Below are 56,801 nucleotides of genomic sequence, written 5' to 3' on the forward strand. Positions count from 1 at the left end.
GCCCCCCCCTCCGAACTCAGCAGGAGAAGCGAATCACGATGCAGCCTCAGATGAAAGGGTTTTTCCGCAGCCTGTTAGGTGTGAAAGCCCCCCGGAAGGGGGGAGTCCTGGGCGGAAGCCAGCGCCGTTTCGGCCATTTCGGCGATGATGTCGACCAGTTCCGGCTCGGCCCCCAGGCCGGTGGCCAGCCGGACGATCCGGCCGTTGATTTCGACCGGGCCGGTTTGTCCAGAGCTTAGGCCAAAGAGCGGCGGGATATCCTGGCTGGCGTGCATGCCTTGCGCCACCAACAGCGGCAACGCCACCACCCGCGGACCATGAACGATCTGTTCCCAGGTTTCGGCGAATGGGGGCTGTTCGAGAAAGCTCAGTTCGACTTCGGCGAAATGGTTATGGGCGGCGATGGCGCTGGCGATGGCGCGCGGGGTTTCCCCGGCCCCGCCCGGGCGTTGCGAGCCATGGGCGATCAGCAGCAGACTGGTCTGTTCAGGGCGCCACCCACATTCCCGCGCCACCCCGTCGGCGCGGCACGCCATCAGGCCGGGAATGCGCGGCTGGCCGCCGGCGGGGGCGGTATACAGAATTCGCCGGCCGCCCCGGATGGTCAGGGGGCCATCCAGGCCCATGCCGCGTGGGATCAGGGTGTCGGTGTAATAACCCTTGCCGGCGAACACCGGAATCACCACCACGGTTTCGCCGCTGACCCGTTCCAGGGCTTGGTCCAGGTGCGGCGGCTGCTTCATGAACACCGCCACAACCTCGCTCCACGGGCCGCGACGGCGCAATTCCTCGGCCAGAGCCAGGATGGGGGCGGCGCTGTCCGGGTGGCGGGCGGAACCGTGGCCGACCAGGATAAGGGCCGTGCTCATGCTTGATGCGCCTGATCAACCTGATCGGTGTGGTGGAACCAATCCAAGGCCCCGGCCAGGGCGACCACCCGGCCGACGATAATCAGTGTCGGCGCCTTCAGCCCCGCCGCCTCGGCCAAGCTCGGCAGGGTGGCCAAGGTGCCAAGCACCCGGCGCTGGCGTGGGGTGCTGCCATTTTGGATGGCGGCGGCGGGCGTGTCGGCGGGCAGGCCGGCCTTGGTCAGTTCATCGGCGATCAGCCCCAGATTGGTCAGGCCCATATAGATGGCCAAGGTGCAATCGGGATCAGCCAGCTTGGACCAGTCGTATTCCAACGGTTTGCCGTCGCGGCAATGGCCGGTGAGAAAGCGCACCCCTTGGGAGAGGCCGCGATGGGTCAGCGGAATACCGGCATAGGTGGCGCAGCCCGAAGCCGAGGAAATGCCCGGCACCACCTCGAAGGCGATCCCGGCAAGGGACAGGATTTCGGCCTCTTCCGAACCTCGGCCAAAGACAAAGGGGTCGCCACCCTTCAGGCGTACGACGGTGCGGCCGCTTTTACCCAAGGACACCAGCAAATCGTTGATCTCGTCTTGCACCAATTCATGCTTGGACATCTGCTTGCCGGCATAAATGCGGGTGGTGCCGGTGGGGATCAACGCCATGATCTCGGGGCTGACCAGGCGGTCGAACACCACCACTTCGGCTTGTTGCAGCAGCCTGTGCGCCTTGATCGTCAACAAATCCGGGTCGCCCGGTCCGGCGCCCACCAGATAAACCTTGCCCTTGGACATGCCTGTCTCCTGCTGACCCTGTTCGATGTTTTCTTTATTATGTTCGTCTAATTTATAGGTCATGGTCCGCGGGCTGCCAGAAAATTCGGTGTCGCGGGAAAATTGGCATGTTTTATCCGCCATTGCGAGGCTTAGAACGAAAGGTTAGTTTGACCGTGTCTTTCAGCCCCACGCCCCAGGGAGGGGCTTTGTGACTCCAGCAGCCACCCCCCATAAAACCCGCCATTCCCGCCGAAGCTTGCGGCGCACGGTCTATCATATGCTGGGCGGCGAGGGCCATTCCGACCCCTGGGTCAAGGCGGTGGATTGGTTTTTGATTGCCATGGTCGTGCTGAACGTGTTGGCGGTGGTGCTGGAATCCGTTGAGCATCTGTCCATTGCCCATGGGCCGGTTTTTCACGCTTTTGACCTGTTTTCGGTGATGGTGTTCAGCTTGGAATACCTGTTGCGGCTGTGGACGGCGGTTGAGTTGGAAGACCGGCGTTTCCACCATCCTTTGGCTGGACGGCTGCGCTGGATGATCTCGCCCATGGCATTGATCGACCTGCTGGCGGTGCTGCCGTTTTACCTGGGCATGTTCGTTCAGTTGGATTTACGGGCGATTCGGGTGCTGCGGGTGTTGCGGGTGTTCAAACTGGGCCGCTATTCCATGGCCATGAGCGTCATGGTGTCGGTCGCCCGCCAGGAAACCCGCGCCATCGGTGCCGTTTTGTTCGTCATGCTGGTGGTGCTGATTTTCACCTCCAGTCTGATGTATCTATTCGAGCACCGGGCTCAGCCCCATGTGTTTTCCGATATTCCCACCGCCATGTGGTGGTCGGTGGTGACCCTGACCACCTTGGGCTATGGCGACATGGTGCCGATCACGCCGATGGGCCGCATGCTGGGGGGGCTGACCGCCATCTTGGGGGTGGGCATGATCGCCTTGCCGACCGGTGTGCTGGCTTCGGGCTTTTCCGAGCAGATCCGTCTGCGCCGCGAGGAATACCGCGAGGCGGTGGCCCGCGCCTTGGAAGACGGCGCCATCAGCCGGCGCCAACGGCGGCGGCTGGACGAAGCGCGGCTGCATCTGGGCCTATCGGAAGACGAGGCCGCCAGCATCTTGGAACAAGCCGTCAACCACCCGGATCATTGCCCCCATTGCGGCGGGCTGATCCATCACATGGACGGTTCCTGATCTTTCTTCTTTTTGCGCGCCACTTGCAAGCGCATGCCGGGGACCGGGATTTCGGCGATACAGCGGGCGTTGGCGATGGCGATCTTGCGCCGGGTCAGTTGTAACTGAACCAGGATCAGCCCGAGCAAATCCACCAAGAACAGCCCGGCGGCCGGCATCATCAGCCGGCTGAGCACGGCGCCGACCAGCGGAATGCCGAACAATAGCGGAACCGCCAGGAACAAGAACATATCGCGCCAGCGTTTGGCCCGCATCACCGCCGCCGCCATGGTGGCGAAAGGCGATTGCACCACCAGATCGACACCGGCATGGGCGATGACCTGCACCGCCTGTTGGGCATAGCTGGCCGGCAGGTCGTTGTCGTCGAAGCTGGCGCGCAGAAACAGGCCGCTGGGATCGGCGGTGAAGCTGACCGTCATCGCGTCGATCGGCCAGCGTTCTCGTGGGATTCCCGGACGAATCCGGCGAAAGACTTCTTGGCTGAAGGGCGAGGCGGCGGAAACGTAGACGAGGTCGGTGCTCACGGTGGTTATCCTAAACCTTGGCCTCTACCTTAGCGGTAGGCGGCCATGGGCTCAATAGACCCCTTGCGCATTCAGCACGGCGGCGTAGCGGCGATCCTCGATTTGGATATGGTTGACGATCCAGCCATGGAGGAAGTCTAAAAGCTCCTCCGATGATGTCGGCGTCTCGCGGTTCAGCCGGGTTTCCAATTCCCGCATGCCGGTCATCAGGGTCTGATGTCCGGCCTTGTGCGCGGGGCCGTGCTCATAGCCATAGCGATCCAGCAACGCTTCTTCCTCGGTGAAGTGGAACTGGATGGAACTGAACAGGAAATCCAGCGCGGTGTTGATTTCGACGCTGTCACGCTGGCTTTGCACCGCGTCCAGCAGGCGGTTGGCCGCGACGAACAAGCGCTTGTGCTGGGTGTCGATGCGTTGGATGTTGACGCTGTATTCCTGTTTCCAGGTCAACAGCGTCCGCCCGGCGATGACCACCGATGATTCCAGGCTGGCCCGCCGCTGGAAGGCTTCGAACAATTTCCAGCGTACATTGGGGATGGCCGCCAGCAATCCGGCGGAAACCATATAAATCTCGGTCGGGCCATAGGCGCGCAAGGAGGTGATGCCCGGCGCGTCGAAAATCGCGGTTTCCTCGCCGAAGAAATCCCCCGGCCCCAGGGTTTCCAGCACGGAATCGCCCAGCATGCGCAGAACGCGGCCACGGGCGATCACGCCGATGGCGCGGCTGCGGACGCCGATCATGGAATCGTCGGCGAATTGGAGCAGCTTCATGTCTTTGGCGATGGCGTTCAGCGTGCCGGTGGACACCACGTCCCCCAACAACCGCGTGCGCGACAGGAAATCACGGCCTTCGAGCAGGCGGGAAATCTGGCGGAACAGGTTGTGGCGGCGGACAAAGGCGGTATAGACGTCGGCGGGGATTTCCAGCACCTGGACAAAGCTGACGGCACGGCAGGTTTCCGCCGGCGGCAAGCCGTGCAGGCCGGTGGATTCGCCCAGCAGCGCGCCGGCCGACAGCGCGGCGCGGAAATCGCTGTCGTCGTCCAGCATTTCCACTTGGCCGGTCAGCAGCAGATAGATGTTGGCGTGCGGTTGACCGGCCTTGAACAAGATGGTTTCCGGGTTAAACGTGGTCACCGGCCCGTTCAGCACGGCGCCAAGGTGATCACCGGAAACCGTGGGGAAATATTCCGTCATCATGTGAAACGCGGCACGGCCGAGAAAGTCGCGATGGCCGGAAATCAGGACATCGACAGTGCCGAAGCTGGCGCCCGACCCGATCTTCTTTTGCCCCGAATTCAGGGGCTGGGCGGTATGGGCCAAGATGATCTTGCCGGACGTATCATCGCGGAAATCCTCGGCATAGCCGTGGATCAGACCGGCGCCGATATCCACTTTCTTGACCTCGGCGGGTTCCAGGTAATCCACCGCGATCTGTTGGTACCATTCGCGTGACAGCCCCGGCTTGGTCGGGTCGTCGGTGATCATGCCTTCCAAAATGCCCAGGCCGACGATATCGGCCAGATGGGCATAGGTGCGCCAGCCGCCGGCGGCCATGGCGCGGAAATGGAAGATTGTGGTTTCCACCGGATGGGGGGAAAAGATCGGTCTGACATCCAGGCCGTCGACGTCGTTCCACTGATCCATGACCAGGTCGCGGACGTTGAAATAATCGTTGAACGCCTTTTCCTCGATGGACAGCAGCGCCGCCAGCTTCTTGGCCACCGCCGAGCGCACCATGGGCACGGCGAAATAGCTGATGCGGCGATCGGCCTGCATCAGCGTGGTCAGGCCGGCAAAGTGATCGTCATGGGAATGGGTCTGGAAGATGCCTTCGATTTCATTGATGCCAATACCCAACGCGGTCAGCGAATGGGCCAGATTAGGGCCGGCATCGACCAGATAGATGCGGCCCTGGAACACCAGCACCGAGCCCATGCTGGGCCGGCGCACATCCCAGCCATCGCCTTCGCCGGAATGGACGACGGCGAAATAATCGCGGCGAAACTGGAACGATCCCAGCGGAAACGGGCTGTCATGCGTCTGGAAGGGCGGCAGGTTCAGGTCCACCTCCACCGTTTCGCCGTCATAGTGGAATTCGAAACGGTTGAGGCCGATGCGGCGGACCGAGACGCCGGCCTTGATCTCCACCGGGTCGCTGTCGAGGGCGAGGCCGTCCAACAGGTCGCGGGGGTGACGGATGGCGCCGAAAGCGAATTTCAGCTTCAGGCGCATCATCTCGTGCGCCTGTGCGGCCGGGACCCCGGCCTCCATCAGTTCCTGTTCCGAAATCAGGCCGTAATTGCCGCGATAGATGTATTGCATCTGGGCGTCGACGTGATCGCGGCGACCGATAATGATGGGTTTCGAGCCGTCATTATTGGGATGCCCCGGCAGCAGCAGCCCCTGACGATAGAACATCTGCAAGACCGGAAACTCGGCCAGATTGCAAAAGGCGCCGTTTTGCACCATGACGTCGGACAGCAAGATGGCGTTGGGGCCGGTTTCGAAGCGGACGCCGTCCATTTCCATTGGCCGGATCAGACCGCGCCGCATCAGGTGCTTGACGCTGTCGGCCGGGCAGCCGCACAGCACCCGGACATCGGCGTCGGGGACATGGATCCAGGCCATGCCCGGCATGACCTCGATCTTGAACAGGCGAGCCATCGCCGTCAGCCATCGACCATGAAGAAGGCCGACCAGATATAGGGCGAACTCCATTGGCCGATGCGCAGCATCTCAAGCTGTGCCTCGCGCAGGGCGAGGTGCGGCGGCATGCCCTTCATCAGGCGGCTGTACAAGGCCCCCATCAGCGCCTGGGTGCCGGCGTCACTGACTTCCCACAGCGACGACACCACCGAGGCGACCCCGGCTTCCTGGAAGGCGCGGCGCAGACCATAGACGCCCTCGCCTTCGTGGATTTCACCCAAGCCGGTTTCGCAGGCCGACAAAATGGCCAATTGAGTGCCGGCGAGGTTGAGGTCCAGCACTTCCAGCGCCGTCAGCACGCCGTCATTGTCGGTGTCGATTTCACCCAATACCGGGGCATTGGCGTTGATGCCGGCAAAGGCCAGGCCGGCGCGCAGCAGCGGGTTGTCGCCTGGCGGCGGAATCTGGATATCGCCGCCGCGTTGCAGTTTCAGCAGGCGCTTGCGCAAGGTGTCGTCGGCTTTGAGGAAAAAGCCGTGGGTGGCGATATGCAGCACCTCGGGGGCTTCGGTCATCTGCCGCAGCACCGATTCCTGGGCATTGCCCTTGCTGTAGATAACGCTTTTCTTGCCCTGAGCATCGACCGTGGTGCGGATGATCTGGCCTTCGCGTTCAGCCCCAGGCAGGGGATCGAAGCGCAGGCCGCGCATGCCCGAGGACATGCCGCGCAAACCGTCGCTGAGGCCGGCGGCGCGGCTGCGGCCACGGACGCTGTCCAGCTTTTCCTTGCCGGTGACCGCGTCGGTTTCGTAATCGGGGCCGGCATTGATCATATAGCCGCCTTTGGCCGCTTTCAGCCGCGACGGCAGCAGATTGCGGGTCGAGGTGAAGATATGCAGGTCGAGGCCTTCCATCAGGTACTTGCCGTCACCTTCGACCAAGGCGGCGAACGGCATGATGTTCAAGACGCCATCGGGAATGACGTAAGCCAGCGGCGCCTCGCCGACGGTCTTGGCGATGGGCTTCCAGATCAGGTCATAGGTCTTTTGACCGCTTTCCAGCAATTCGTCGAAATCGATTTCTTCGTCCTGGATATCCTTGCGGTATTTCAGCACCGCCTCGCCCACCTTTTGGGCGTCGGCATAGGCGACCATACCGAATTGCGCCTTGCCGTCCTTTTTCGTCATGGTGGCGGCCACCAGCTTTTGTTGGCCATCGACGCCATAGAGCAGGAAATCCACCAAGGCCGAATTTTCCGGCAGGGCGGCGACCAGTTGATCGACGCTGATCTTGTCGGTGGTTTGCAGGAAGCGGGCGCTGGCCCGGCCCAATTGGCCCTGCAAAATGTCGATGCGATCGCGGAGCGACACCAGGATTTCAGCATGGCGGTCGGCGGTTTCCGGCACCGGTCCCGACAACGTCAGCGCCCCCAGCTTCTTGCGGGTCGCTTCCAATTCGCCGGTCAGCTTGGCCAGTTCGGGATTGCCGGACAGCCGGTTGGCCTGACTGATTTCCGAGGCGACTTTCAGCAACAGGCCCTTGCGGAACAAGCTGATTTCGATCAGCGCCCGGCCGGCTTCCGGCCCGCCGGTGCGGACCAGCAGATCCTCATAGGCGGCCAGTTCGGGGCTGTGCAGGCGGACATAGCCCTCCCGCGCATTCTCGCCGGTGACGTAAAGCATGGTGTTCAAGAAGTCGTTGCGGCGCAGGAATGTCTCGCGCCGGGTTTTCAGCGCGGCGGCGAAATCGCCCTTGTCTTCCTGGGTCGCGGCCAACGAATTCAGCGTTTCGAAGGTGTAGGGGTGAACCTTGCCAAGCACCGCATCATCGGCGGCCAAGGTCTGTTCCAACAGCGTGCGGGCGTCGTCGGCGCGGCCCGATTTCCGCAACAAGACGCCCATGTCATGCATGGAGCGCAAGGTGTCGAGGTGACGTTCGCCCAAGCTTTGGCGGCGTGCCGCCAGGGTCTTGGTCAGGATCGGCTCGGCCTCGGCCAGCTTGCCTTGGCCCATCAGGGCTCGGCCCAGATTGTTTTGCGCCTTCAAGGTGTCGATATGAGTGGGGCCGTTCAACCGGGTCCATTCGGCCACCACCTGGGTGAATTCGCTTGCCGCTTGCTCGTAATTGCCTTGCAGCATGTGCAGATAGGCAAGGTTGTTGGCGAAGGCGATGGTATTGGGGTGTTTGGCTCCCAATCGGCGGGTATGGATCGCCAGCGCCGATTTATACAGCGCCTCGGCCTTGTCGAATTCGCCTTGGCTCTCGTGCAGCAAGGCCAGATTGTTCATGCCGATGACGGTGTTGGGGTGATCGTCGCCAAATGCCTTGCGTGAGCCTTCCAGCGCGTCACGCAACAACGGTTCGGCCCGATCGAACAGGCCGGACTTTTCCAAAATCTCGCCCAGATTGTTGGCGGCGATGATGGTGAATTGATGATCGGGGCCCAACACTTTCAAGAAGCGGTCGTGGGCGTCTTGGAAGGTGGCCTCGGCTTCGCGCAAATTGCCCTGCTGACGCTGCACGCTGCCCAGGGACGACAATGCCGACACGGTGGCGGGATGATTGGGGCCATAAGCCTGGGTGTTGGCCTCGACCACCTGACGGATGGTCGCCTCGGCGGCGGCGTATTCGCCGATGGTGACCAAGACATCGGCCAGATCGGTCTTGGCGGCGATGACGCGGGACAGATCCTTGGCGGTCCCGGCCTCGGCGATCACCCCTTCCAGCAAAGCGCGGGCCTGGGCGGCGTCGCCGCGTTTGACCGCGATGCGGGCCGCTTCCAGACGGGCGTCCAGATTGGCGGCTTCGCCCGGCGGGTTGGTCACCCGCAAGACGGCCACCGCCTGGGTGATGGCGGTGGCGGCCTGGTCCAGATTGCCCAAGGCCCGTGCCGTTGATGCCTGTAGCGACAGGCATTTGGCGGTGGCCGGATGGTCGGCGCCGAACTGCGCCTGATAGCGCGGACAGGTGTCTTGCGCGATCTTGTCGGCGTCGTTCAGGCGGCCGGCATTGAGCAAGGGGGTGGCGGCGGCAAGCTTGGCGTCCAGGGTGCGCGGATGATCGGCGCCCAGATCCTTGGCGGCGTCTTCCGCCGCGGCCAAGGCCAGTTCAGCCGCCTTGTCGTATTGGGCGAGGGCGGAAAAATGATCGGCCAGGGCGTTCCTGAGGGCCAGGGTTTCGGGATGGCCGGCTCCCAGAACCTTGCCGGCATTGTCGGCGGCCTGACGCAGGACCGTCTCGGCTTCGTCCGTCTTGCCGGCCATGCCCAGCAACCGCCCCAGATCGCCGGCGCTGGCCAGCGCGGCCATGTGGGTTTCGCCCAGATTATCCTTGGCGATGGCCAACGCCTGACGGGCGCGGCTTTCCGCCTGGGCCAGATCGCCACTGGCGGCGGCGGTGCTGGCGGCTTGGCGGGCGCGCTGCCACATGGCGGCGACCCGGCTTTTATCGGCGGGAATCGCCGACGCCGCCTCTATCTTTTCCGCCACCCAGGCGGGGGGGATATCGACAAGCTTGGTGATTTCAGCGGCGTAAAGCGCGGCATCTTGGGAAATTTTCGCCTTCACCGCCAAGGTGATGGCATCCTTGAACAGGGCCAGGGCCTGATCGTTGCGGCCCAACGCCAAAGCCAGCGAGGCGGCGTTGTGGGCGTGATTGAGATCGCCGGGCACCAGTTCGTGCGCCTTGGCGTAATCGGCGAAGGCTTGCTCGGCGTTGCCGGCGGCCAGGGCTTTCTTGGCCTGGGCCACCAGCTTGTCGGCCTGCGACTTGGCCTGAGCCGAGACCTTGGTCTGGGCGGCGGCGGTGTCGGCAGCATGACTTGCCGCCGGGGTAATCAGCAACAGGGCGGCGGCCAAGGCGGCGCAATGATGCAGGGATTTCATTCTGATGCTCCCTATAAGCAAGCTTACTTTTCCTTGGCCGTGTACGAACCGTCCCAATCGGCGGGCGGCGGTTCGGCCAGATAATGGTCGATGCGGTCGAGATAGATTTGATACAGCATGCGGTTCGGTTCGGCTTCGGCCAGGGACTGGAAGATGGCCTTGGCCTCGGTGAAGCGGGCGGCGCGGTATTGGGCCAGGGCGTGGTGATAGCGGGCGAGTGTGTCCAGCGTCGCCGCATCGACATCGCCGTCAAAGCCCAGCGGTTCGAAGGTGCGGACCGGCTGGTCCTTGCCCTTGACCTTGACCAGGTCGATTTCGCGGGCGATCAGGCCAGGCACGGCGGCCAGGGTGAATTCGCTGATCTGGATGAAGATGCCGTATTGCTTGGTCAGGCTTTCCAGGCGCGACCCCAGATTGACGGCGTCGCCCATGACGGTATAGGCCAGACGGAAATCCGATCCCATGTTGCCGACGCTCATCACCCCGGTGTTCAGGCCGATGCCGATCTTTAACGGCTTCCAGCCGCGGGCGATGAAGCTTTCCGACAGCTCTTCCATGGTGTTGGCCATGTCCAGAGCGGCGCGGATGGCGTGGGTGGCGTGGTTCTCGTCACGCAGCGGCGCCCCCCAGAACGCCATGATGGCATCGCCCATGTACTTGTCGATGGTGCCGCGATTGGCCTGGATCACCCGGGTCATCGGCGACAGGAAGGCATTCATCAAGGTGGTCAGCTCTTGCGGGCTCAGTCCCTCGGAAATGGTGGTGAAGCCGCGCACGTCCGAGAACAAAACGGTCATTTCCCGGCTTTCGCCGCCAACCGAGACTTCCTGGCCGGTGCGGTTCATCTCTTCGACCAACTCGCCGGGGATGTATTGGCCGAAGGTCTTGGCGATGTGCTTTTTCTGATTACGTTCCAGCAGATAGGCGCGGTACTCGATCAGCACATAAGACAAGATGCCGGCGGTCAGGGCATAGGATAGCGGCAGCACCAGCCCGGCCTTGACGTAAAACAGGCTGGTCAGGGCGGCAAAGCCGCCCAGCACGACGACGGCGCCAAGGGCGCGCAGGATCGGGCGCGTAAACAAGATGGCCAGGGCGATCATCACCACCATCAGGGCCAGGGTGACGGCGGCTGCCGCTTGCGGGCTGGCGGCGCGCAAGGGCGCCCCTTTCAAGATGGTGCTGATGGTGTCGGCGATGATTTCCACCCCATAGACCATGCCCACCGGGGTATCGAACCAGTCGTGCGACACTTCCGAGGTGTCGCCAAGAACGACGATCTTGTCGCGGACCCAATAGGACAGTTCCTCGCGCTCGGATTCGTCCAGTTGCGAGATATCGAGGAATTCCAAGGCGCTGATGCCGGCCGATTGGCTGAGGAAACGGGTGCCGTTGGGCAGCGGGGGGAAATCGATATACAGATGATCGCCGTGATCCAGCGGCACTTTCAGTTCGCCGAAGGACAAGACATTGTCGGCCAAGCGCGGCGGTTGGCCCAGATGCATGGCCACCGCCTGAACGGCGAACGGCCAGCCATAGCGTTCGGTGGCGATATCGGGGTGAATTTTCAGCCGTGACAGCACTGTCAACAGGGCGGAATTCGAGCTGATATTGGTGTAGCCACTGGCCGAGGCCTGATCCAGGACGGTGGTCGGATAGTTCAGCTTGACGAATTTCCCATGGTCGAATTGCGCCTGCGCCACCAGCACGGTGTTGCCGGCATTCGTCAAGGCTTCGGCCAGGGCCGGATCCTCGTTATAGGAACTGGGAAAATCCATCAGCATATCGACGGCGACGACCTTGGCGCCCAATTCCTTGATATTGCTGATGATGGCGCCGATATCGGTGCGGCGCAGCGGATAGCTGCCATAGGCGCGGAAAAAAGGCTCGTCCACATTGACGAGGACGACGTCCTTGGAAACGCTCAATGCCTGCTGGTCGCCATAGGCGATGCGCATCTGATGACGGAAGGAATTGGCCTGATCCTCAAGCAGGGCGAACCACTCGAAATGCTGTGCCGGCAGGGCCAGCAAAAACAGCACAATCGTCAGCAGCACATCGCGCCGAGCCAAAAAGCCCATCTTTCCTCTCCCCATCCGCCCAACAGCAAAAAGCGGCGGGACTCCCCAGTCCCGCCGCTTGATCGGCTCAGATCAGTTGCTTTCCAGCTGCTCGTTATATACGAGGGCTTCCTTTTGCCGCAGATCGCGCAGCTTGAGGTCGTTATAGGTCTTGATCAGCAGCGGACGCATGTCGTTGTCGTCCTTGTGGGCGGCGAAGTGCTTGCGATAGGCATCCATGGCGGCGACGGTCACGGCCTTGGAATCCAGGTAATTGCCCAGCGCGAATTCGTCGCCGGCCGAGGCCGCCTTGACCCGGGCAACGCCATCGACCAGAGCCTTGTCCTCGGCGGCCGACAGCCAGGTGATGGTGCCGCCCTTTTCGGTCTGCGCCACGGCCTGGCCGCCTTCGGTGACGGTGACGCCAAAGGAATGCGGGCCAGCCGACAAAGCCGGCAGGCGGAAGCGAACCATTTCGCCGCTGGTGGCGGGAACGACATGCGAAGAGCCGTCGATGACCAGGGTATAGCCGTATTGGGCCCCGACATTTTCCCACACCAGATCAGGATAAGTGGGGCTGAGGGTGATATCGGAGGCGACGCGCAGCTTGAGATCGGTGGCTTCCTTCTTCACCGAACGGCGCACCGTGGTATAGCGCTGGGCTTCGGCGAAGCGGTTGGACAGGCCGGCGACCAGATCGCCGCTGGCTGCTTCGGGTGCCGACAGCGCGCCCGACAGCGCCTTGGCGCCGGAGGCGGTGATTTCCACCACCGAATTGGCGCCAATGGTCTGGGCCATGCCCGAATTCTGGTCGATCAGCTTGCCGCCGCCATCGGCGCCGGTGCGCACTTGGGTGCCGACAAAGAGGAATTTGTTGCGGGTGACCGGCGCCCATTTATCGCCGCCCTTGCTGGTCTCGACCGCGCCGGCAACTTGCATGAGCATGGATACCGGCGGCTCGGAAGCCTTTACGCCTTGGGTCCATCCCATGATCATCAGCCCTGCCGCCAAGGCCACTGCGAGTATTCTGCTCATTGCCCGCTCCGTCGGTTGGTGCCGCCCGGGCAAGGCCCGGGGTGGATATCTTGACAGGATATCAAGATTTTCTCGAACCCGCCTGTCGCGGCTTCATACTCTGGCATTATGCGGCCAAGTTCAAAAGAATGCATCAGGTGTGGACCGGAAGGGTTCCGATAAAAAGGCGCACAAGCTGTGCATATCTGCGGTTTTTCATCAACGATTGTTGATGACGGGGCTGGATGCCGGCGGGTGATCGTGCCGGCATTGACCGTGATCGGCCAGAACCTCGATGACCCGACATTGGCGGATGCGATCTTGGGCGCAATCGGCGACCATGTGACGGACCTCGTCGCGCAGGGCTTCCAGCCGGGCGATTTTCGATTCGATGTCATCAAGGTGAATCCGGGCCAGCCGGTCGGCCTCGGCGCAGGAATGGTCGGGCTGGTCGGCCAGGGTCAGCAATTGACGGATGGCGTCGATGTCGAACCCCAAATCACGCGCATGGCGGATGAAGCGCAGGCGGCCGATGGCCGCCATCGGATAGAGCCGACGGTTGCCGCGACTGCGCGGCGGGGACGGCAACAGGCCGATTTCTTCGTAATAACGGATGGTTGGAATCTTGATTCCGGTCTCGTCGGCCAGGGGGCCGATGGCGATGGCGGGCATGGCGAAACCTCTTGCTTCTCTAGTCGCTAGAGATTGTAGCCTGGGCGGGTATCGCGAAACCAGCCTTGTCGTGGAGCCCGCTTATGGTCGCAACATCATCTCCTGCCTGTCACTGCCATGGGTGCGGCCCCGACTCCCACTCCGACTCCGTGGCCGAGTTGCCGTGGTGGCGACAAGCGGCGGTGCGGTTGCTGTTCGTCTGTGGCGTGTTGTTGGCGGCGGCGTATGTCGTGGCTTGGCTGGTTCCGTCATGGGCCGATTGGGTGATGGTGGTGCCGCTGACCGTGGCCGGGCTACCGGTTTTGCGTCGCGCCGGGATCGCCGCCATCGGTGGGACGCCATTTTCCATTGAGATGCTGATGAGCGTGGCCATCATCGGCGCCATCGCCATCGGCGCTTGGGACGAAGCGGCCATGGTGGTGTTTTTGTTTCTGGTGGGGGAATCCCTGGAGGGGCTGGCGGCGCGACAAGCGCGGGCCGGTATCCGCGCCTTGACCGATTTGCTGCCGAAACAAGCCTGGCGTCGGCAGGATGGTCACTGGGTCGAGGTCTTGGCCGCGACCCTGCGTGCCGGCGATGTGGTTCTGGTGCGGCCGGGCGATCGCTTGCCGGTGGATGGCGAGATTGTTGTCGGGCGCGGTGGATTGGATGAGGCGCCGGTGACCGGTGAAAGCATGCCGCGTCAGGTTTCTCCGGGGGATGCGGTGTTCGCCGGCACCATTAACCTTGAGAGCGTTCTTGAGGTGCGGGCCACGGGCGATGTTGCCGACAACACCATGGCGCGGATCGTGCGGCTGGTCGAACAAGCGCAGCAAGCCAAGGCCCCGACCGCCCGCTTCATCGACCGTTTGGCGCGGTGGTACACGCCGGCGGTGGTGGCGGTGGCGGCCCTGGTCATGGTCGGACCGCCCCTGCTGGCGGGGCAGGATTGGGGGCAATGGTTCTATAAGGGGCTGGCCTTGTTGCTGATCGGCTGTCCGTGCGCCCTGGTGATCTCGACGCCGGCGGCGATCGCGGCCGGGTTGGCGGCGGGGGCGCGGCGCGGCTTGCTGATGAAGGGCGGCGCGGTGTTGGAACGCCTGGCGGCGGTGACGCGGGTTGCTTTCGACAAGACCGGCACCTTGACCGCAGGACGGCCCCAGGTCACCGATGTCTTGGCCGACGATGGCGACGAAGACCGCTGGTTGGCTGTGGCGGCGGGGGTGAGTGTTGGCTCCGGCCATCCCGTGGCGGTGGCGATCCGGGCTTATGCGGCGGCTGGCGCGGTTACGCCGCTGGCCATCGAGGATGCCGCCGCCCTGCCGGGGCAGGGGAGTTGCGGCCGCTGGGGCGGCGCGGCGGTGTTCCTTGGGGCGGTGGCGGCGGCGCGGCAGAATGTTCCGGTGGCGGGGGAATGGTCGGCGGCGGCGGAACGCTGGGCCGGCGACGGCAAGACCGTCTCGGTGCTGGTGGTTGCCGACCGGGTGGTGCTGGTCATCGCCTTGCGCGATGGCTTGCGGCGCGATGCCGTGGCCGGAATTGACCATTTGCGCCGCCTTGGAATCGGGGCCGAGATGCTGACCGGCGATCAGCGTGTCGCCGCCGAGGCGGTCGGCGGTCCCTTGCGCATGCGTGTTCACGCGGCCTTGCTGCCGGCGGAAAAATTGGCGCTGGTGCGTGGCTGGCAGGCCGAGGGCGCCGTTGTCGCCAAGGTCGGTGACGGTATCAACGATGCGCCGGCCCTGGCCGCCGCCGATATCGGCATTGCCATGGGCGGCGGCAGCGAGATTGCCTTGGAAACCGCCGACGCGGCTATTTTGCACGGCCGCGTTGACGATGTGGCGGCGATGATCGTCCTGGCGCGGCGGACCATGGCCAATATTCGCCAGAATGTCGCCCTGGCCTTGGGGCTGAAGGCGCTGTTCCTGGTGACCACCATCGCCGGATTGACCGGATTGTGGCCGGCGGTGCTGGCCGATACCGGCGCCACCGTCCTGGTCACCCTGAACGCGTTGCGGCTGTTGCGCAAATAAGGGGAACCGGCGGCGGCGTTTTCAGTCGACGGCCAAGATGACATGCGAGGACTTGAAGAAGGCAACCGCCTTGCTGCCCAGCGTCAGCTCCATTTCCTCGGCCGAGTCGCGGGTGACCACGGCGACGATGGATTTGCCGTCGCCGATATCGAGGGTGAGTTCGGCGCTGACGGCGCCATCCTCGCGGTGGCTGATGGTGCCGACGATGCGGTTGCGGGCGGAAATACGGGGCAGCTCGGCTCCGGGGGCGAGCATGACGAACGAGGATTTCACCAAGGCCATGACCTCGCGGCCGATGGTGATGTCGAGATCGCTCAGGCTTTCGGCGGTGATGATCGCGGTCAGGCTGGATTCGGCCGACAGGCGCATGACCACCTCGGCGTTGACTTCGCCCTTGCGGATATCGGTGACGGTGCAGCGAAAGGCATTGCGAGCAGAGGTCTTCATGCCAAGACTCCAGAGCAGAGAGAACGAATCGCCGGAACCGTCACCGGCCAGCATTTGCGCGACCTTTTCCAGTCGCTTTTCCATCATGCGGAAACTGGCGATCAGGGCGAGACCGTCATCGGTGACGATGGCGCCACCACCTTGGCGGCCGCCGGTCTGGCCCAGGATCGCCGGGCGAGGCAGCAGATTGTTGACGGCATTGAGCGCGTCCCAGGCCGCCTTGTAGCTAAGGCCGACGGCCTTGGCCGCCTTGCTGATGCTGCCATGGATGCCGACGGCTTCCAGCAATTCGATGCGGTCGCGTCCGACCATGGGGCGGCCTTCGCGCCGCAATCCCAGCATGGCCTCAACTTTTCCCTGCGACATACCATCCTCGGTTCCGTAATGTAGCCATGCTATATTACGTGATCGCGGCGGCAAGCCAATAAAAAAGGCCCCGCCCAAACCGGCGGAGCCTTTTTCACCGTGCGGTTGAATTACTTCGCCAGCATGACTTCGGTCGACTTGATGATGGCGGACACTTCGTCGCCCACCTTCAGGTCCAAATCGTCGATGGCTTCCACCGAGACCAGGGAGGTCACGAACTGACCGCCGACATCGACCTTGACCTTGGCGACGATCTGTCCCTTGGCGATATCGACCACCTTGCCCTTAAGGGCGTTGCGGGCGCTGATCTTCATCGTTCATCTCCATTTGAATATTGTCTAAAGAAACATGCCTGCGTCTCTTTGCGGCATTGATTATGCTGCGCGTTATCGTACAGTCAATATGGTATTTAACTATATATCGCCTGAACTCGATATGAAGTTTATCATCATAACGTTTTATACTTATCATATAAAGTTGCTCTTGGGCTTTTGGTATGGATGGGTTTGGTGTGGATGCTCACTTAAAGTTACTGAAAGATATGAAATTTATTATTATTGGCCTCATTGGTGTAATGCTTAAAAACGTTTGGCCGCAGGGCGGAGTGTTCGTTTTTTAAGCTCTGATAATTTGTGCCGAAAAAACATTCACTTCCGCCGATTTTGCCGGAGAGCTGGGCTGTGTGCGGTGCGATCAAGGCTTGACGTTGTGTAGCCAAGGTACATAACGTAAGGGCAGGTCCGCCGTCACCCTTCACTCCTCGGGAGAATCGCATGTTGAAGCGTATTGTTGGGGCCTCTGCCGCCCTGGTCCTTTGTCTGTCGGCCCTTTCCGCCCGTGCTGACGAGGTGGTGGTGTTTGCCGCCGCGTCGCTGACCAATGCCGTCAACGATGTTGGCGCCGCCTTTACCGCCAAGACGGGGCATAGCGTCAAATCGTCCTTTGCCGCGTCTTCGGCCTTGGCCAAGCAGATCGAACAGGGCGCCCCGGCCCATGTCTTCGCTTCCGCCGATCTGAAGTGGATGGATTATCTGACCGAAAAGAAGCTGGTGAACAACGATGCCCGCTTCAATCTTTTGGGCAATACCCTGGTGCTGGTGGCGCCGGCGGATTCCAAGGTCAGCGCGATGACCTTGACCGAAAAGACCGATATCGCCGCCCTGGCCGGTTCCGGCCGGATCGCCACCGGCAATCCCGACAGCGTGCCGGTGGGTCTGTATTTCAAGAAGGCGATGGAAACCGCCGGCCAGTGGGCGGCGGTTCAGCCCAAGGTCGCGGCCGCCGATTCGGTGCGCGGCGCCTTGGCGTTCGTCGAACGTGGCGAGGTGCCCTATGGCGTGGTCTATGGCACCGACGCGGCGATTAGCAGCAAGATCAAGGTGGTCGGCACCTTCCCCGACAGCCTGTATGGTCAGATCGTCTATCCGTTCGGTCAGATTGCCGGCAAGGAAACCGCCGGTTCCAAGGCGTTCCTTGACTTCGTTCAGACCAACGAAGCCAAGGGCATCTTCGCCAAATACGGCTTCAAGGTGCGCTAAACCCGGTTGTGGATTGGTGAGGATGGGCGTCGGCTTCGGCCGGCGCCCATGTCGTTTGTCGGGCTGACATCCTGGCGGCGACAAGGCCGTCGCCGGCGCGGGATTGAGCGAATCCGCTCCAAAATAAGGCGAATGTGAACGGGTGATGAGAAAATGAGCGAATGACCTGACTTTCTGTGCGGTTTTACATTGCGAATGCGTCGCAATAGCGATAGCCTCCTCGCGTCAATCACTTGATTCGAGGGCAAACAAGATGAGCGTGACGGTGATTTTTGGTTCCGATCAGGGGTGCACGCGGGGCATTGCCAATCGCATCGCCAAGAAATTGAACGGCAAGAGTCTGGACATCAAAAAGGCGACGGCGGAAGACCTGGAAGCTTGCCATTTGCTGATTTTGGGCTGTCCCACCTATGGCTTTGGCGATCTTCAATCCGATTGGGAGGACCGCATCGACATCTTGGATGACGTTGATCTGGCCGGCAAGAAAGTGGCCTTGTTCGGCACCGGCGATCAGGTCAATTATCCCGATTCGTTTATCGACGCGGTCGGCATCTTGTATGACCGGGTCACCGCCAAGGGGGCCCAGGTCGTCGGTTTCACCGAGACTGCCGGCTACGACTTCACCGGCTCGGCCGCCCTGCGCGATGGCCGCTTCGTCGGTCTGGCCCTGGATGAGGACAATCAATCCGGCAAGACCGAGGGGAGGATTGGCGCATGGATCAGCCAACTGACCTGAAACCGCCCATGGCCGGTTTTCTGCCGCAATATCTCTATGAGCTGAAAAAGGGGGTGCGGCCGTTGTTCTTGCTGACCATGAGCGCGGCCGAGGCCGAGCTGGTGCAAAAGCGCTTGGAAAAGGAAGCGGTGGCCTTTTACCGGCAATGTGTGTCCGAGACCAAGGTCAATATGTTCTTCGGTCAGGCTTATTGTATCGCCATGGTGCGATCCATCGTCACCGGACCACTGAACGCCTTGTCGCCGGAACAGGATTTCATCCTCGGAACCTTGCTGGGCTACGAACGGGAACAGCAATGTCGGCGTTACCTGATCCGCGCCAGTCCGAGTGCGCGGATCCATTCAGAGCGGGCGCCGACGAATTGACGGGACCGTGCCGGCCAGATCAAAGCTATTCAGCGAAGCGCGCCAGTAAGCACAACTAAAAATACATTTCGTTCATTGACAGGCCCTTGTTCGGAAATGCAGTGTTTGGCTGTCAACATTGAGTTGATTGACAATCATTGCACGAAGGAGAGTTCTGCCATGGGTGCTGTGACCCTGACCAATCTGACCGGCGCGACTGTTTCCGTGAACAACTTCACCATCAACACCGTGCAGATCACCGCCAATGGCACGCCGCTGCCGCTGGGGGCGACCGGCTCTTATTTCTACAACGGCAAAAGCTGGAACGATTTCGACGATCTGAATCTGGATGTGGTTCTGAACGGGAGTTCCTATCACGTCAATCTGAACCGGGGGCATTATTTCGGCGGTGGTGACTTCCACTATCCCGGCAATGGCTCTGATGTCAGCTATGTGTTGCTCGGGACCGATTCCTCCAGTTCCTCGATCCGTTTTCTGCTGGCTTATCGGCAAGCTGGCGCCGCCACCTTGCTTTATAGCACGGACAGCAAAAGCCTGGATCGCTGAGCAAGGGCGAAGGGCCGGCGGACGCCGGCCCTTCTGTCGTTCAACCGCGGCCCAGCGTCGCTTTCAGCGCGGCGCCGACGTTACCTTCCTCCATGTATTTCAGGCCCCAGACGCCACCAAACAAAATAGCCGCCAGGGCAATGACCGAGGTCGCCGACAAGGTGGAGATGCCGGTCAGGCCCTGGCCGATGGTGCAGCCCATGGCCATGACGCCGCCGGTGCCCATCATCGCCGCGCCGATCAGATGGCGGCCCATGTCGGCGGCATCGGAAAAAGCCTCGATGTGGAAGCTTTTTCCCGTCAGTGCCGATAGGAAGGCGCCGACGATGACGCCGCCGATTGCGGCGATGCCGAAAGTGATGGTCGCGCCGGTATAGGTCATCAAATACATCATGGAATCGCCCATGGGGGCGACGAAGGTGAAACTGGACAGCGGGGTGGGGTCGAAATCGTCGGCGCCCAGCATTCCGGTGATCCACCAGCCGGCCGGCACCAGCAGGCCGATGATCAGGCCGCCGATGATGTCGTGCGGGGCGGCGCGAAATTCGGCATCCTTGAAGCAGAACACCAACAGACCGCCGGCGATGAGGGCGACCGTCAGCCAGCGCGCCAATCCCTCGGTCAATCCCCATGCCGTCAGTAAGGCCGGCAGGCCTTGGTTGGCGGCGACGCCGGTCATGCTGATATTGGTGATCGCCTCGATTTGCACGCGGCCCAGGCCGATCAGACCCTTTAGCGTCATATAGGCGAACAGGCCGATCACCAAGAAGGTGACGACGGATTTCAGATTGCCGCCGCCGATGCGGACCAGCGTCTTGTTGCCGCAGCCGCCGGCCAAGGTCATGCCAAAGCCGAACAGAACGCCGCCGATGATCGCCCCGGCCCAGGCCAGCGGGCCTTGCAGATAGATGCTTTTACCCAAATCGATCAAGCCGCCCTGGTGCATGCCCTGGCTGACGATCATGCCGACGGCCAAAGCCAGCATCCAGGCGCGGAAGCGCCGCCAGTCGTCCATGAAGACGATGTCGGACAGTGCCCCCATGGTGCAGAAATTGGTACGCTGGGCGGTGGCCCCAAAGACCAGGCCCGCCACGAAGGCGGCCCCACCGACGATGGTGGTGATTGGCAATTCGCTCACGTTCTTCCTCCCGGTTCAGGGTCCCCTTTGGTGCTCGCGACAGCGAAGACGCTTGGCGGCTGGGGCTTCCTCGTGTATATTTCTTCATGCTAAATTAGCACCGGCCCTGACCATCGCACAAGACCCGCTTGTAGCGCGGCAGGAATAACGGGGCGAGAGAAAAACAGGTGTAGGCGCCAGTTACTACCATCAGTGGCTTGGCGACGTCTTAGAGTGGCTTGCACATTAGAAAAACATAATGCAAACCACGGGAGGAAAAGCATGGCTGCCAACGGCAAGTCGATGTCCATTATCGTCACCAAGGGTTCGCTCGATTGGGCCTATCCGCCGTTCATCCTGGCCACCACCGCGGCGGCCATGGATTTGGACGTGACACTGTTTTTCACCTTTTACGGTCTGACGCTGTTAAAGAAGAATCTGGACCTCAAAGTCACCACCTTGGGCAATGCCGGCATGGAAATGCCGATGATGGGCGGCCATATGGTCATGCCCAATCTGGTCGGCGCCTTGCCGGGCATGGATGCCATGGCGACGGCGATGATGAAGGGGTTGATCAAGAAGAAAGGCGTCGCCTCGATCGAGGATTTGCGCGACGCGGCGAAAGAATGCGGCGTGCGCATGATCGCCTGTCAGATGACCATGGATCTGTTCGAATACGATGCCAAGGATTTGATCGACGGCGTCGAATATGCCGGGGCGGCCACTTATATCGAGACAGCGACCCAGTGCGACATCAACCTGTTCATCTAGACCCGGCCAAGCCGCCGGTCTTTGCCAGCGACGACCACGGCGACGGACCGTTGGCGCGTTTGTTCGGCTTGTGCAATTCCGAGCAGGCGCGGGCATACGCGCCGGAAAAGCGCTCGGTCCGTATCCATGGCCATTCCACCACCATCCGGCTTGAACGGGCGTTCTGGACGGTGTTGGATGAGATGGCCAGGGATGAGGGCGTCGCCGCAAGCGCCCTTATTGCCCGCATCCACGACCATTGTCTGGTCAATAACGACAAGAATTTGGCATCGTGTCTGCGGGTGGTGTGCCTGAAATACATCAATCTCGGCAATTGAAGCGGTCGGCCGGGGGGAACTCTAGGAGAGGTCACATATGAGCACGGTTCTCGACGTCAAGGGTTTGAACTGCCCGCTGCCCATCCTGCGCACCAAGAAGGCGATGAAGGACATCGCCGTGGACGCGGTGCTGGAAGTCCATGCCACCGATCCTGGCTCGGTCAAGGACATGGAAGCCTTTTGCAAGCAGACCGGCAACGAATTGATGGAAACCGCTGAAACCGGCGGCGTCTATCAGTTCAAGATCAAGCGCAAGAGCTGATCCCATGCGGCATTTGCCGGTATTGTTCGCCATGCTGGCCGCGGTCCTGGTCATGATGACCGGGGCCGCGCGCGCCGCCGAATTGGTGATGGTGGAAGCCAAGGGCTGCGCCTGGTGCGCCAAATGGCATCGTGATCTGGGCGCCATCTATGGGAAAACAGAGGAGGGCCGCAAACTGCCGTTGCGAATCGTCCACCTGGAAACCCTGCCGCCGGATTTGCGCAAGATCAAGGGGCTGCGTTACGCCCCCACCTTCGTCGCCCTGCAATGCGGCCGCGAGATCGGCCGGATTGTCGGCTATAACGGGGATGACATGTTCTGGGGCGAGTTGGCCGAAATCGCCAAAAAGCTGAAGCCTGCCTGTTAGAGCTGGACGTGATACGCTGGAAATGCTTGTGCGGGCATGGGGCCGAAGAAACACCGGCTCCCATTGGACGAATGGGCGAGCGGATGGAAGATGAGAGCAAGAAGGCTCCCGAAGGAGCCCTCCCTAAATCAGCGAAGTGCTTGAAAAATCATTCCCACTCAATCGTCCCCGGCGGCTTGGACGTCACGTCGTAGGTCACCCGGTTGATGCCCTTGCACTCGTTGATGATGCGATTGGCGACGCGGCCCAAAAAGGCCATGTCGAAGGGATAGAAATCGGCGGTCATGCCGTCGGTGGACGTCACCGCGCGCAGCGCGCAGGCATAATCATAGGAACGCGAATCGCCCATGACGCCGACGGTGCGCACCGGCAGCAACACGGTAAAGGCCTGCCAGATGACGTCATACAGGCCGGCGTTGCGGATTTCTTCCAGGTAAATGGCATCGGCCTTTTTCAGGATTTCCAGCTTGTCGCGGGTGATTTCCTGGCCGGGGATGCGGATGGCCAAACCGGGGCCGGGGAAGGGGTGACGGCCGACCATTTCGTCGGGCAGGCCCAATTCGCGGCCTAGCGCGCGGACTTCGTCCTTGAACAATTCGCGCAAGGGTTCCACCAGCTTCATGTTCATGCGTTCGGGCAGGCCGCCCACATTGTGGTGGCTTTTGATGGTGACGCTGGGGCCGCCGATGAACGACACGCTTTCGATGACGTCGGGGTACAGCGTGCCCTGCGCCAGGAAATCGGCACCGCCGATCCGCTTGGCTTCTTCCTCGAACACGTCGATGAACAAGGCGCCGATGGTCTTACGCTTTTGCTCGGGGTCGGTCATGCCGGCCAAGCGGCCAAGGAACAGATCCGAAGCGTCGTTATGGATCAGGTTGATGTTGAAACGGTCGCGGAAGACGCTGACCACCTGTTCGGATTCGCCCAAGCGCATCAGCCCGTGATCGACATAGACGCAGGTCAACTGGTCGCCGATGGCTTCATGGATCAATGCCGCCACCACCGAGGAATCGACGCCGCCGGACAGGCCGCAAATCACCCGGCCCTTGCCCACTTGTTGGCGGATCTTGGCGATGGCCTGATCCTTGAACGCGGCCATGGTCCAGTTGCCCTGGCAGCCGGCGACGGTGTGGGTGAAATTCTTCAGCAATTGGGCGCCGTGCGGGGTGTGCACCACTTCGGGGTGGAACTGCACGGCATAGAACCGGCGCTCGTCATTGGCGATGGCGGCAAACGGAGCGCCTTCCGAGGTGCCGACGACGCGGAAGCCATCGGGCAGCTTGGTGACGCGGTCACCGTGGCTCATCCAGACCTGTTCCGTGCTGCCCTTGGCCCATACCCCGGTGAACAAGGCGCAATCGTCGATGATCTCGACATACGCGCGGCCGAATTCGCGGTGATCGCCCGGCTCGACCTTACCGCCCAATTGTTCGCACATGGTTTGCTGGCCATAGCAGATGCCCAGGACGGGAACGCCCAGGGCGAACACCGCCTCGGGGGCGCGCGGGCTGCCGAAATCGGCCACCGAGCTGGGGCCGCCGGACAAGATGACGGCCTGGGGGGCGAACTGGGCCAGGGATTCGGCGGTGACCCGGTTAAAGGGGTGGATTTCGCAATAGACGCCGCTTTCGCGCACCCGGCGCGCGATCAACTGGGTCACTTGGCTGCCGAAATCAAGGATCAGGACGCGGTCGGACATGGCTGGCCTCGGGAAACGGGGATGATGTTTGGGCGCGCACTCTAGCCCCAAGGCGGCAGCCTGGGCAAGAAACAAGGCCCGCGCCTTGACGGCGCGGGCCTTGGAATTTGAGAAACCGGCCCCGCTTATGTGGGGGGGGCGGGGCCGGTCCCCAAGGGATCAGCCGCCAGTGCGGCTGATCACCTTATCCATCCAGGTCGCCAACAACCCGAAGGCGGCGACCATGCACAGGCCCAGCGGAACCAGAACCCACAGATCGATGGTGCTAAAACTGGTGGCTTGGCCTTTGATCATGAACGAATTGATCATCACCCAGACCAGGACCGGGGCGCCCATGGCCAGAACCAAAAGATAGGGAAGGATGCGCAAAGCCGTCTCCGTCAAAGAGTGTAATCAATCTAAGAACAATTCGCGGGTCTTAGCCGAGCCCTACGCACAAGTCAAGCCTCGGATAAATAACGCTAAAAATTCTATGGGTTTAGGCGGAGGCCAAGATGGGTGACGCAAACGACCCGCAGCAGCGAGGCAAAATTGCCGATTTCGCCGCGGCGTTCGATCACTTCGTCGTGCAATTGGGTGAGGAATTGAGCCAGGCTCAGTCCGCCCTCGGCGGCGATGGTTTCCAGAATCTGCCAGAACCGCCGTTCGACCTTGATGCTGGTGACGACACCGCCGATGCGCACCGACCGCGCCACGCTTTGATAGAGCAACGGGTCGGTGCTGGCGTAGATGTCGCACATGACGGCCTCCGGCGATGAAAATCGGACAGGCCGTCAGCATAGCTCAGCCATGGCTGATTTTGGTGCCCAAAACCGCCAGGAACTGGGCCATCCATGCCGGATGGGCGGGCCAGGCAGGAGCGGTGACCAAATGGCCGTCGGTGACGGCGCCATCAATGGCGATGTCGGCATAGAAGCCGCCGGCCAGGGTGACCTCGGGGGCGCAGGCCGGATAGGCTGAAACCCGCTTGCCGGTCAAGATACCGGCGGCGGCCAGCAATTGGGCGCCGTGGCAGATGGCGGCGATGGGCTTGGCGGCGGCGTCAAAGGCGCGGACCAGGTTCAGCACATCGGTGTTCAGGCGCAAATATTCCGGTGCCCGGCCGCCGGGAATAACCAAGGCATCGTAAGCGTCGGCCTTGGCCGCGGTGAAATCGGCGTTCAAGGTGAAATTATGGCCGCGCTTTTCACTGTAGGTCTGGTCTCCCTCGAAATCGTGGATGGCGGTGCGCACCTGTTGGCCGGATTCCTTGCCGGGACAGACCGCATCGACGCTGTGGCCCACCGCCAGCAAGATTTGAAACGGAACCATGGTTTCGTAATCCTCGGCATAATCGCCGACGATCATCAGAATTTTCTTGGCGGCCATGGGGCGGCCCTCCCTGTGATTATGGTTGTGGAGAGCATTATGGTATTACCAGGGCGGTTGCGGGTAACACCCCGGTACTACGCTTGTCCGTTGTCAAGGTCGGGCGCCAGGGGGGCGGCTATGGTGGCCGGGATTTTGCGTTGATCCGGGGAATGAATATGCCGCGTGCATTTTTAGGGGTGGTCATGGCCGCCCTGCTGTTATCGGCCTGTTATCAGGTGTCGTCTCCGGTGGTCGAAACCGGAATGGCGGTTCCCGGCTGGCGTGACGGCGTCTATGGCCGTGACGACGGCACCCAGGTGGATATCCGCTGGGATGGCGAGCAGGGAGGCTATGTGATTGGGGCGGGTGGCGTGGTGCGGCTGGCACGATTGAACGCCAGTCTGTTCGTGGCCGATTATCAGGCGGAGCGCCGCATCGTATTGCTGGCGCGGATGGCGGAAAACGGTGACGTGGTGTTTTTGGTTCCCTCGGCCGAGGCCGAGCGGCACTTGACGGCGCAAAATCACCTGAGCGTGCGGCCGGGACCGATCCCACGGCTTGACGGCTCGTCCGCCTCGGTCCGGCGCTATTTTCAGGATTTGGCGACGCAGGCCGAGCTGACCGAGGCGGCGCGGTTGCGCTGGCTGCATTCGTAACTTGATTGTGTGCCGAGGCTGAACCATACAAGGGGCGCGCTCACGAGAACCGGGGAGTTCGCCACTTGGCCATTGCCGCCAGCACCCAGTCCACCGCCGCCTTGAGCGAAGCCGGGATGGTCTATGCTTTCGCCGTCAAGAACGGCAAGGCGCAAGCCCATCGGCCGCTGTTGGATGGGCCAATCGAGGCGGATTTCGTCTGGATTCACGTCAATTTCGCCACCGAACCGGGACGGCAATGGTTGTTGCGTCATTCCGGCCTGCCGCCGCAATTGGCGTCGATGATGCTGGACCGCAACGAAGAGCCGGGGGCGCAGGTGTTCGGCAATGGCTGTCTGATCGTGCTGGAGGATCGCTTGCGCGATTTCGATTCCGATGGCGGCGAGTTGGCGGAAATCCATGTCTGGCTTGAACAAAACCGCCTGATCACCGGCCGGTGGCGGCCGTTGGCGGCCACGGACCGTCTGCGTTTTCGCCTGGAAGTGGGCGAGGCGCCGCCCACCGCCGCCGCCTTGTTCTTTCACCTGTTGGAAGAAACCATCGCCGATCTGGAAAGCTTTGGTCGTCGGGTTCGCCGTCGTTTCGACGCCTTGGAAGACATCGTGCTGGATGATGCCGCCGACGGTGTCGCCGGCGAACTGGGCGCCATCCGCCGCGAGGCGATCAAGTTGCGTCGTCGGGCCATGCCGTTGCGGCAATTGTTTTCCCGCCTGCAAAACACCTTGCCGGCCTGGGTCCGCGACGAAGAAGGCGAGAGCTTCGATCCGCTGCTCAGTCGGGTTGAACGGTCGATGAGCGATTTGCAGGATTGCGTCGAGCAATCACGGCTGCTGCACGACGAATTCGCCGCGCGTTCGGCGGAACGCTCGGGCCGCAACCTCTATATCCTGTCCGTTCTGTCGGCGGTGATGCTGCCGCTCAATCTGGTCACCGGTTTGTTCGGCATGAATGTCGCCGGTATTCCCGGACTGGAAAATCACGCGGCTTTTTGGTGGATTTTGGCCGGCATGGTCGCCTTTACCGTCGTCGTCATGGTGTGGTTCAAGCGCAAGCGCTGGTTTTGACCGGGGTGGGGCTTGCTTAAAATATGATGTGAGTGCTGTTGCCAAACTTGCCCGACTTGACGACTTGCCCGCTGGTGATACCTGACATGTGGGTGATGATGTAAATCCCAAGATCATCGGAATAGGTCGCAGCGTATTTGAATTTGGCCGCGCTGAATATTCTGTAATCCCCCGTCGTCGAGATATCGATGGCGGGAAATTGTGTCGTCGATTCGAATGTATCTCCGAATGAAGAATATCCTAGATAATTATGTTCCTGTTCCAGGAATACAGATTCATTGTATGAAGACATCAATATGATTGTGTTTGTGGACGTGTTGGATCGTATTGCCCGGTTACGGAAGACTTCAAAAACCTTTTCCACCGCATCCTCGGACAGGTAATCGATGTCTGACCGAATGTGCTTGCTGTAAAAGCCGGTGGGGCTGCGGTCAAAATCGCGTTTTTTGCGCTTATTGTTGATGTAGCTGTCGTCCATGCGCTGGACAACGGCGGAGCGAGCCGGCGGCATCCATGCCTTGGGTTGGATGGCTGCCACGGCGCCCCAACGGGTGGGGGGAATGGCATGACCCTGGCCATGGCGTTGAACGACCTTGGGGGCCGTTGGCGGCGGCGGATGAATCCGGAAGGGTGGTCTTGAGCCAGACATCGCCACTCCACACGTAAAATGCACATTAACGCTACATTTTTTCACCAAAGATGGTCAATTGTGTTTTCCCCCGCCTTTGTTTTGAGGGGGGTTAGAGGAAACGTTCTTCGGTCGGATCGGCGAAGCGTTCGCGCAGATAGCGGAAGACCGCCTGAACACGGGCGGCGCCGTTGGTTTCGCTGTGCGAGACCAACCACAACGGCATGGCCACTGATAGATCCAGGTCTAATTCCCGCAATTCGGGAATGGCTCGGGCGTAATAGGCCGGCAGAAAGGCGATGCCCAGGCCGGCGCGGGCCGCTTCCAGATAGGTGCGGGCTGAATCGGTGGCGAACACCACATGCGGGTGTTCCGCCACCAGCCGTCGCCATTGCTCGAATCCGGGCAAGGCGCCGTAGCCCAGGTGGTCAAGCAGGTCGTGTTCGAACACGTGCTCGAGACGGCGGGGCGTTCCGGCCCGCTCCAGGTAATCGGGGGCGGCGAAAGGATGAACACGAAAGGTGCCGACCTTGACGCCCACGGCCCGTGGGTCGAGCGGAATGGCCAATTGCAGGGCCATGTCGGCATCGCGGGTGCGCAAATCCACCACTTGATTGCCGACCCGGATGCGCAGGGTGATGCGGGGATAGCGCAGGCGGAAATCGGCCAACCAGCGGGTCAGCACGAAGGATGCCAAGCCTTCCGGGGCGGCGATGGTCACTTCGCCGGCCAATTCGCGGTCATGGCCGGCCAGATCGCGCTCGATGGCGCCGGCGGCGTCTTCCATCGCTTCGGCCATGGCCATCAATCGCTTGCCGGCCGGAGTCACCCGCATGGCGCGGCCGATTCGGTCGAACAGCTTGATCCCCAAGCTGGTTTCCAGCCGCTCGATGCGGCGGCCCACCGTGGTTTGGTTGGTCCGCAAGTCGTCGGCGGCACGCATGAACGACCCAGCCCGCACGGCGGCCAGGAAAAAGCGTAAATCATCCCAATCGTCGACGCGCTGCGGACTCATGCATAAATGCAATTCATTGTGGCGATATTTAGCATTTTCGCGAGCATGGCATAAGGTGCACCATCCGTTCAAGCCGCTCGTTGTTGCGGCGCGAAATACGGAGAACGACAATGCCTGACCTTCACCATCACACCCACGCCGCTCTTCGTCTGCGCCGCTGGGCCCGCCAGGGCACGTGGCGTCGGATGGTTCAGGCCAGCGCCCCTGGTCCGGCCCTGGCGGCGCCGTCGTTATTGGCCCGCATCGAGCATCAGCTCCAATGCCTGTCCAAGGCGATGACCGTCAACAATCCCAGCAGATAGGGAATCGACCAGGCGAAGTTCCAGCCGGCCCAGCGCCGGCTGGGAGTGGCCACCAGTTTCAGGTTCAAGCCGATCAGCACGATCCCCAGTCCGCCCGCCCCCCAGCCATAGATCGGCCCCAGCAAGCCCATCCCCCAGGGCAGCAGCGACGCCCCCACCAGCACCATCGAATTGGCCAAGATCCACCACGCCGTGCGCTGGTCGCCGACCACCACCGGCAGCATGGGAATGCCGGCGGCGCGGTAATCCTCGGCCAGCAGAATGGCCAGGGACCAGAAATGACTGGGGGTCCACAAGAACAAGGTGATCGCCAAAAGAGTCGGCAACATCCAGGTTGACGGCGCCACCACCGCCGCCCCGGCCAGCAGGGCGAAACTGCCGGCGGCGCCGCCGAAGACGATGTTCCACCACGTCCGCCGCTTCAGCCACACCGTATAGATCACCGCATAGACGAAAATTCCCAAGAACAGGTGCAGCGCCACCACCCAGTTCAGCGTCATCACCGCTGTCGACATGGCGGCGATGGTCAGGCCGGCGGACAGCATCAGCGCGTCGGTGGGATGGACGGCGCCGATGACCATGGGGCGGTTGCGAGTCCGTTTCATCAGGCCGTCGATGTCGCGGTCGTACAGGTGATTGAACACCGCCGATCCGCCTGATCCCATCATCATGGTCAGCACCAGGGCCAGCATGGTCAGCGGATCGATGGTGTCGGCCATGGCGGCATAGCCGGCGGCGGCGGTGGCGGCGATGGTGACGCCGATGCGCAGCTTCATCAGTTCGGTCGCGTGCTTGATGCGCATGGCGTGATCCCCGCTCAGGTGTAGAGGTGGTAAAGCATCCCATAGACGATCAGGCCCGAGGCGCTGACATAGATCCAGATCGGCCAGGTCCAGCGGGCCAAGGGGCGGTGGGCGTCGAAGCGACCGGCCAGGGCGCGGGCCAAGGTCAGCAAGATCATCGGCGTGACCGCCACCGCCAGCACGACATGGCTGACCAGCAAGGTGTAATACAGCGGCCGCACGGCGCCGCTGCCGCGAAAGACGAAGATCGGGGCGGAAAAGTGATAGGCGATATAAGCAATCAGGAACAAGGCGCTGGCGGCGACGGCGGTCAGCATGGCCCGACGGTGCAGGTCGCGGCGGCCGGCGCGGATAAAGCCGAAGCCGGCCAAGGCCGCCAGCAGCGCCGCGCCGTTCAGGCTGGCGGTGACGTGGGGCAGAATGGCGGCGGCTTCCATCTTACCGGCCCATCATGACGCCGAAGCGCAGCAAGGTGGCGGCGTAAAGGCCGATGGCGACGAGGGCGAGCAGCAACAAGGTCAGCCGTCCAGCGCGGCGCGGAGAGACATCCATGGCACGGTTCCCCTTTATGGTTATAAGGGAAGTGGGGATGACGGCTTGCGGTTAAAAGAGGGGGCGTTGTCCGCCGAACCGCTATACGGGCGGTTGCGGGTTGCGGAGCGAAATGGGGCGGCAGGAAATTCCTGACACTGCCTCGGGCGCTCGCCGATTAAGCCATCATCTTCCACCAGCGCCGCGCCTCGTCGGCGCCCCAGTCGGGGCCGTGGCCGGAATAAAGGCGGGCGTCGTCCTTGACCTTGCCAAGCAGGCGACCGATGGATTCCCACAGCGTCGCCTCGGAACCGCCGGGCAGGTCGGTGCGGCCAACGCCTTGGCGGAACAAGGTGTCGCCGGTGATCACGAAATCGCCAAAATCAAAGCAGACGCCGCCGGGGGTGTGGCCGGGGGTGAAGATGGTCTTGATCGCGACGCCGCCCAAGCTGAAATCGGGTTCGTCGTCGAACAGGTGCAGATTGGTCGGGCCGTCCTGTCCCTGGCCGGTGAAGGCCTTGTTCAGGTCGCTGGCCCGTTCGATCACCGGCTTTTCCTTGGTATGGGCAATGGTCGGCACTTTCAGCGCCTGCTCGACGGCGCGGGCGGCGCCCAGATGATCGGGGTGGCCATGGGTCAGCCAGATGGCCACCGGCGTGCCGGCTTGCGCGGTGACGGCGTCAATGATCTGCGCCGCGTCGCCGCCGGGATCGACGATGACGATTTCGCCGCTGGGTTTGTGGCGGACGATATAGCAGTTCTGGTACCAGGGCGGCGAGGACACCGCGATGGTCAGGGAAAAATCACCAAAATCACCGGCAGCATGAGTGGTCATTATTTCGCATCCGCAGCAATCAAAGCGAAAGATAATGTTCTATACGGGATAAATGGGGCAATTTCCAGGCATGACCCTTTACCGGGTGGTAACGAAGCCCCATGACAATAGAAGGCGTATTCTTTTGATGAAACGAGTTTTCCATGGATGACGATGTGTCTGACGCCCCCTTTCCTTCGGCTCTTGATGAATGCATCGCCGCGCCGGCGCAAGCGGTGGTGACGGCGCAGACCGTCTCGCCTGCGTATAGGCTGGCTTTTGCCGATGACGATTTCCTGTTGCGCTCCGACATGCGGGCGGTGCGCCTGCAACTGGAATTGCTGAAGCCGGAATTGCTGCAACAAGAACAGGGCATCCGCTCGACCATCGCCATGTTCGGCTCGGCCCGCATTCCCGCCCCCGAGGTGGCCCAGGCCCGGCTGGATGAGGCGGAAGCGGCGGCGCGCAGCCATCCGCGCGATAAAGCGGTCGCGCACGAGCTGACCGTGGCGCGGCGCATGCACGCCAACAGCCGTTATTACGAAGAAGCCCGGCGGCTGGCCGGTATCGTCACCGGCACCTGTATCGGGGAACATATTTGTGATTTCGTCGTCAAGACCGGCGGCGGTCCCGGCATCATGGAGGCGGCCAATCGCGGCGCTTTCGAGATTGGCGGCAAATCCATCGGCTTGAACATCGTCTTGCCGCATGAACAGGCTCCCAACGCCTTCATCACCCCCGATCTGTGCTTTCGCTTTCATTATTTCGCCATCCGCAAGATGCATTTCATGATCCGGGTCAAGGCTCTGGTGGTGTTTCCCGGCGGCTTTGGCACCATGGATGAATTGTTCGAAGCGCTGACCTTGATCCAGACCGGCAAGATCGAGCCGATTCCGGTCATCATGTTCGGACGCGAATACTGGCAGCGCGTGATCAATTTCGACGCCATGGCCATGGAGGGCATGATCGGTCCGACCGACAAGGATTTGCTGACCTTCGTCGAAACCGCCGAGGAAGCCTGGAACATCATTTCCGATTTTTACCGACTGCCGCGTTGATCTCGGGTTAACGCCTGATCCGAGGGGGCGTGGGTTGGGGTAGGATAGCCCATCGCCCACCCCGGGGGGGGAGGGGGAAGACGCCTCCGATGGGTTGCTCTCACAGCTGTGCAGCCATGTCGCGAGGCGTCGCTGCTTTGTCTCTCCGCCGATCGGGCGTATGATGATCGGGAACGGTGAGGGAGGCGACCATGTCTCACAACATCCTATCGGTTATCGCGGCCATGGCCGAAGTGGCGAACGTCACCCATGACGACCCGACCACTCGGCATCCGAAGAAACCCGTCATTACCATTTCCCGCGACTATGGTTCCGGCGGCGACGTCATTGCCCACCGCCTGTCCCAACGCCTGGAAATCCCGCTTTACGACGAAGAGGTGCTCAAGGAAATCGCCATGCGTTTGCAGGACGATCCCGCCGTTGTCCGCATGCTCGACGAAGGCTTTGGCCGGGCCAAGGATATGTGGCTGTATCGCCTGTTTTCCGGGAACGACGTCGGTCCCGACGTCTATCGCGACACCCTGGTCAAGGTGGTGATGAGCTTGGGCCGCATGGGCGGCGTTCTGGTCGGGCGCGGCGCCCACGTCATCTTGCATGAAGCTTGCGCCTTGCGGGTGCGCATCACCGGCACGCCGGAAATTTGCGCCCGACGCATGATCGGTCAGGGATATGGCGGTCTCGAGCATCAATTGGAAAAGGTGCTGGAAATCAACCACAAGCGCGGCAAATTCGTGTGGGAGGTGTTTAATTCCCGCCTGTCCGACGCCAGTCAGTTCGACATCAACATCAACACCGACCGCATGGCCGATTTCGAGGATGTGGTCGGGATGTTGGAAGTGATGGCCCGCGCCATTCATGCGGGCCGGGTGCTGGGACTGTAAAACCACATCCCCGTGAGTGAAGCTCATGGGGATGTGGTTAGGCCCAAGGGGCCGCGCGGCTTATGCCGCGTAAGCCAAGCATCCGGCGGGATGCGCCCGGCACCTGAGGGCACCGCTGATCGGCCCCGATCAGCGGGATATGGCATAAGACCACATCCCCGTGAGTGAAGCTCATGGGGATCAAGGGTCAGCCGATGCGGCCAAGGCTTTGACCGCCACCCGGCGGGCCGTCCAGTTGCGGCGCGCCGGTATTGGCGGTTTGCTTCATCAGCTTTTCCACCTCTTCCTGCATCTTGCCGGCCACTTCGACGATGGGGGCGAAGCCGCGCGGATCGGCGATGCGTTGCAGCAAGGCCTTGCCGTGGGCGAGAACGACCAAGGCTTCTTCCTTGTGCGCGGGCAACAGCGGTTGCGTCTGTCGGCGCAGCCGGGCGGGGATGCGGCGCAGCAGGCCCATGCGGCGGTTGGACAGCACCTTATAATTCATCACTTCGGCCAACAGATCGAGGTAATCGCAGGGAGACAGCGCCTCGAACAGGTGTTCGATCAGCTCTATTTCGCTGAATTCCAAGATCAGGAAGACGCGCTGGGTTTTTTGCCAATCGGCGATGAATTGACCGACATCGGCCAGACGCTGGGCGATCTCTGGCGCGAAGACGGTGCTATCCAGCATCTTCCAGGCCTTGGATGAGGCCATCGGCAATTTGCCGGGCAAGCCGAAATTCCGGCTGAGTTGTTGCGCCACCGCCAGCAAGGCGCGGCTGTCGCATTCATGCGTTGCCTTGCCCCAACAGGCATAAAGCAAATCAAGGGCGGCGAAATCGGATTGCGGTCCCTCGTCGTCGAGCAGGGCGGCCAAAGCGGTTCGATCGGCGGGCAGATCCGCGCTCCCGCGCGCTTCGCCCTTGGTTTGGCCAAGGGTGGGGCAATTGGCGGCGATGATCTGGTCCACCCGTGCCGCCAAGGCTGCTGCTTCCCCGGCGTCGGTTTTTTCGGCGTCGGTTTCCTTTGGGCTGACTTCCTCGGTGACGGGGGCGTCGGCCAGGGGCAGGTTTTCCGGTTCAGGCTCGGGTTCCGGCAGGGGGGCGGGTTCTGGCGTGGGCTCGGGCTCGGGCTCGGTTAAATGCTCTGGCGCCATGGGCGGCTCTGGCGTCGGCATCTCGGGCGCCGCCGCCGGACGTGAGGGCGGGCGGCGTTTGGTCTTGACCTTGACCTTGAGATCCGGCTTTTCCGGTTCCGCCGTGTCAGTCACGGTTTGTGGCGGTGGTGGCGGCTCCGCCGTTGGGATGGCGGGGGCCGCTTGCTGGGATTTGACCCGCAATTTGCGGCCGGCCTTGCGATGGATTTTCACGTGCCGCGTGGTCGGCGCCTCTGGCTCAGGCTCGGGCTCGGATAAGGTTTCCGCCGGTTGCGCGGCTTGGGCGCGCGGTGGGGGGATGAAAGTGTCGATAACCTCGTCGACCAGCGGCAACGGCGCCATGTTGCTGGCGTTGGTTTCCGCCAAGGGGGCCGCCATGACGGCGGGGGGGGACGGTTCGGCGGTCCAGCCGCCGGGGGGGCTGGTGTTGGCAGGCCCCATTTCATCAAGCAAAAATCGGTCGTTTTCCGCCTGGGGCGAGGGCGACGGCAGGGTCGTCGCCGTTTCCGGCCGTGGGCTGTTGCTTTTGCGGCGCTGCCGGCGGCGTTGTTCGGCGCTGGTGAAATCGGGGAAAGCCGGCACGATGGCTTGCGCCTGCGTGGCGCGGGCGCCGGCCAGGACGGCATCGACGACGCGCAATTGCGGTAGCATGTCTTCGTGGCCGCTGTCGTCGCCAGGAGCCGCGGCGGAAGCGGCGGGCGTGTGCGGCAACCCGGCCTCCAGGGTCTGGGCGATGCCATACAGGCTGCCGGGGGGGGCCGTCGCGTCATCGTCCGCGGCCAGCACATGCTCCAGCGTATCGGCCAGCTGCTCTGCCGGGATACCGACGATATCGGCCGGGATGCACCGGCTGCGTGCCGAGGTTGTGATGCTCATGTGCACACCATAGCATGGCTATGGGTGTTCATGCCGATCCAAAAGTTCGGCAAGGGCGCAGAACTCGGCGACCGATAATTCCTCGGCCCGCGCCGTTGGCGCGATGCCGGACGCGGCCAGGATTTCCTCGGCTGGCCCAAGTGATTTCAAGCTTGAACGCAACATTTTACGGCGCTGGCCAAAGGCGGCGGCGGTGACCCGTTCCAGCGTTTCCATCCGGGCCGGAGCCAGCGGCTGCGCCCGTGGCACCAATTGCACCACCGTTGACATGACGTTGGGCGGTGGGGTGAAGGCGCGCTTGTCCACATTGAACAGCGGTTGAACATGGCACAGCCACTGGGTGATCACCGACAATCGGCCGTAATCGGGACTGCGCGGGGCGGCGGCCAGTCGGTCCACCACTTCTTTTTGGAACATCAGGGTCAGGCTTTCAAAAGCCTGAATTCGGCGCAGCCAGGCCAGCAGCAGCACGGTCGAGATGTTGTAGGGCAGATTGGCGACGATGCGGCGCGGGGCTTCGCCTAAACTGGCCGCATCGACCTGCAAGGCGTCGCCGGCGATAATTTCCAGGCGGCCGGGATAGGCGGCGGCAATTTCGCCTTGGATGGCGATGGCGCGGTCGTCGCGCTCGATGGCGATGAGCTGGGCGCCGGCCTCGAGCAAGGCCCGTGTCAGGCCACCCGGTCCGGGGCCGATCTCGATGGTGGTGCCAAGACTCAGATTGCCGGCGGCACGGGCAATGCGGCCGGTCAGGTTAAGGTCAAGCAGGAAGTGCTGGCCCAGCGATTTGCGGGCGGTCAATCCATGGGCGGCGAGGACGTCGCGCAAGGGGGGGAGTTCAGCCAAGGTGTCGGCTCCGGTTGGTGGCCATGGCGGCGGCCATGTTCAACGCCGCCATCAGGCTGGTTTCCACGGCTTGGCCGGTGCCGGCCAAGGCGAAAGCGGTTCCATGATCGGGGGAGGTGCGGATGATCGGCAGCCCCAAGGTGACATTGACGCCGCCGTCGAAATCGATGGTCTTGATGGGGATCAGGGCCTGATCGTGATACATGCACAAGGCCGCGTCATAGGTGGCGCGGGCGCGGGCATGGAACAAGGTATCGGCGGGCAGCGGGCCGATTGCGTCGATGCCGTGGCGGCGCAGTTCGGCGATCGCGGGGGCAACGATATCGGCGTCTTCGTGCCCCATGGCGCCGTTCTCGCCGGCATGGGGGTTGAGACCGGCGACGGCCAGACGGGGGGTGGCGACGGCGAAATCGCGTCGCAACGCGGCGGCGGTAACGCGGCCGGCATGGACGATGGCCTGGGTGGTCAGCCCGGCGATGGCTTGGGCCAGGGACAGATGGATGGTGACCGGGACCACGCGCAATTGCGGGCAGGCCAGCATCATCACTTCCTGGCCGTCTTGCCCCAAGAGATGGGCCAGATATTCGGTGTGGCCGGGAAAACCAAAGCCGCCCTGGTACAGTACCGCCTTGTTGATGGGGTTGGTGACCAGCGCCGCCACCCGCCCTTGTGTCGCCAACTGGACGGCACGGGCGATGGACTCCAGCACCGTTTGGGTGTTGGCGGGGTCGGGGCGGCCTGGCGTCACCGGCTGGGTCAGGGGATGGGGGAGGACCGGCAAGGCCTGGGCGAACACGGCCGCGGCCTGTTCCGGCGCGCTGATGCTGGCGATGGGAACGTCCCAGCCCAATCCATCGGCCAGTTCACGCAGCCGCTCGGGGTCGTCAAGGACCAGGAAAGGGCGATCCAGGCGTTGGCGTTGCCGCCACGCCTTCAAGCTTAATTCGCCGCCGATTCCGGCCGGCTCGCCCATGGTCAGGGCCAGGGGCGGCTGATTGGTCATGCTGGGCCGATCACATGCGGACATCGACAAAGGCGGCGCGGCGCAAGTTGCGCAGGTATCGGCGCGCCAACATGTCGCGACGCTCATCCTCAATCTGACGGCGGATTTGTGCGGCGGTTGGCGGTGTCGCCACCAGGGCATCCTGGCGCGAGCACACCATGGGAACGATGATGCCTTCGGGAGTGTCCAAAGGCGGACCGGCTTGATTGGGCGGCAAGGCCGCAACGACGTTCTTGAGTTCAGGAGGCAATTCGCCGATGCGAATCGGTCCCTGCCGGGTCGGGATCGCGGCGCCGGCCTTGGTGGCCAAGGCGTCCAGTTCGGCACAGCTTTTGGCATTACGGGTCAGGCCAAAGGCGCGTTCCAACAATTCTTGCTTGGGCGGGGCGCCGGCGGGCACCGGCAAGATCAGGCGCGACACGGTGACGGTACTGTCCTCGGCACTGACGCTTTGCCCGACGATCCGGGTTTCCAGCACGGTCAGCAGATAATAACCGGTGGCGGTGCGAACCAGGGGGGATGTCTGGCCATGGCCGAGGTTTTCCAAGACCGCCGCGACTTCCTCATCGACCATGCCTTGCGACACCCAGCCGAGCTGGCCGCCATTAGAGGAGGTCGGCGAGCGCGAAAATTGGCGTGCCAGCGATGCGAAGGGGGTGCCTTGGTGCAGCCCTTCAAGCAGCTTTTCGCCCAATTGACGGGTTTCGTCTTCCTGTTCGTGGCTTTCCACCGGCAGGAAGATTTCAGCGGCGCGGACTTCGCGCAGTCCTTGGCGTTCGCTGATGCTTTGCAGACGATCATTGACTTCTTCGTCGCCGATACGGATTTGCGGACCGACGACGCGCGTCACCAGTCGCATCCAGGTCAGATCAGCGCGAATTTGATCACGCACCCGAGTCGGGTCAACGCCCTGACGGCCGAGATTGGCGAGCAAGGCCCCCCGAGGCATTCGACTTTGCTGCTCGACCATGGCGATGGCGCCATCGACGTCGGAGTTGGAGAGGACAATGCCCAGACGCTGGGCTTCTTGCAATTGCAGGCGTTCGTCGATCATTTTCCGCAAGACCTGCGGCAGCATCCGCTTCCGGGAATCCTGGGAATCGGGGATGTTGGACGAGACCAAAGCCAAGCGCATCCGGGCGTCCAGATCACGGAAGGAAATGGCTTCGTCATTGACCACGGCGACCACTCGGTCAAGCATTTGCGCCTGGGCGCGGCCCAAGGCGCAAAGGCTGAATGCGCCCGCCATCAAGCAGAGAAAGACAAAACGAAAAAACATGCTATGTCCTTCCTGTCGTGAACGGCGAAAATGGTGGTGTGTGCTGTGCTTAGAAAACATTGATTGGAACATCGCCAAGGGTTTTAAATACAATGTTAAATGTGAGTTCATACCCTGAGTAATCGTCTCTATCGTTTGTCGTCGTTCTTCTGAAATTAGTTACAAAAGCGAAGCATTCATCTGAGTAAGTGGCCTTTCCGCCCCAACTCTGGATGTCTCCTCCGTCCAGCAGGTCTGAGCTGACTTGCGCCATAACTGACCAATACCGCGAAATATTCGAGCTGAGGGAATTGACCAAGGCATGGCGCCGGTCGAAGGTTTGGCCGGAATCGCCCGATTTCTCCAGCATGAGATAGGTGGTGTTCAGGCGCAAGAGCGGCGAGCCGAGGCTCAAGGTATTCTCGTTCCGCCGTACCTCCAAAGAGTCCTTATCCAGACGAATACGGTTGAGCAAGGCAACGTTGCCCGTGGGCGCAATGTCGAGGCGGCCGACATAATCGGAAAGATAATCGTCGAAGCCTTGACCAGGAGCAAAGGTGCTGTCCTTGCGGGCCCGCCAACCCTGGGCCAGTTGCCCGGTGATGAAGCCGCCCCTGCGAGGATAGGCGCTCCACCGCAATCCATAGCCGCCGCGAATACCGCCCTCGACCCGGTCCAATCCGGTCATGCGGTTGGGACTGAGGGCGTTGATCTCATCGAGTTCGAAGCTCTGCGAATCCTCGTTGGGAATGTTCCGCGGATTACCGCCATTGGGACTGGCCGCGATCATCAGCAAGGGTTCGATAATTTGCGGCATGGTGGCGCTGGAACGGAAGAAGGGCTGGCGCCAGTTCAACGCCACCTGGGGGATGACGCGACCGCTATTGGCCGAGCCCTGATTGTCGTCAAGATGGTCGGCGTGATAGGCGTCACCGCGCAACGAAGCGGTAAAATCGGTCATGTCGCCCATGCGGCCGAGAAATGGGCGGTTCCAGGCGACTTGAGTGGAGACGCGGTTGGCGGCCAAGCCTTCACTGCGGGCATAGGACAAGGTGTCGGCATCGACGCTCCAGTACCCGCCGCGTGACGATGGCATGCCGATATGGCTGAAGGTGGCATGCGGCAAAACCAGGGGGGAAGAGCCAGGGTCGTCTTGTTCCCGCAATCCCTGATAGGCAAGACCTTCGACCAGGGCGTAATTGCGACGGCCAAACCCTTCCAGATAGGGGCGCGAGGTCAGCCACGGCTGATTGCGCTGAAACGAATAACCATAAATACCGGTATAAGTATCATCGCTGGAGCGCTGTACTTGATAGCCGGCACGCCAGACATTGCTGAGATCGAAGCGGCCGCTGGCGTCAATATGGCCGCGCAAATCGGCGCTGTATTTGTCGGCGGTCAGACTGGCATTGGTCCTGGTCTCCCCCTCGGCTCCCTGCCAGCGATGTTCGCCCGCCAACACGACGCGTTGAAGGATCGAGCGGCCTTTGTTGTCAAGGTTGGGAACCTTGCTGGCACCGGAACTGGGGAACAGAAAACGCGGCGTGAAGGTCAGGTCCTGATTGTCGGCGATGGCCCAGAAATAGGGGGTGGCGATATTGGTGCCCAAATTGGAGGACTGGCCGGCGCTGGGGATCAAAAAGCCGGTGCGGCGTCGGACGGTTGGGTCCGGATGAGCCATATAGGGGGTATAAAAAACGGGAATTCCGGCGAATTCCAGCCAGGCGTCGCGATATTCGATTTCCTGCTCAGCCTGATTATGGGTGACTCGTTCGGCCTTGAGCTCCCACAAGGGGCGGCGATCCGGGTGGCGGCGGCAAGGCTCGCAAGCGGTATAGATGCCGTTGTTGAAATCCGTGAGATTGCCGCCTGTACGGGTGCCATTGGCGGCGCTCAGGCGGGAGGCATCGGCCAGGATCACTTTGATTTCCTTGGCGACGCCGTCTTTGAAATCGCCGGTCAACTCGAAGTAATCGGCAAACACCACTTCGCCCTTGGCCTCGGTGATGATGACATTGCCCGAGGCGGAGATGATGTCCTGTTTCAGGTTGTAGCTGACCGTGTCGGCAACCAGGGTGTGGTTGGTCTGGACGATTTCAACCCGGCCCTTGGCGGTGACGATGCCTAATTCGCGGTCGTGCAGGATCTGGTCGGCATTGAGTTGAACCGGCTCTTCCGCCTGATCCGGGCCGCTGGGGATTTGCGTTGCGACGGACAGACGCTCATCCGGCGCAACCGGGACCGACGGCGGGGAAGGGGGGCGGGCTGCCCCCGGCGGCGATGGCGGGGCCGTTGTCGGGGTGGCCCGCTCTTCGTTCCAGGCGCTGCCCCAACCGGAAATATCCCCAGGCCGCGGACCATTCGCAACCGGAATGGCGGTGGGCGGGGAATACGAAGGAGCGATCCCCGGACGGATTTGCGGCCGAGTGGCCGAACGCGTATCCGACGATGGCGCTATGGTGGGCTGACTGCCCCAAGCGTCGCCCCAGCCACCGACATCGGCCGGCGCCGGACCTGTGGGCAGCGGCGCTGTGGCGACGGTGGCCGCGGCGGGCATGGTGGTCGAGGGGATCGTGGTGCGCGGCCGGGCCGGCGTCGCCGTTGGGACGACGGCGCCGTCGTCGCCCCAGGCGTCACCCCACGATCCCACGTCCGCCGGCGAAGCGGCGGTTGCGGGGCTGGCTGCGGCCAGAGAGGCGACAAAGAGGGCGGGGCGCAATATCCGCATCGTGGCAAGCTTCCCTTAGGCCGCTTGCGCCGCGAATTTGCGGCGCAAGGGATTGTGACGTGGCGGATGGATCAGCACCCAGGGGCCGGCAATCAGCGGCAGGATGGCGAGGACGTACAAGAACGGCAAAAAGATCGGTTTGGCCGAAGCCAGATTGGCCAAGCCGAGGGCGGCGGCCTGGACCCCGACCATGAGGGCGATGGCGGTCAGGATGGTCACGGTCTGACCGCGGCGGTCGAAACTGGCGCTGAGCAAGGTGGCCAGGGCGATCAAGGCGTAGCCCAGACTGTAGACGGGCGAGGTCAGGCGTTGATGCAGTTCGACCTTGGCCCGGCGAAAATCGGTGGAGCCCATTTCCTCTTCGCTGGCGTTGATGAGTTCGCCAAGCGAGCGTTCTCTCGCGTCGCGAAAGCGGTCGCCGCCGCCGCCATTGGCGGTGCTGAGATCGACGGTATAAGAATCAAAGTTCAGCACCGACAATTGCCCGGTGCCTTCCGGCAATTGCTGGCGATTGCCGTTGACCATCAAGATGCGGGGGCCGTTTTCGGTGAAGACCAGGGCGCCGCGTTCGGCCATCAGCGTCACCGGCTTGGACGGCGTCCGCTTGTCATGCACCAAGATGCCCAGCAATTCGCCTTCGGCGTTGCGGGCGCGGACATAGATGGTCAAACCATTGCCGAATTTGTTGAAGGTGCCTTCCTGCAACAGCACGTTGGAAATGTCGTTGCGGATGGACCATTGCAATTCGCGGAAGCTTTGCACCGTCAGCGGAATGATCCACAGCGACAGCGCGTACCCGACCAATGTGGCCGCCGCCGCCAAAATCAGCGCCGGCTTGGCCAGGGTCCAATTGGACAGGCCGGCAGCGCGCAGAACCACCAATTCGCGGTCGCTGTTGAGCTTGTTATAGGTGAACAAGATCACGGCAAACAAGGCGATGGGAATGATCACCACCAGGAAAGTGGGCATCAGCATGCCGGTGAGACGCAGGAAGGTTCCGACCGAGATGCCCTGGGTAACGATCATCTCGATCAGGCGCAGGGATTGCGTCAGCCACAAAACACAGGTCAGCGCGACGGAGACGAAAAGCATCCCCACCGCCAGCTGACGTAGAAAATAGCGCGTAATTCCCTTCATGGCGGGCGGATTATAGACAGCCAAGGCGCGCCGACCAAAGGGAATCTGGTCTGGACGAAAATCCGTTTCAGCCCCGCATATCGACAAGGAAGGTGGAAACTTCGCCGCGCAGTTTCTGCGCTTCCTCCAACAATTCGTTGGCGGCCGAGAACATGGATTTGGCCATGGTCCCGGTTTCGTCGGCGGCGCGCGAGACATCGGCGATGTTGCGGGTGACCGCGCCATTGCCTTCCGCCGCTTGCTGGACCGAACGGACGATTTCCTGGGTGGCGGCCGATTGCTGTTCCACCGCCGAGGCAATGGAGGAGACGATGCCGCTGACATTGTCGATGGTTTCGCTGACCGCGCGGATGCGGGCGACGGCGTCGTGGGTGGCCGATTGCACCGAAGCGATCTGGGTGGTGATTTCGTCGGTGGCCTTGGCGGTCTGGTTGGCCAGTGATTTCACTTCGTTGGCGACCACGGCGAAGCCCTTGCCGGCATCGCCGGCGCGGGCTGCCTCAATCGTCGCATTGAGCGCCAACAGATTGGTCTGGCTGGCGATGGTGTTGATCAGGGTGACCACCTCGCCGATGCGCTTGGCGCTTTCATCCAGGCTGGCCATGGTGTCGTTGGCCGCTTGCGCGCCGCGCACGGCTTCGCTGGTGATGTCGACGGTCGCGGCGATTTGGCGCGAAATTTCCTGAACCGACGCCCCCAATTGTTCCGCTGCCGCGGCGACGGTATCGACATTGGCGGCGGCCCCGGACGCCGCTTCGGCGACGGCGGCGCCTTGGCGGCTGGTGCGCGCGGCGTTGTCTTGCAGGCCGTCAGAGCTGGTGTGGACATGCTGGACGGTGGTCATCACCGCATCCAGCATGTGTTTCATGGATTGGTCGAAGCTTTCGGTCAGGGTTTCCCGACGAACGGCCCGTTCGGCGCTGGATTTGGCGGCGGCGGCCTTTTCGCTTTCCAAGGCGGCGGCACGGCGCATGCCGTCTTGGAAAATAGCCACGGCGCGGGCCATGGCGCCGATTTCATCCTGGCGTTCTTGCGAATGGACCTCGACGGCCATGTCGCCAGCGGCCAGCCCGTCCATCACCTTGGTGATTTCGACCACCGGCCGCGAGATCAGGCGGATGGTGGCCAGCGCCAAGCCGCCGCCGATGACCAGACACGCCAGGAAAACGGCGAAATATTGGAAGCGGGCGGCGGCGGCGACGTTATGCGCTTCGGCATAAGATTGATCGGTTTGGGTGTCGTTGGCCTTGACCAGGGCGGCGATCAGACTTTGCAGCTTGTCATATTCGACTTCGGCGGAGGTCATCATGATCAACCCGGTCACCGGGTCCAGCGCGGCCATGTCGGCGACGTCGCCGACAGCCCGCTGAAAGGCGGCCATGGCCGGAACGATGGGGTCGATCAAGGCCTTGTCGTCAGCATCGTCGATGGCGGCGGCGAAGCTGCTGATGGCGTCGAACAGGTCCTTGGCGTCGGCACGGATGTTTTTTTCCAAGGCCTGGGTTTTGACCGCTTCCACTCCGGCCGAACTCCAGCCCAACAGCCGATAGGCGTTGGACTGGATACGGGTGCTGGTGGCGCTGACACGGGCGACAAAGCGCCCATGGACGGCCGCCGCCTGATGCAGGTCTTCGAGAGCCGCGCCCTGCCTGGTCATGGAGATCTGGAAAATCCCGGCCAGGATCAGCATGCAGCCGACCAGCAGCAGGGGGGCGATCAAGACCTTTACCGCAAGCCGGGTATCGGCCAGGCGTTGGGCGAGCATGGGCAGCCTCTTCTTTTCTATGTCAGGATTAAACGGGCTGTCCCGCGATCAGGGCTTGTAGATGCCGGCACCGATGAAAATGTTGCCGTCACCCTTTTCCACATAGCTGGATTTGGGTTCGATTTTCTTGGTGCTGGCGTTGACCCATTTGTAATCGACCCAGCCCGAGCCCTTGCTCTTGACCGTGTCGATGAACTGGGCGACGAAAGCGCGGCCGTCGCTATCCTTCAAGCCGGCAAGATTCTTGCCGTTCAAAGCCGGGTTCTTGCCGTGGCACAGCATGATTCCGTCTATTTCCTGAACGAAGACGTAAAGATCCTTGCTTTGAAAATCGCCCGCGGCGGCGAAATCGGCGCAGGCCTTGTCCTTGCCGGCGGTCTTGAAATGAGCCAGGGCTTTCTTCACCAGCGCCTGGGCCTCGGCGGCGGTCCCCATTTCCTCGGCGACGGCGGGGGTGGCTAGGCACAGAGCCAGGGCTACGGACAGCGAACGCAAAACGGTCTTGGACATGTTTTACCCCTTATGATTTTTGTTTGTTCGGCGTGCGTGTTGCCGCCTGCCCGTTAAGGCTATGGTGATGGTATGGGCAGGCTGGTCCGGCGTCTAGCCCTTCATCTTATGGTTTGTAGATGCCGGCGCCGGCATAAAGGGGGCCGTCGATCTTTTCCACATAGGTGCTTTTGGGCTCGATCTTCTTGGTGGTGGCGTTGACCCACTTGTAGTCAATCCAGCCGGCGCCGGCGGATTTGGCCACATTGCTCATTTCCTGAATGAACAATTTGCCATCGGTGTCCTTCAGGTTGGACATATCCTTGCCATTGAAGGCGGCGTTTTTGCCGTGGCACAACACGACGTTGTCGGTGCCTTGGACAAAAACATACAGGTCCTTCATTTGAAAGGCGCCTTGGCTGTCGGCGAAATCGGCGCAGGCCTTGTCCTTGCCGACCGCCTTGAAGTGGGCGACGGCTTTCTTGACCAAGGCGGAGGCTTCATCCGCCGCTCCCTTTTCCTGGGCGAAGGCAGCCGAGGAACAGGCCAAGGCCGAGGTCAATAACGTGGCGGCAACGAGTTTCAGCATGACGGACGCTCCAACAGCGAAGGCAAAAAACGGTATTCGGATGCCTAATTTCCCATGATTTTGACTTTGGTCAAGCGGCAACGGCCGCATTAGTTCGTTTGCGGGCATCATATGCGATGGTATGGGGCAAAAGAGTAGCTGGGGCCAAAGTGTGCGTATGTAACGCTCAGGGCAAAACCTTGCCCGGATTCATCACGGCGGCGGGATCGAGCGCCCGCTTGACGCGCTGCATCAGGTCCAATTCCACATCCGACTTGTACCGGGCCATTTCCGCGATTTTCAGCCGGCCGATGCCGTGCTCGGCCGATACCGAACCATTCATCTCGGCGACGATGTCGTGGACGATGCGGTTCATCTCCTCCCAGCGGGCCAGGAAGGTGGCTTTGTCGGCGCCGATCGGCTGGGTCAGATTGAAATGGGTGTTGCCGTCGCCCAGATGGCCAAAGGCCACCACCCGCACGCCGGGCAAGGCCGCTTCCACCGCATGGGTGCAGCGTTCGATCATTTCCGGCACCCGGCTGACCGGCACGGCAACGTCATGCTTGATCGAACCGCCTTCTTTCTTTTGCGCTTCCGGCACGCCTTCGCGGATGCGCCACAGCGCCTTGCGCTGGTCACCCGATTGCGCCAGCACCGCGTCAAGGGCGTGGCCATGCTCCAAGGCGTCGGCCAGCACGCTTTCCAGCGACTCGGACAAGCCGCCGGGGCGCGATGACGACAATTCCAACAGCAGGTACCAGGGATAAGGCTGCTCGAACGGATCACGCAGGCCGGCGACGTGGGCCAATCCCAATTCCAGGCCGATGCGCGGGACCAGTTCGCAGGCGGTGACGGCATCGCCGGAAGCCCGCCGCGCCGCCGCCAAGATGGCCAGGCCGGCCGTGGGATCGGGCAGGGCGATCAGCGCCGTGGCCATTTCCTGGGGTTTGGGGAACAGCTTCAGGCTGGCGGCGGTGATGATGCCCAGCGTTCCTTCGGCGCCGATGAACAGATGCTTGAGGTCATAGCCGGTGTTGTCCTTGCGCAACAGGCGCAAGCCGTTCCAGATGCGGCCATCGGCCAGCACCACTTCCAGACCCAAGGTCAGATCGCGGGCGTTGCCATAGCGCAAGACGGCGACGCCGCCGGCATTGGTGGACAAATTGCCGCCGATGCGGCACGACCCTTCCGCTCCCAGGGAAAGCGGGAACAGGCAGCCGACGGCGTCGGCGGCTTGTTGCAGGGTGGCCAGCACGCAACCGGCCTCGGCGATCAGGGTAAAATTGATCGGATCGATGGCACGGATGCGGTTCAGCCGCTCGGTGGAAATCACCACGGCGCCGGCCTCGGCGATGCCGCCGCCGCACAGGCCGGTATTGCCGCCTTGCGGCACCACCGCCACCTTGGCCTCGGCGCACAAGGCAACCACCGCCGCCGTTTGCGCGGTGTCGGCCGGGCGGATCACCGCCAGCGCCTGGCCGCGATAAAGCCCGCGTTCCTCGACCATATAGGCTTCTATATCGGCGGGTTGGGTCAGCACATGGGCGGCGCCGACGATATCGGCAAGACGGTCCAGCAAGGGCATGGGTCAGCTCCGAGGGGCGGCGGCACGGCGCAGGCGGTCGTTGATGGCGCAGCCTAGCCCGTTTTCCGGGATCGGCGCCACGGCGATGGCGGTAAAAGCGGGATCGTCCAAGGCGCGGAGGGCGGCGAACAGATTGGCGGCGGCCTCTTCCAGGTCGCCTTGTTCCGACAGGTTGCGGGTGCAGGCCATGGGGCCGAAGCCCAACAGCGCTTCGCCGTTTGCCGCCGTCGCAGCGTTCAAGCGCACGGCCAAGCTGGGGGCATAGTGGCTTTCCAGCATGCCGGGGCTTTTGGGCGCGGCGCTGTGAGCGGTCGGGCGGCTCAGCTTCTGCGCCAGAACGGCCTCGATTTGTTCGGCGGTGATGCCGCCGGGACGCAGCAGGCAGGGGGCGGGGCCGGACAGATCAAGCACGGTGGATTCGACCCCAACCCGGCACGGACCGCCATCCAGGATCAGCCCGATGCGGCCGCCCAAACTTTCCCCCACATGGGCGGCGGTGGTCGGGCTGACGGCGCCAGAGCGGTTGGCGCTGGGGGCGGCGATGGGGCGGCCCGCCGCCCGGATCACCGCGCGGGCGACATCATGGGCGGGAAGTCGAATGGCGATGGTGTCCAAGCCGGCGCTGGCCAGCAGCGAGATGGGCGAGCCGGCGGCGCGGGGCAGCACCAATGTCAGCGGGCCGGGCCAGAATTGGGCCATCAAGGCGCGGGCGCGGGCATCGATGCGAACCAGCGTCTCGGCCTCGGCGATCTTCGCCACATGGACGATCAGCGGGTTGAAGCTGGGCCGGCCCTTGGCGGCGAAGATCGCCGCCACGGCGTGGTCATTGGTGGCGTCGCCGCCCAGGCCATAGACGGTTTCGGTCGGAAAGGCGACCAGCTGGCCGGCGCGCAGCATGGCGCCGGCTTCGGCCACGAACGCAGGCGTGGCCGCTTCGATGCGGGTATGGGGCAAGGTTTGGCTCATACCCGCACCATAGAACAAACCGGGCGGTGGCGAAAAGGGTCAGAACTTAAAGGAAAAGCCGATGGCCAGTTCGTCCTGGTCCATGCGCAGCTTGGTGGTCTGATTGGCGTTCATGGCTGGGTTGGCGCCGCTGATGGAGTTTGAAAAGGCGTGGGCATAGGACCCGGTCAGCGACCATTGCTCGTCGATATGCCAGGTGCCGCCAAAACCCACATGGGTGGTCGGCGTCGCCGGGGCGAGGATGTTGAACATGGTTTCCTGGCCGTTGGTGAATTCGTTCGCGTGGCTGATGCCGGTGCGCAGGGTCAGGGCCGGATCGGCTTGCCATTGCACGCCAAGGCGATAGATGTCCATGTTGTTCCAGCCGAAACCGCCGCCATCGTTGCCGCCCAGGTTCAGGGCGGTGGAGCCGCGGACATGGGAATTGCTGAGCGAGGCGACGTCTTCATAAAAAATGCGCTGGTGTTCGATCATCACCGCCCAATCGCGATGCGGCTTGATGGCGATGCCTTCGTTGATGAAGGACGGGATGTCGAAATCGCCTTGTTCGGCGAACAGGCCGGAATATTTGTCGAACTTGCTCATCCACATGCGCGATTGATAGGCCACCCCCAGGGACAGCCACGGCAGCGGGTCCCAGGTGGCGCCCAGCTTGAAACCGCCACCATAGGACCAATCATAGCCGTTGCCGGTCAGATGGGCCGAATCGGTGGACATGGGGCCGAACATTTCCAGGCCATAGGCCTTGAAGCGTTGCACCGCCAACACCGGAGCAATACCGAGGCTGATGTTGTTGTCGAACTTATGGGCAAGATTAAAGGAAAAGAACGCCTGGGCCAGATCAACCCCCAACGGCGTGGTGCCGCTGCCGAAGCCGGGGGCGAATACGTTGGTGTCGTATTCGGTGTTCATGCCGCCATTGCCGAACATCAGCACGCCGACCGAGGTGCGATCATCGACCATGTAATTGGCGCCGCCGCAGACGATTTCGAAAAACTCGTTCTTGCTGTCATAGGTGCCGTTCTTCAGGCCGCCGGTCCCTTCGTTGGTGACGTCGCGATGGGGCATGAACGAGGTGAAGCACAGGCCGGCGACATTGCCCACTGCCGTGCCCAAGGCGGGATTTTGGGCCGAGGCCAAGGGGCCTTCGCCCATGGCGACGCCGGCCCCGGCCATGGCCTTGGAAGGGGCGCCATAACCGTTGGAGAAATAGCCGTTGGTGGCGAAAGCCGGGCTGGCCGCCCCGGCGAACAAGGCCAGAGTCAAGGGCGCGATCCAGAATCGCCCGGCCAGGGCCGGAGCGGTGGTGCAAGGCATGATGTGTCCTCCCGTTTGCGCGCGGCCTGCTGACGGGCCGCGTTAATCAGGACACCCTGATATGCAAACGAGAGCGGGTGGCAGTACAATAATACTGCACATTGACTAATATCAGTAAAACAACATCTATTGCGATGCAATAAAGGCTGCGGTTATTTCTTTGGGGCGGGGGGTATTAACCCATCCGGGTTGGTCAGGTCTTGGCGCGGGCAAGAAAATCCGGGTTGAGGAATTTCGGCTTGCCGTATGCCAACGCCACATTATCCCAGGTCACCACTTCGCCACCGGCGGCCAGCAGCACGGCATGGGCGGCGGCGGTATCCCATTCGCAGGTCGGGCCGAAGCGGGGGTAATAATCACCGCTGCCTTCGGCGATGCGGCAGAATTTCAGCGACGATCCGGCGTTTTCCACCTTGCCGCCGGGCAAGGTGGCGATGAAGGCTTCCAGCCGCTCGGCGGCGCGATGAGAGCGGGAATCAAGCACCACCGCCCCTTCGGCCGGAGCCGGGCGGCAGAGGATGGGATGGCGGCCATGGGCGTCTTCGCGCCAGGCCTGACCGTTGGCGCCGGCCCACAAGATGTTCTGGGCCGGGGCATAGACCACCCCCACGGTGGGGATGCCGTTCTCGATCAAGCCGATATTGACGGTGAACTCGCCGTTCTTTTTGACGAATTCCTTGGTGCCGTCCAGCGGATCGACCAGCCAGAACGTGTGGCCGACAGTGGGGATCCGGCCGGCGGCGGCTTCTTCCTCGGCGACGATGGGGATGTGGGGGGTCAACTGACGCAGGACCGGCAGAATCACCGCCTCGGCCAACGAATCGGCGGCGGTGACCGGATCGTTCTCGCCCTTGAAATGGACGGCGAAGTCCTGGGCATAGACCTCCATGATAACGGCGCCAGCGGCGCGGGCGGCGGCTTCCAGGGGGGCAAGCAGGGAATTGGTGGTCATGATGTCTCCGTTTCGCGGCGAAGATAAACGGCCGGGGGCGGATAAGGCTAGGGGGAAGCGTGCGGGGCAAGCGGGAAACAAGCGATGGAGCTTTACTTAAAGTGGCGTTACCATGGGGGCGCATTCGTAAAGGGGGTGGCTGTGGACGCAAAAACGGTGGGCCGTGGCGAGGTGCTCGAACAAGAGAAGATCCACCTGGGAAACATCCCGGAACGCTGGCGGGAAATGGCCGAAGCGCTGCAAGCGTCGGATGGCCCGGCCGCCAAGCCTCTGAACGATATGTTCTCCGATGATCAGGAACGCGCCTGGGCCAAGCACGATAGCCTGTTCGGCATCGGGCTCTCGGGCGGCGGCATCCGCTCGGCGACGTTCAATCTAGGGGTGTTGCAAGTGCTGGCGGGCAAGGGGGTGCTGGACACCGCTCATTATCTGTCCACGGTATCGGGGGGTGGGTATCTGGGCGGCTGCGTGCATGCCCTTAATGCCGCCTTCGCCCAGGGGCAGAGCACCGAATCGGCGACGGCCCTGCTCAAGCAAATTCATTATCAACGGGAAAGCGTGGCGGTCCGCCACCTGCGCGCCTATTCGCATTTTCTCGCCCCCAACGGTTTTCTTGATCAGTTGCGCATGTTCCTGCAACCCTTTGCCGGCTTTGTCGTGAATTTGTTGGTTTTGCTGACCTTCGTCATGTCGCTGGCTGGAGCCGGCGGATATTTGGCGGTGATCTGGCGGGATGTCATGCCCGGCTTGGGCCGGCTTACCGGGCTGTCCCTGCACTGGCTGCTGGGGAATGAAGGCAGTGCGCGTTTGGGCGATTCCATCGCCCACTGGCCGGGGACCTATCTGGCTGCTGCTTTGGTGGTCGTTTTGGGCGGATTGTTGTTATGGCTGCAAAACAAAAAGCTGCCGGTCCGCAATGCCTGGGCGCGGGCGCTCAGTCTGGGGGCGCTGGCTGGCTTGGGGCTGGTTTTTCTTGATGTTCAGGTGGGGCTGGCCCAATGGGTTCGGGCCGATGCTTGGGGGCGCTTGCTGTATTGGGCGGCTGTTCCGCTGTTGGCGGCGGTGCTGATTTGGCGGTTCCGCGGCAAGCGCTTTGCCTCGCTGCGGGGTAAGGTGTTGCTGATCGCCGCCGGCGCCATGGCGCCGCTGGCCTTGCTCTGGACTTACCTGGCGTTGCTGCACGGCGTCATGACGGCGGCACAGGTGCCGGAATTTCTGCTTGGTTGGATCGGTTGGGGCAATCACACGTTTGGGCTTTTCGCCGCCGCGGGGCTTTTACTTGTGGCGATCGGGTTGTTTTGGGCCTGCGGCTATGGCCGCTCTGGTTGGTTGCGTCGTTTGCCGGTGCTGCCTTGCCCCCGCCTGTGGCTGCCCTTGACGTGTTTGCTGGCCATTCCCATGGCGCTGTGGACGCTGAACGCTGTGACGGGATGGGCGGGGCCGGCCGCCGTTCTGTCCCTGGTCTTACTCTTGTTCAGCGTGATTGCCAGCATTTTGGGTTTTCTGGTCAATATCAACATGACCGCGCCCCATAGCTTTTATCGTGACCGCCTCAGCGAAGCCTATGTGTTTCAGCCGACCGGGGATGCGACCTCTCCCGACACGCGGACATGGGATGATCTGAAGCTGTCCGAACTGACGCCCCCGCATGCCCGCTGTCCTTATCCGCTGATCAACGCCACCATGAATGTCAGCCGTAACGGCAAGGACAAACACAAGGAAATGGCGGTTCGCTCGCCCGACTTCTTTTTGTTCAGCCCGCTCTATGTGGGATCGGATTTGACCGGATATTGCCCGACGGCGGAAATGGAACGCCGCGATCCTCATTTGAATTTGCCCACCGCCATGGCCATTTCCGGCGCCGCCGCCTCGTCCAACATGGGCGATATCGGCCTGGGTGAAATCCGCATGCTGATGACCGTGTTGAATGTCCGGCTGGGTTATTGGCTACCCAATCCGGGGCTGCCCAAGACCCGGCCCAGCATGGATGCCCTGCATAACCTGCAACTGGAAATGTGGGGGGCGATGTCCAAGGATTCTGATTTCGTCAATGTCAGCGATGGCGGGCACATCGAGAATCTGGGGGCTTATGAACTGATCCGGCGGCAATGCCGCTTCATCATCCTTGGCGAGGCGGAGGACGATTCCGACCCAAATGCCAAGGGACTGGCGACCATGGCCGCCCTGGCCCGGCTGATGCGCATGGTTCGCATCGATCTGGGCTATTTCATCGACTTCGCTCCAGCCGATTTGCAGGCGCTTGAAGGCCATGACCCCAAACGGTGCTGGGCGGTGGGGACGATCTATTATCCCGACAACCGAACCGGCCGGATCTTGTACCTTAAGGCGGCATTGACCGGGGGTGAGGATCATGTGATCAAGGATTACGCCCGCGCCAATCCGGCTTTCCCGCAGGAAAGCACCGCCGATCAGTTCTTCAGCGAGCAACAATTCGAAGCCTATCGCTCGCTTGGGTATCACGTGGCCAAGACGGCCCTGGGGGCGGTCAGCTGAATTCCAGCGCCTGGAACCGGCTGGCGGTGAAGTTGGGCGACCAGTGATTGGGGGCCATGCCGGCCTTGTGCTTGAGATGGGCGAGAAACTGCGCCTTGTCGGGCAGTTGCTCCCACACGCTGGGCAGGAACAAGGCGCGCTTGCCTTTATCTTCAATGATCAGGCCGTCGATGCGGGGGCGGAGCTGGGCCAGCAGGTCGGCTTGGTCGCTAAAGCGCATGGCGACAGGTGGCGTCAGCACCGAGACCGACAGGTCCACATTCGCCCATTCCGGCGCGGTCAGCGGTGGGAAGCGGGGATCGCGGAAGGCGGCCTTGAAGGCATTGTCACAGATATCTTCGGCCAGCGGCCGCCATGCTTGGGGCGAGCCGATGCAGCCGCGCAATTGCCCCTGTTTTTTCAAGGTGACGAAGGTGGCGCCGGCCGAGGTCAACAGCGCCGGCAGGTCGTCGCCGGCATGGGCATCGACGGGGGCGCCGTGGTCCAGCCCGGATTGAATGGCGGCACGGGCCAGTTCCACCAATAATGGCCCGATGGATGCGATGGCGTCGGCAGTGGGTTCGAACACGGCCCAGGCGCCATAGCCGACGACCTTGTCCTTGGGGCCGGCGGTATCGCCGGAATTGCGCAGGTCGAGGGTGACAATGCCCAGCCCCCGCCGCTTGGCGGTCAACAGCAGCCCGGCCAACGGCATGCTGCCGCATGCCTGATCGCGGCTCAGGGCCGTGGAATCCAGGGTTTCGATCGCCGTGGCGGTGCGGGCGTCCAATTCCTGGCAGCTGGAATAATCCAAATAATGGGACAGGTCGGTGGAAATGACGATCAGGGTTTCCGGCCCCCCCCACAGGGCGTCAAGCAAGGCGGCCACCTGTTCCGGCGTCGCCTCGCCCACCACCACCGGCACCAGTTGGAAGGCGCCGAGCACGCGCTGCAAAAACGGCAGATGAACTTCCAGGGAATGTTCCTGGGCGTGGGCTTGTTCCAGTTCGCCGACCATGGGAATGCGGCCGATCACGCTGGCGATGGCGGCGCGATCCAGCGGCACCGCCCCCAGGGGCGAGGCCCAGGATTGGGCGCTGCTGATGGCCATGCCGCGAAAGGCCACCCGGTGCGACGGCCCCAGCACGACGACGCGGGTCATGCGGCCCTTGGCCGGTTTCAGCAGATCATAGGCGCTGGCCGCCACCGCGCCGGAATAGACATAGCCGGCATGGGGGACAATGACCGCCTTGGGGACCGCCTTGGGGATCGCCAAATCCGGGCGCAGCTTGGCCGCGGCCCAGCAGGCGTCCAACTGGCGCATCAATTGCGTCGGTTCGGCCGGATAAAACATGCCGGCAACGGCACTCGGGCGTATAATCGACATGGTGGCCCCCATGGATGAGCGGAGCCAGCATAGCACGAGTCCGGCCATGAACGCAGAACCGCAAGGGGCGCTTTTCCCCGCCCGCCATTGGCACATGCTGGCGGATGGCCGCATTCAGTGCGACGTCTGCCCGCGCTATTGCAAGCTGAACGACGGTCAGCGTGGATTGTGTTTCGTCCGCGCCCGCGCCGGCGACCATCTGGTTTTGACCACCTATGGCCGTTCGTCCGGCTTTTGCGTTGATCCGATCGAAAAGAAGCCGCTCAATCATTTCCTGCCCGGCACGCCGGTTTTATCGTTCGGCACCGCCGGGTGCAACCTGACCTGCAAGTTCTGTCAGAACTGGGATATTTCGAAAGCGCGCGAAATCGACCGGTTGAACGATGCCGCCAGTCCGGCCCAGATCGCGGCGATGGCGGCGCAACTGAACTGCCGCTCGGTCGCCTATACCTATAACGACCCGGTGGTGTTTCTGGAATACGCCATCGACACCGCCATCTCGTGCCGCCAGCACGGACTGAAGAACGTGGCGGTGACGGCGGGCTATATCGGCGCGGCGGCGCGGCGCGAATTCTTTGCCCACATGGATGCCGCCAATGTCGATCTCAAGGCCTTTACCGAGGATTTCTATCACCAGCTTTGCGGCGGCCATCTGAGCGACGTGCTGGAAACCCTGGTTTATCTGAAGCATGAAACCTCGGTGTGGTTGGAAATAACCACCTTGCTGATTCCAGGCAAGAACGATTCCGATGACGAATTGGCGGCGCTGGCGGCATGGGTGGCGAAAGAATTGGGCCCTGACGTGCCGCTGCACTTCACCGCCTTTCACCCCGATTGGAAGCTGCGGGAGATTGGCAACACTCCGGCCGCCACCCTGGGGCGGGCGCGGGCCATCGCTCGGGCCGCCGGGCTGCGCTATGTCTATACCGGCAATGTCCACGACGAAGCCGGCGGCAGTACCTTCTGCCATGGTTGCGGCGCCACGCTGATCGGCCGCGATTGGTATCGATTGACCGCCTGGGGGCTCAATGCTGATGGCGCCTGCCGGGCCTGCGGCACCGCCCTGCCGGGGCTATTCGACCCGCGGCCCGGCGATTGGGGGCGCAAGCGTTTACCCGTGCGCCTAAAGCGGTGATGTGCTACACCGGCTGCGCTTTTTCCAGTGATTGTGCGGGTTTCATGATCAAGCGTATTTTGCCCTGGTTGCTCAAGGGCGGCATTTCCATCGGCCTGATCGCCTGGGTGCTGTCCAAGGTGGATATGTCCAATGCTTGGGACAAGGCGACGGCCATGGACGGCCGCATGGTGGTGCTGGCCCTGGTGCTGATGCAAATCCAGATCGGCTTGGGGGTGGTGCGCTGGGGGCTGGTCCTGCGCGCCTTGGACGCGGTGTTCCGCTGGGCTTCGACGGCGGCGGTCTATTATATCGGCGTGTTCTTTTCCATTGTCCTGCCCGGCGCTGTCGGCGGCGATGCCGTGCGCATGTGGTTCTCGCGCCGCGCCGGCCTAAGCTTGGCCGCCGCCGTCAATTCGGTGGCGTTGGAACGGGCGATGACCGTGTTCGCCTTGGTGCTGCTGGTCTGCCTGACCCAGCCGCTGCTGATCGCCCGCATTCCCGATATGCCGGGCACCTGGGTGTTCCCCTTGCTGCTGGCGGTGTGCGTCATCGGTATTTTGGTGCTGGCTTCGCTGGACAAGCTGCCGACGTCCTTGCATCGCTGGAAACTGGTGCGCGGCGTGGTGCAACTGGCCGGCGACACCCGCAAGCTGTTCTTTCATCCGGCCTGGAGCCTGGGCACCCTGATGGTGGCGCTGATCGCCCACATCAATCTGTCGCTGGCCGTTTATGTGCTGGCGGTGGGGTTGAATCTGGACGTCCATGTGCTGGATACCTTGGTTCTGGTGCCTCCGGTCATCCTGATCATGACCTTGCCCATTTCCATCGCCGGCTGGGGCGTGCGCGAAACCGCCATGGTCACCGCCTTCGGCTTTGTCGGCATTGATGGCGCTTCGGCCATCGTGCTGTCCATCATCTTCGGCATCGTCACCATGGTCACCGCGCTTCCTGGCGGCCTGGTCTTCCTGTTGGCCGGCGGCAAAACGATGGAAGCCGAGGAACTGGCCGACGAAAAGGTCGCTGATGACCTAAATCCGGCGATGCCGCTGCCGCCTTCGCCCTTGCCGTAACGCGCCGGAGCGCTACATTGGGGGCAAGACCTTTCCACAAAGGATTTCGCCCCGATGAAGATCAGTTTCGCCAAGCCGCATTTGCCCGCCGAAGACGCCGTCATTGTCGGCGTGCTGGAAAATAAAGTGTTCACCCCCACCGCCCAGGCGTTGGATGATCTGGCCGCCGGCGGGATCAAGCGGGCCATGGACGCCAGCAAGTTCACCGGCAAGAAAGATCAAGTCCTGACCGTTCTGGCCCCACCCGGAACCGAGCTGAAGCGGGTCGTCCTGGTCGGATTGGGCAAGGCCGAGGCGATCGACGCCCAGGCGGCGCAATCCTTTGGCGGCACCGGTCTGGCCCAGGTGCTGAGCTCGGGCGATAGCGTTGCCGCCATCGCCATCGACGCGGTGGCGGGGCTGAAAATCAGCGACGCCGATTTCGCCGCCAACGCCGCCTTTGGCGCCAAGTTGCGGTCCTATCGCTTCGACAAGTATTTCACCAAGGAAAAAAAGGAAGACAAGCCGTCGGTGAAAAAGCTGGCGGTGCTCTGCGCCGCCGCCGGGGCCAAGGCCGCCTTCGCCCCGCTTGACGCCATCGCCGAGGGCGTGTTCGTCACCCGCGACGTGGTGTCGGAACCGGCCAACGTCATCTATCCCGAAACCCTGGCCGAAGAATGCAAGAAGCTGGGCGCACTGGGAGTCGAGGTGGAAATCCTGGGCGAAAAGCAGATGAAGAAGCTGGGCATGGGCTCGCTTTTGGGCGTCGGCCAGGGCTCGGATCGCGAAAGCCAGTTGGTGATCATGCGCTGGAACGGGGCCAAGGATAAGGATACCGCCCCGGTGGCCTTTGTCGG

General features: G+C 62.3%; 53 protein-coding genes (1 of these 53 running past the window's edge). 19 read left to right on the plus strand and 34 right to left on the minus strand.

Annotation, left to right across the window (positions count from 1 at the left end; translation table 11 throughout):
* Positions 1–74: 74 nt before the first annotated feature.
* Together KEC16_RS16090 and cobA are read right to left on the minus strand one after the other, a co-directional pair.
* Positions 75–869 (minus strand): CbiX/SirB N-terminal domain-containing protein, encoded by a 795-nt coding sequence (locus tag KEC16_RS16090; protein ID WP_211550794.1) that lies wholly within the window; start codon positions 867–869, stop codon positions 75–77.
* On the minus strand, positions 866–1,642 hold the full coding sequence (gene cobA, locus KEC16_RS16095) for a uroporphyrinogen-III C-methyltransferase (RefSeq protein WP_211550796.1): 777 nt from the start codon (positions 1,640–1,642) through the stop codon (positions 866–868). The genes KEC16_RS16090 and cobA overlap by 4 nt, the downstream gene beginning before the upstream one ends.
* Before the next feature lie 190 nt (positions 1,643–1,832).
* Here cobA and KEC16_RS16100 point away from each other — a divergent pair, with 190 nt between their 5' ends.
* Complete coding sequence (locus KEC16_RS16100) at positions 1,833–2,819, plus strand: ion transporter (protein ID WP_346344111.1); 987 nt, start codon at positions 1,833–1,835, stop codon at positions 2,817–2,819.
* Here KEC16_RS16100 and KEC16_RS16105 read toward each other — a convergent pair.
* From KEC16_RS16105 to KEC16_RS16130, 6 genes are all read right to left on the minus strand, one after another.
* Positions 2,801–3,343 carry a hypothetical protein gene (locus tag KEC16_RS16105; RefSeq protein ID WP_211550798.1) on the minus strand — a complete coding sequence of 181 codons (543 nt, stop codon included), beginning with the start codon at positions 3,341–3,343 and terminating at the stop codon, positions 2,801–2,803. The genes KEC16_RS16100 and KEC16_RS16105 overlap by 19 nt on opposite strands.
* A 51-nt stretch (positions 3,344–3,394) precedes the next feature.
* Positions 3,395–6,010, minus strand: coding sequence for a bacteriohemerythrin (locus KEC16_RS16110; protein WP_211550800.1), 2,616 nt, complete (start codon positions 6,008–6,010; stop codon positions 3,395–3,397).
* A 5-nt stretch (positions 6,011–6,015) separates the two neighbouring features.
* A complete protein-coding gene (locus KEC16_RS16115; protein WP_211550802.1) occupies positions 6,016–9,876 on the minus strand; it encodes a tetratricopeptide repeat protein in 3,861 nt (1,286 codons plus the stop codon).
* A 23-nt stretch (positions 9,877–9,899) separates the two neighbouring features.
* Positions 9,900–11,957 (minus strand): adenylate/guanylate cyclase domain-containing protein, encoded by a 2,058-nt coding sequence (locus KEC16_RS16120; RefSeq protein WP_211550804.1) that lies wholly within the window; start codon positions 11,955–11,957, stop codon positions 9,900–9,902.
* Between the two features lie 72 nt (positions 11,958–12,029).
* Complete coding sequence (locus KEC16_RS16125; protein WP_211550805.1) at positions 12,030–12,971, minus strand: DUF7354 domain-containing protein; 942 nt, start codon at positions 12,969–12,971, stop codon at positions 12,030–12,032.
* A 198-nt stretch (positions 12,972–13,169) separates the two neighbouring features.
* Positions 13,170–13,622, minus strand: coding sequence for a MerR family transcriptional regulator (locus tag KEC16_RS16130; RefSeq protein WP_211550807.1), 453 nt, complete (start codon positions 13,620–13,622; stop codon positions 13,170–13,172).
* A gap of 149 nt (positions 13,623–13,771) precedes the next feature.
* Between KEC16_RS16130 and KEC16_RS16135 the strand changes: the two genes are divergently transcribed.
* Positions 13,772–15,634: a heavy metal translocating P-type ATPase gene (locus KEC16_RS16135; protein WP_346344112.1), complete on the plus strand. Its 1,863-nt coding sequence runs from the start codon at positions 13,772–13,774 to the stop codon at positions 15,632–15,634.
* Between the two features lie 21 nt (positions 15,635–15,655).
* Here the strand turns inward: KEC16_RS16135 and KEC16_RS16140 are convergent, their stop codons facing one another.
* Positions 15,656–16,447: a TOBE domain-containing protein gene (locus tag KEC16_RS16140; protein ID WP_211550811.1), complete on the minus strand. Its 792-nt coding sequence runs from the start codon at positions 16,445–16,447 to the stop codon at positions 15,656–15,658.
* Between the two features lie 110 nt (positions 16,448–16,557).
* Entirely contained in the window at positions 16,558–16,761 is a 204-nt protein-coding gene (locus KEC16_RS16145; RefSeq protein ID WP_211550813.1) for a TOBE domain-containing protein, read from the minus strand.
* A 459-nt stretch (positions 16,762–17,220) separates the two neighbouring features.
* Here KEC16_RS16145 and modA point away from each other — a divergent pair, with 459 nt between their 5' ends.
* The 4 genes from modA to KEC16_RS16165 all read left to right on the plus strand — a co-directional run bounded on the left by modA (position 17,221) and on the right by KEC16_RS16165 (position 19,632).
* Positions 17,221–17,985: a molybdate ABC transporter substrate-binding protein gene (modA, locus tag KEC16_RS16150; protein ID WP_211550815.1), complete on the plus strand. Its 765-nt coding sequence runs from the start codon at positions 17,221–17,223 to the stop codon at positions 17,983–17,985.
* A gap of 253 nt (positions 17,986–18,238) precedes the next feature.
* Positions 18,239–18,721: a flavodoxin FldA gene (fldA, locus tag KEC16_RS16155; protein WP_211550817.1), complete on the plus strand. Its 483-nt coding sequence runs from the start codon at positions 18,239–18,241 to the stop codon at positions 18,719–18,721.
* Positions 18,700–19,086, plus strand: a complete 387-nt coding sequence (locus tag KEC16_RS16160) for a DUF2023 family protein (RefSeq protein WP_249209254.1) — start codon at positions 18,700–18,702, stop codon at positions 19,084–19,086. The genes fldA and KEC16_RS16160 overlap by 22 nt, the downstream gene beginning before the upstream one ends.
* 159 nt (positions 19,087–19,245) lie before the next feature.
* Positions 19,246–19,632: a hypothetical protein gene (locus KEC16_RS16165; protein WP_211550819.1), complete on the plus strand. Its 387-nt coding sequence runs from the start codon at positions 19,246–19,248 to the stop codon at positions 19,630–19,632.
* Between the two features lie 40 nt (positions 19,633–19,672).
* Here KEC16_RS16165 and KEC16_RS16170 read toward each other — a convergent pair whose 3' ends face one another.
* A complete protein-coding gene (locus KEC16_RS16170) occupies positions 19,673–20,770 on the minus strand; it encodes a YeeE/YedE family protein (RefSeq protein ID WP_211550821.1) in 1,098 nt (365 codons plus the stop codon).
* Between the two features lie 261 nt (positions 20,771–21,031).
* Between KEC16_RS16170 and dsrE2 the strand changes: the two genes are divergently transcribed.
* Genes dsrE2 through KEC16_RS16190 form a run of 4 tightly spaced genes read left to right on the plus strand, consistent with a single transcriptional unit; the run spans position 21,032 to position 22,466 of the window.
* On the plus strand, positions 21,032–21,520 hold the full coding sequence (gene dsrE2, locus KEC16_RS16175; protein ID WP_211550823.1) for a sulfur carrier protein DsrE2: 489 nt from the start codon (positions 21,032–21,034) through the stop codon (positions 21,518–21,520).
* Positions 21,496–21,837 carry a ribbon-helix-helix domain-containing protein gene (locus tag KEC16_RS16180; protein ID WP_211550825.1) on the plus strand — a complete coding sequence of 114 codons (342 nt, stop codon included), beginning with the start codon at positions 21,496–21,498 and terminating at the stop codon, positions 21,835–21,837. The genes dsrE2 and KEC16_RS16180 overlap by 25 nt, the downstream gene beginning before the upstream one ends.
* Positions 21,838–21,874: 37 nt before the next feature.
* The gene (locus tag KEC16_RS16185) at positions 21,875–22,099 is read left to right on the plus strand and encodes a sulfurtransferase TusA family protein (protein ID WP_211550827.1); all 225 of its coding nucleotides are present in this window, start codon (positions 21,875–21,877) and stop codon (positions 22,097–22,099) included.
* Between the two features lie 4 nt (positions 22,100–22,103).
* Positions 22,104–22,466 carry a transcriptional regulator gene (locus KEC16_RS16190; protein WP_211550829.1) on the plus strand — a complete coding sequence of 121 codons (363 nt, stop codon included), beginning with the start codon at positions 22,104–22,106 and terminating at the stop codon, positions 22,464–22,466.
* Positions 22,467–22,614: 148 nt separating this feature from the next.
* On the opposite strand, the gene guaA is transcribed toward KEC16_RS16190, so the two are convergent.
* The 4 genes from guaA to KEC16_RS16210 all read right to left on the minus strand — a co-directional run bounded on the left by guaA (position 22,615) and on the right by KEC16_RS16210 (position 25,536).
* Positions 22,615–24,168, minus strand: coding sequence for a glutamine-hydrolyzing GMP synthase (gene guaA / locus KEC16_RS16195; RefSeq protein WP_211550831.1), 1,554 nt, complete (start codon positions 24,166–24,168; stop codon positions 22,615–22,617).
* A 159-nt stretch (positions 24,169–24,327) separates the two neighbouring features.
* Positions 24,328–24,537, minus strand: a complete 210-nt coding sequence (locus tag KEC16_RS16200; RefSeq protein WP_211550833.1) for a hypothetical protein — start codon at positions 24,535–24,537, stop codon at positions 24,328–24,330.
* Positions 24,538–24,638: 101 nt separating this feature from the next.
* Positions 24,639–24,908, minus strand: coding sequence for a ribbon-helix-helix domain-containing protein (locus tag KEC16_RS16205; RefSeq protein WP_211550835.1), 270 nt, complete (start codon positions 24,906–24,908; stop codon positions 24,639–24,641).
* Positions 24,909–24,951: 43 nt separating this feature from the next.
* Positions 24,952–25,536, minus strand: coding sequence for a DJ-1/PfpI family protein (locus KEC16_RS16210; protein WP_211550837.1), 585 nt, complete (start codon positions 25,534–25,536; stop codon positions 24,952–24,954).
* A gap of 158 nt (positions 25,537–25,694) precedes the next feature.
* On the opposite strand from KEC16_RS16210, the gene KEC16_RS16215 reads away from it, so the two are divergent.
* Positions 25,695–26,174: a hypothetical protein gene (locus KEC16_RS16215; protein ID WP_211550839.1), complete on the plus strand. Its 480-nt coding sequence runs from the start codon at positions 25,695–25,697 to the stop codon at positions 26,172–26,174.
* A 65-nt stretch (positions 26,175–26,239) separates the two neighbouring features.
* Positions 26,240–27,238 (plus strand): magnesium transporter CorA family protein, encoded by a 999-nt coding sequence (locus tag KEC16_RS16220; protein ID WP_211550841.1) that lies wholly within the window; start codon positions 26,240–26,242, stop codon positions 27,236–27,238.
* 16 nt (positions 27,239–27,254) lie between these two features.
* Here KEC16_RS16220 and KEC16_RS16225 read toward each other — a convergent pair whose 3' ends face one another.
* Both KEC16_RS16225 and KEC16_RS16230 read right to left on the minus strand, forming a co-directional pair.
* Positions 27,255–27,887, minus strand: coding sequence for a hypothetical protein (locus tag KEC16_RS16225; protein WP_211550843.1), 633 nt, complete (start codon positions 27,885–27,887; stop codon positions 27,255–27,257).
* Positions 27,888–27,978: 91 nt separating this feature from the next.
* Positions 27,979–28,881 (minus strand): LysR family transcriptional regulator, encoded by a 903-nt coding sequence (locus KEC16_RS16230; RefSeq protein WP_211550845.1) that lies wholly within the window; start codon positions 28,879–28,881, stop codon positions 27,979–27,981.
* 110 nt (positions 28,882–28,991) lie between these two features.
* On the opposite strand from KEC16_RS16230, the gene KEC16_RS16235 reads away from it, so the two are divergent.
* Positions 28,992–29,183, plus strand: a complete 192-nt coding sequence (locus tag KEC16_RS16235; RefSeq protein WP_211550846.1) for a hypothetical protein — start codon at positions 28,992–28,994, stop codon at positions 29,181–29,183.
* Here KEC16_RS16235 and cyoE read toward each other — a convergent pair.
* The 3 genes from cyoE to KEC16_RS16250 form a co-directional block, all read right to left on the minus strand.
* Positions 29,132–29,986 (minus strand): heme o synthase, encoded by an 855-nt coding sequence (cyoE, locus tag KEC16_RS16240; RefSeq protein ID WP_211550848.1) that lies wholly within the window; start codon positions 29,984–29,986, stop codon positions 29,132–29,134. The two genes, KEC16_RS16235 and cyoE, sit on opposite strands and share 52 nt — an antisense overlap.
* A 14-nt stretch (positions 29,987–30,000) precedes the next feature.
* Positions 30,001–30,423, minus strand: a complete 423-nt coding sequence (locus tag KEC16_RS16245) for a DUF420 domain-containing protein (protein ID WP_211550850.1) — start codon at positions 30,421–30,423, stop codon at positions 30,001–30,003.
* A 272-nt stretch (positions 30,424–30,695) separates the two neighbouring features.
* The gene (locus KEC16_RS16250; RefSeq protein ID WP_211550852.1) at positions 30,696–31,352 is read right to left on the minus strand and encodes an MBL fold metallo-hydrolase; all 657 of its coding nucleotides are present in this window, start codon (positions 31,350–31,352) and stop codon (positions 30,696–30,698) included.
* Between the two features lie 143 nt (positions 31,353–31,495).
* Here KEC16_RS16250 and KEC16_RS16255 point away from each other — a divergent pair, with 143 nt between their 5' ends.
* Positions 31,496–32,389 (plus strand): LOG family protein, encoded by an 894-nt coding sequence (locus tag KEC16_RS16255; protein WP_211550854.1) that lies wholly within the window; start codon positions 31,496–31,498, stop codon positions 32,387–32,389.
* Between the two features lie 191 nt (positions 32,390–32,580).
* Positions 32,581–33,270, plus strand: coding sequence for a cytidylate kinase-like family protein (locus KEC16_RS16260; protein ID WP_211550856.1), 690 nt, complete (start codon positions 32,581–32,583; stop codon positions 33,268–33,270).
* A gap of 187 nt (positions 33,271–33,457) precedes the next feature.
* On the opposite strand, the gene KEC16_RS16265 is transcribed toward KEC16_RS16260, so the two are convergent.
* The 13 genes from KEC16_RS16265 to cysQ all read right to left on the minus strand — a co-directional run bounded on the left by KEC16_RS16265 (position 33,458) and on the right by cysQ (position 49,898).
* Positions 33,458–35,284, minus strand: coding sequence for a hypothetical protein (locus tag KEC16_RS16265; protein ID WP_211550858.1), 1,827 nt, complete (start codon positions 35,282–35,284; stop codon positions 33,458–33,460).
* A gap of 18 nt (positions 35,285–35,302) precedes the next feature.
* On the minus strand, positions 35,303–36,130 hold the full coding sequence (rsmA, locus tag KEC16_RS16270; protein ID WP_211550860.1) for a 16S rRNA (adenine(1518)-N(6)/adenine(1519)-N(6))-dimethyltransferase RsmA: 828 nt from the start codon (positions 36,128–36,130) through the stop codon (positions 35,303–35,305).
* Complete coding sequence (pdxA, locus tag KEC16_RS16275; protein ID WP_211550862.1) at positions 36,123–37,133, minus strand: 4-hydroxythreonine-4-phosphate dehydrogenase PdxA; 1,011 nt, start codon at positions 37,131–37,133, stop codon at positions 36,123–36,125. The genes rsmA and pdxA overlap by 8 nt, the downstream gene beginning before the upstream one ends.
* Positions 37,134–37,143: 10 nt before the next feature.
* Positions 37,144–38,412, minus strand: a complete 1,269-nt coding sequence (locus KEC16_RS16280) for a peptidylprolyl isomerase (protein ID WP_211550864.1) — start codon at positions 38,410–38,412, stop codon at positions 37,144–37,146.
* Positions 38,413–38,461: 49 nt separating this feature from the next.
* Positions 38,462–41,119 carry an LPS-assembly protein LptD gene (locus KEC16_RS16285; RefSeq protein WP_211550865.1) on the minus strand — a complete coding sequence of 886 codons (2,658 nt, stop codon included), beginning with the start codon at positions 41,117–41,119 and terminating at the stop codon, positions 38,462–38,464.
* Positions 41,120–41,134: 15 nt separating this feature from the next.
* On the minus strand, positions 41,135–42,256 hold the full coding sequence (gene lptF, locus KEC16_RS16290) for an LPS export ABC transporter permease LptF (RefSeq protein ID WP_211550867.1): 1,122 nt from the start codon (positions 42,254–42,256) through the stop codon (positions 41,135–41,137).
* A 67-nt stretch (positions 42,257–42,323) separates the two neighbouring features.
* Entirely contained in the window at positions 42,324–44,021 is a 1,698-nt protein-coding gene (locus KEC16_RS16295) for a methyl-accepting chemotaxis protein (RefSeq protein WP_211550869.1), read from the minus strand.
* 48 nt (positions 44,022–44,069) lie between these two features.
* Positions 44,070–44,531 carry a cache domain-containing protein gene (locus tag KEC16_RS16300; RefSeq protein ID WP_211550871.1) on the minus strand — a complete coding sequence of 154 codons (462 nt, stop codon included), beginning with the start codon at positions 44,529–44,531 and terminating at the stop codon, positions 44,070–44,072.
* 106 nt (positions 44,532–44,637) lie between these two features.
* Positions 44,638–45,099 carry a cache domain-containing protein gene (locus tag KEC16_RS16305; RefSeq protein ID WP_211550873.1) on the minus strand — a complete coding sequence of 154 codons (462 nt, stop codon included), beginning with the start codon at positions 45,097–45,099 and terminating at the stop codon, positions 44,638–44,640.
* A 166-nt stretch (positions 45,100–45,265) separates the two neighbouring features.
* Positions 45,266–46,663 (minus strand): FAD-binding oxidoreductase, encoded by a 1,398-nt coding sequence (locus KEC16_RS16310; RefSeq protein ID WP_211550875.1) that lies wholly within the window; start codon positions 46,661–46,663, stop codon positions 45,266–45,268.
* A 3-nt stretch (positions 46,664–46,666) separates the two neighbouring features.
* Entirely contained in the window at positions 46,667–47,629 is a 963-nt protein-coding gene (locus KEC16_RS16315; RefSeq protein ID WP_211550877.1) for an L-threonylcarbamoyladenylate synthase, read from the minus strand.
* A gap of 39 nt (positions 47,630–47,668) precedes the next feature.
* Positions 47,669–48,946: an OmpP1/FadL family transporter gene (locus KEC16_RS16320; RefSeq protein WP_211550879.1), complete on the minus strand. Its 1,278-nt coding sequence runs from the start codon at positions 48,944–48,946 to the stop codon at positions 47,669–47,671.
* Between the two features lie 193 nt (positions 48,947–49,139).
* A complete protein-coding gene (cysQ, locus tag KEC16_RS16325; RefSeq protein ID WP_211550881.1) occupies positions 49,140–49,898 on the minus strand; it encodes a 3'(2'),5'-bisphosphate nucleotidase CysQ in 759 nt (252 codons plus the stop codon).
* 141 nt (positions 49,899–50,039) lie between these two features.
* Between cysQ and KEC16_RS16330 the strand changes: the two genes are divergently transcribed.
* On the plus strand, positions 50,040–52,412 hold the full coding sequence (locus KEC16_RS16330) for a hypothetical protein (RefSeq protein WP_211550883.1): 2,373 nt from the start codon (positions 50,040–50,042) through the stop codon (positions 52,410–52,412).
* Here KEC16_RS16330 and amrB read toward each other — a convergent pair.
* Entirely contained in the window at positions 52,405–53,778 is a 1,374-nt protein-coding gene (gene amrB, locus KEC16_RS16335) for an AmmeMemoRadiSam system protein B (protein ID WP_211550885.1), read from the minus strand. The genes KEC16_RS16330 and amrB overlap by 8 nt on opposite strands.
* 46 nt (positions 53,779–53,824) lie before the next feature.
* Between amrB and amrS the strand changes: the two genes are divergently transcribed.
* The 3 genes in view from amrS to KEC16_RS16350 are tightly spaced (at most 54 nt apart) and all read left to right on the plus strand, a layout consistent with a single transcriptional unit that may run on beyond the window.
* Positions 53,825–54,913 (plus strand): AmmeMemoRadiSam system radical SAM enzyme, encoded by a 1,089-nt coding sequence (gene amrS / locus KEC16_RS16340; RefSeq protein ID WP_211550887.1) that lies wholly within the window; start codon positions 53,825–53,827, stop codon positions 54,911–54,913.
* Positions 54,914–54,957: 44 nt separating this feature from the next.
* Positions 54,958–55,965 carry a lysylphosphatidylglycerol synthase transmembrane domain-containing protein gene (locus KEC16_RS16345; RefSeq protein ID WP_211550889.1) on the plus strand — a complete coding sequence of 336 codons (1,008 nt, stop codon included), beginning with the start codon at positions 54,958–54,960 and terminating at the stop codon, positions 55,963–55,965.
* Positions 55,966–56,019: 54 nt separating this feature from the next.
* A protein-coding gene (locus tag KEC16_RS16350; RefSeq protein WP_211550891.1) for a leucyl aminopeptidase crosses the window boundary here: on the plus strand, positions 56,020–56,801 show its 5' portion. 709 nt of this gene lie beyond the right edge of the window; the window shows 782 of its 1,491 coding nt (coding positions 1–782); it begins with the start codon at positions 56,020–56,022; its stop codon lies beyond the right edge, outside the window.

Source organism: Magnetospirillum sulfuroxidans, assembly GCF_018224925.1.
Lineage (GTDB): Bacteria > Pseudomonadota > Alphaproteobacteria > Rhodospirillales > Magnetospirillaceae > Magnetospirillum > Magnetospirillum sulfuroxidans.

What these genes read in the sequence shown, in the direction of transcription:
- KEC16_RS16090 (WP_211550794.1), bottom strand. Translation starts at nt 869, where the DNA reads ATGAGCACGGCCCTTATCCTGGTCGGCCACGGTTCCGCCCGCCACCCG.
- cobA (WP_211550796.1), bottom strand. Translation starts at nt 1,642, where the DNA reads ATGTCCAAGGGCAAGGTTTATCTGGTGGGCGCCGGACCGGGCGACCCG.
- KEC16_RS16110 (WP_211550800.1), bottom strand. Translation starts at nt 6,010, where the DNA reads ATGGCTCGCCTGTTCAAGATCGAGGTCATGCCGGGCATGGCCTGGATC.
- KEC16_RS16115 (WP_211550802.1), bottom strand. Translation starts at nt 9,876, where the DNA reads ATGAAATCCCTGCATCATTGCGCCGCCTTGGCCGCCGCCCTGTTGCTG.
- KEC16_RS16120 (WP_211550804.1), bottom strand. Translation starts at nt 11,957, where the DNA reads ATGGGCTTTTTGGCTCGGCGCGATGTGCTGCTGACGATTGTGCTGTTT.
- KEC16_RS16125 (WP_211550805.1), bottom strand. Translation starts at nt 12,971, where the DNA reads ATGAGCAGAATACTCGCAGTGGCCTTGGCGGCAGGGCTGATGATCATG.
- KEC16_RS16130 (WP_211550807.1), bottom strand. Translation starts at nt 13,622, where the DNA reads ATGCCCGCCATCGCCATCGGCCCCCTGGCCGACGAGACCGGAATCAAG.
- KEC16_RS16140 (WP_211550811.1), bottom strand. Translation starts at nt 16,447, where the DNA reads ATGTCGCAGGGAAAAGTTGAGGCCATGCTGGGATTGCGGCGCGAAGGC.
- KEC16_RS16145 (WP_211550813.1), bottom strand. Translation starts at nt 16,761, where the DNA reads ATGAAGATCAGCGCCCGCAACGCCCTTAAGGGCAAGGTGGTCGATATC.
- modA (WP_211550815.1), top strand. Translation starts at nt 17,221, where the DNA reads ATGTTGAAGCGTATTGTTGGGGCCTCTGCCGCCCTGGTCCTTTGTCTG.
- fldA (WP_211550817.1), top strand. Translation starts at nt 18,239, where the DNA reads ATGAGCGTGACGGTGATTTTTGGTTCCGATCAGGGGTGCACGCGGGGC.
- KEC16_RS16160 (WP_249209254.1), top strand. Translation starts at nt 18,700, where the DNA reads ATGGATCAGCCAACTGACCTGAAACCGCCCATGGCCGGTTTTCTGCCG.
- KEC16_RS16165 (WP_211550819.1), top strand. Translation starts at nt 19,246, where the DNA reads ATGGGTGCTGTGACCCTGACCAATCTGACCGGCGCGACTGTTTCCGTG.
- dsrE2 (WP_211550823.1), top strand. Translation starts at nt 21,032, where the DNA reads ATGGCTGCCAACGGCAAGTCGATGTCCATTATCGTCACCAAGGGTTCG.
- KEC16_RS16185 (WP_211550827.1), top strand. Translation starts at nt 21,875, where the DNA reads ATGAGCACGGTTCTCGACGTCAAGGGTTTGAACTGCCCGCTGCCCATC.
- KEC16_RS16190 (WP_211550829.1), top strand. Translation starts at nt 22,104, where the DNA reads ATGCGGCATTTGCCGGTATTGTTCGCCATGCTGGCCGCGGTCCTGGTC.
- guaA (WP_211550831.1), bottom strand. Translation starts at nt 24,168, where the DNA reads ATGTCCGACCGCGTCCTGATCCTTGATTTCGGCAGCCAAGTGACCCAG.
- KEC16_RS16205 (WP_211550835.1), bottom strand. Translation starts at nt 24,908, where the DNA reads ATGTGCGACATCTACGCCAGCACCGACCCGTTGCTCTATCAAAGCGTG.
- KEC16_RS16210 (WP_211550837.1), bottom strand. Translation starts at nt 25,536, where the DNA reads ATGGCCGCCAAGAAAATTCTGATGATCGTCGGCGATTATGCCGAGGAT.
- KEC16_RS16215 (WP_211550839.1), top strand. Translation starts at nt 25,695, where the DNA reads ATGCCGCGTGCATTTTTAGGGGTGGTCATGGCCGCCCTGCTGTTATCG.
- KEC16_RS16225 (WP_211550843.1), bottom strand. Translation starts at nt 27,887, where the DNA reads ATGTCTGGCTCAAGACCACCCTTCCGGATTCATCCGCCGCCGCCAACG.
- KEC16_RS16230 (WP_211550845.1), bottom strand. Translation starts at nt 28,881, where the DNA reads ATGAGTCCGCAGCGCGTCGACGATTGGGATGATTTACGCTTTTTCCTG.
- KEC16_RS16235 (WP_211550846.1), top strand. Translation starts at nt 28,992, where the DNA reads ATGCCTGACCTTCACCATCACACCCACGCCGCTCTTCGTCTGCGCCGC.
- cyoE (WP_211550848.1), bottom strand. Translation starts at nt 29,986, where the DNA reads ATGCGCATCAAGCACGCGACCGAACTGATGAAGCTGCGCATCGGCGTC.
- KEC16_RS16245 (WP_211550850.1), bottom strand. Translation starts at nt 30,423, where the DNA reads ATGGAAGCCGCCGCCATTCTGCCCCACGTCACCGCCAGCCTGAACGGC.
- KEC16_RS16250 (WP_211550852.1), bottom strand. Translation starts at nt 31,352, where the DNA reads ATGACCACTCATGCTGCCGGTGATTTTGGTGATTTTTCCCTGACCATC.
- KEC16_RS16255 (WP_211550854.1), top strand. Translation starts at nt 31,496, where the DNA reads ATGGATGACGATGTGTCTGACGCCCCCTTTCCTTCGGCTCTTGATGAA.
- KEC16_RS16260 (WP_211550856.1), top strand. Translation starts at nt 32,581, where the DNA reads ATGTCTCACAACATCCTATCGGTTATCGCGGCCATGGCCGAAGTGGCG.
- KEC16_RS16265 (WP_211550858.1), bottom strand. Translation starts at nt 35,284, where the DNA reads ATGAGCATCACAACCTCGGCACGCAGCCGGTGCATCCCGGCCGATATC.
- pdxA (WP_211550862.1), bottom strand. Translation starts at nt 37,133, where the DNA reads ATGACCAATCAGCCGCCCCTGGCCCTGACCATGGGCGAGCCGGCCGGA.
- KEC16_RS16280 (WP_211550864.1), bottom strand. Translation starts at nt 38,412, where the DNA reads ATGTTTTTTCGTTTTGTCTTTCTCTGCTTGATGGCGGGCGCATTCAGC.
- KEC16_RS16285 (WP_211550865.1), bottom strand. Translation starts at nt 41,119, where the DNA reads ATGCGGATATTGCGCCCCGCCCTCTTTGTCGCCTCTCTGGCCGCAGCC.
- lptF (WP_211550867.1), bottom strand. Translation starts at nt 42,256, where the DNA reads ATGAAGGGAATTACGCGCTATTTTCTACGTCAGCTGGCGGTGGGGATG.
- KEC16_RS16295 (WP_211550869.1), bottom strand. Translation starts at nt 44,021, where the DNA reads ATGCTCGCCCAACGCCTGGCCGATACCCGGCTTGCGGTAAAGGTCTTG.
- KEC16_RS16300 (WP_211550871.1), bottom strand. Translation starts at nt 44,531, where the DNA reads ATGTCCAAGACCGTTTTGCGTTCGCTGTCCGTAGCCCTGGCTCTGTGC.
- KEC16_RS16305 (WP_211550873.1), bottom strand. Translation starts at nt 45,099, where the DNA reads ATGCTGAAACTCGTTGCCGCCACGTTATTGACCTCGGCCTTGGCCTGT.
- KEC16_RS16310 (WP_211550875.1), bottom strand. Translation starts at nt 46,663, where the DNA reads ATGCCCTTGCTGGACCGTCTTGCCGATATCGTCGGCGCCGCCCATGTG.
- KEC16_RS16315 (WP_211550877.1), bottom strand. Translation starts at nt 47,629, where the DNA reads ATGAGCCAAACCTTGCCCCATACCCGCATCGAAGCGGCCACGCCTGCG.
- KEC16_RS16320 (WP_211550879.1), bottom strand. Translation starts at nt 48,946, where the DNA reads ATGCCTTGCACCACCGCTCCGGCCCTGGCCGGGCGATTCTGGATCGCG.
- cysQ (WP_211550881.1), bottom strand. Translation starts at nt 49,898, where the DNA reads ATGACCACCAATTCCCTGCTTGCCCCCCTGGAAGCCGCCGCCCGCGCC.
- amrB (WP_211550885.1), bottom strand. Translation starts at nt 53,778, where the DNA reads ATGTCGATTATACGCCCGAGTGCCGTTGCCGGCATGTTTTATCCGGCC.
- amrS (WP_211550887.1), top strand. Translation starts at nt 53,825, where the DNA reads ATGAACGCAGAACCGCAAGGGGCGCTTTTCCCCGCCCGCCATTGGCAC.
- KEC16_RS16345 (WP_211550889.1), top strand. Translation starts at nt 54,958, where the DNA reads ATGATCAAGCGTATTTTGCCCTGGTTGCTCAAGGGCGGCATTTCCATC.